At 56.6% G+C, this 44977-nt stretch carries 41 protein-coding genes (1 of these 41 running past the window's edge); 27 read left to right on the top strand and 14 right to left on the bottom strand.

Translation table 11 applies throughout. The annotated features are described in order from the left end of the window. Positions 1-312: 312 nt before the first annotated feature. From INF68_RS04635 to INF68_RS04600, 8 genes are all read left to right on the top strand, one after another. Positions 313-2025, top strand: coding sequence for an ABC-F family ATP-binding cassette domain-containing protein (locus INF68_RS04635; RefSeq protein ID WP_126786914.1), 1713 nt, complete (start codon positions 313-315; stop codon positions 2023-2025). A 196-nt stretch (positions 2026-2221) separates the two neighbouring features. Beyond that, the gene (adhP, locus tag INF68_RS04630) at positions 2222-3232 is read left to right on the top strand and encodes an alcohol dehydrogenase AdhP (RefSeq protein WP_023311899.1); all 1011 of its coding nucleotides are present in this window, start codon (positions 2222-2224) and stop codon (positions 3230-3232) included. A 149-nt stretch (positions 3233-3381) separates the two neighbouring features. Further along, on the top strand, positions 3382-5001 hold the full coding sequence (locus tag INF68_RS04625) for a TIGR04028 family ABC transporter substrate-binding protein (protein ID WP_126786915.1): 1620 nt from the start codon (positions 3382-3384) through the stop codon (positions 4999-5001). A 10-nt stretch (positions 5002-5011) separates the two neighbouring features. Beyond that, on the top strand, positions 5012-5956 hold the full coding sequence (locus INF68_RS04620) for an ABC transporter permease (RefSeq protein WP_126786916.1): 945 nt from the start codon (positions 5012-5014) through the stop codon (positions 5954-5956). Continuing rightward, a complete protein-coding gene (locus tag INF68_RS04615; RefSeq protein WP_047060936.1) occupies positions 5953-6801 on the top strand; it encodes an ABC transporter permease in 849 nt (282 codons plus the stop codon). The genes INF68_RS04620 and INF68_RS04615 overlap by 4 nt, the downstream gene beginning before the upstream one ends. Then, positions 6801-8408, top strand: coding sequence for an ABC transporter ATP-binding protein (locus INF68_RS04610; protein ID WP_126786917.1), 1608 nt, complete (start codon positions 6801-6803; stop codon positions 8406-8408). The genes INF68_RS04615 and INF68_RS04610 overlap by 1 nt, the downstream gene beginning before the upstream one ends. Then, positions 8405-9394 (top strand): putative FMN-dependent luciferase-like monooxygenase, encoded by a 990-nt coding sequence (locus tag INF68_RS04605; protein ID WP_126786918.1) that lies wholly within the window; start codon positions 8405-8407, stop codon positions 9392-9394. Before INF68_RS04610 ends, INF68_RS04605 begins: the two co-directional genes overlap by 4 nt. 10 nt (positions 9395-9404) lie before the next feature. Then, positions 9405-10496, top strand: a complete 1092-nt coding sequence (locus tag INF68_RS04600) for an alkylhydroperoxidase domain protein (RefSeq protein ID WP_126786919.1) — start codon at positions 9405-9407, stop codon at positions 10494-10496. 6 nt (positions 10497-10502) lie between these two features. On the opposite strand, the gene araJ is transcribed toward INF68_RS04600, so the two are convergent. From araJ to INF68_RS04585, 3 genes are all read right to left on the bottom strand, one after another. Further along, complete coding sequence (gene araJ, locus INF68_RS04595; RefSeq protein ID WP_126786920.1) at positions 10503-11678, bottom strand: MFS transporter AraJ; 1176 nt, start codon at positions 11676-11678, stop codon at positions 10503-10505. A 189-nt stretch (positions 11679-11867) separates the two neighbouring features. Then, entirely contained in the window at positions 11868-12374 is a 507-nt protein-coding gene (locus INF68_RS04590; RefSeq protein ID WP_126786921.1) for a YbjP/YqhG family protein, read from the bottom strand. Then, a complete protein-coding gene (locus INF68_RS04585; RefSeq protein WP_126786922.1) occupies positions 12374-12742 on the bottom strand; it encodes a hypothetical protein in 369 nt (122 codons plus the stop codon). The genes INF68_RS04590 and INF68_RS04585 overlap by 1 nt, the downstream gene beginning before the upstream one ends. A 254-nt stretch (positions 12743-12996) precedes the next feature. On the opposite strand from INF68_RS04585, the gene ppk2 reads away from it, so the two are divergent. From ppk2 to INF68_RS04570, 3 genes are all read left to right on the top strand, one after another. Further along, positions 12997-13821, top strand: coding sequence for a polyphosphate kinase 2 (gene ppk2 / locus INF68_RS04580; protein WP_126786923.1), 825 nt, complete (start codon positions 12997-12999; stop codon positions 13819-13821). 102 nt (positions 13822-13923) lie between these two features. Continuing rightward, the gene (locus tag INF68_RS04575; RefSeq protein ID WP_126786924.1) at positions 13924-14112 is read left to right on the top strand and encodes a type II toxin-antitoxin system CcdA family antitoxin; all 189 of its coding nucleotides are present in this window, start codon (positions 13924-13926) and stop codon (positions 14110-14112) included. After that, the gene (locus INF68_RS04570; protein WP_045619889.1) at positions 14112-14435 is read left to right on the top strand and encodes a CcdB family protein; all 324 of its coding nucleotides are present in this window, start codon (positions 14112-14114) and stop codon (positions 14433-14435) included. Before INF68_RS04575 ends, INF68_RS04570 begins: the two co-directional genes overlap by 1 nt. A gap of 51 nt (positions 14436-14486) precedes the next feature. Here the strand turns inward: INF68_RS04570 and fdnI are convergent, their stop codons facing one another. From fdnI to fdnG, 3 genes are read right to left on the bottom strand one after another with little or no spacing between them, the layout of a single operon-like run. After that, on the bottom strand, positions 14487-15143 hold the full coding sequence (gene fdnI, locus INF68_RS04565) for a formate dehydrogenase-N subunit gamma (RefSeq protein ID WP_126786925.1): 657 nt from the start codon (positions 15141-15143) through the stop codon (positions 14487-14489). Then, entirely contained in the window at positions 15136-16020 is an 885-nt protein-coding gene (gene fdxH / locus INF68_RS04560; RefSeq protein WP_126786926.1) for a formate dehydrogenase subunit beta, read from the bottom strand. Before fdxH ends, fdnI begins: the two co-directional genes overlap by 8 nt. Before the next feature lie 11 nt (positions 16021-16031). After that, the gene (fdnG, locus tag INF68_RS04555; RefSeq protein WP_126786927.1) at positions 16032-19079 is read right to left on the bottom strand and encodes a formate dehydrogenase-N subunit alpha; all 3048 of its coding nucleotides are present in this window, start codon (positions 19077-19079) and stop codon (positions 16032-16034) included. A 221-nt stretch (positions 19080-19300) separates the two neighbouring features. On the opposite strand from fdnG, the gene yddG reads away from it, so the two are divergent. From yddG to INF68_RS04540, 3 genes are all read left to right on the top strand, one after another. Further along, positions 19301-20179, top strand: coding sequence for an aromatic amino acid DMT transporter YddG (gene yddG / locus INF68_RS04550; protein WP_126786928.1), 879 nt, complete (start codon positions 19301-19303; stop codon positions 20177-20179). 620 nt (positions 20180-20799) lie between these two features. Next, entirely contained in the window at positions 20800-21882 is a 1083-nt protein-coding gene (ompC, locus tag INF68_RS04545; protein WP_126786929.1) for a porin OmpC, read from the top strand. 77 nt (positions 21883-21959) lie between these two features. Continuing rightward, positions 21960-22400: a GFA family protein gene (locus INF68_RS04540; protein ID WP_023311941.1), complete on the top strand. Its 441-nt coding sequence runs from the start codon at positions 21960-21962 to the stop codon at positions 22398-22400. Here the strand turns inward: INF68_RS04540 and INF68_RS04535 are convergent. After that, positions 22390-23334: a LysR substrate-binding domain-containing protein gene (locus INF68_RS04535; protein WP_045399962.1), complete on the bottom strand. Its 945-nt coding sequence runs from the start codon at positions 23332-23334 to the stop codon at positions 22390-22392. The two genes, INF68_RS04540 and INF68_RS04535, sit on opposite strands and share 11 nt — an antisense overlap. A gap of 170 nt (positions 23335-23504) precedes the next feature. Between INF68_RS04535 and INF68_RS04530 the strand changes: the two genes are divergently transcribed. Genes INF68_RS04530 through INF68_RS04500 form a run of 7 tightly spaced genes read left to right on the top strand, consistent with a single transcriptional unit; the run spans position 23505 to position 29956 of the window. Beyond that, positions 23505-24455 carry a branched-chain amino acid ABC transporter permease gene (locus INF68_RS04530; RefSeq protein WP_126786930.1) on the top strand — a complete coding sequence of 317 codons (951 nt, stop codon included), beginning with the start codon at positions 23505-23507 and terminating at the stop codon, positions 24453-24455. 8 nt (positions 24456-24463) lie between these two features. Then, the gene (locus INF68_RS04525) at positions 24464-25570 is read left to right on the top strand and encodes a branched-chain amino acid ABC transporter permease (protein ID WP_126786931.1); all 1107 of its coding nucleotides are present in this window, start codon (positions 24464-24466) and stop codon (positions 25568-25570) included. Further along, positions 25567-26334 (top strand): ABC transporter ATP-binding protein, encoded by a 768-nt coding sequence (locus INF68_RS04520; protein WP_039262838.1) that lies wholly within the window; start codon positions 25567-25569, stop codon positions 26332-26334. Before INF68_RS04525 ends, INF68_RS04520 begins: the two co-directional genes overlap by 4 nt. After that, the gene (locus INF68_RS04515; protein WP_126786932.1) at positions 26327-27046 is read left to right on the top strand and encodes an ABC transporter ATP-binding protein; all 720 of its coding nucleotides are present in this window, start codon (positions 26327-26329) and stop codon (positions 27044-27046) included. The genes INF68_RS04520 and INF68_RS04515 overlap by 8 nt, the downstream gene beginning before the upstream one ends. A 28-nt stretch (positions 27047-27074) precedes the next feature. Further along, positions 27075-28232, top strand: a complete 1158-nt coding sequence (locus INF68_RS04510; protein WP_126786933.1) for a branched-chain amino acid ABC transporter substrate-binding protein — start codon at positions 27075-27077, stop codon at positions 28230-28232. An 18-nt stretch (positions 28233-28250) separates the two neighbouring features. Continuing rightward, positions 28251-28733 carry an L-2-amino-thiazoline-4-carboxylic acid hydrolase gene (locus tag INF68_RS04505; RefSeq protein WP_047060950.1) on the top strand — a complete coding sequence of 161 codons (483 nt, stop codon included), beginning with the start codon at positions 28251-28253 and terminating at the stop codon, positions 28731-28733. After that, positions 28730-29956 carry a Zn-dependent hydrolase gene (locus INF68_RS04500; RefSeq protein WP_126786934.1) on the top strand — a complete coding sequence of 409 codons (1227 nt, stop codon included), beginning with the start codon at positions 28730-28732 and terminating at the stop codon, positions 29954-29956. Before INF68_RS04505 ends, INF68_RS04500 begins: the two co-directional genes overlap by 4 nt. A 39-nt stretch (positions 29957-29995) precedes the next feature. Here the strand turns inward: INF68_RS04500 and INF68_RS04495 are convergent, their stop codons facing one another. Both INF68_RS04495 and INF68_RS04490 read right to left on the bottom strand, forming a co-directional pair. Beyond that, on the bottom strand, positions 29996-31879 hold the full coding sequence (locus INF68_RS04495; RefSeq protein WP_126786935.1) for a potassium transporter Kup: 1884 nt from the start codon (positions 31877-31879) through the stop codon (positions 29996-29998). Between the two features lie 77 nt (positions 31880-31956). Then, positions 31957-33444 (bottom strand): MFS transporter, encoded by a 1488-nt coding sequence (locus INF68_RS04490; protein ID WP_126786936.1) that lies wholly within the window; start codon positions 33442-33444, stop codon positions 31957-31959. A gap of 116 nt (positions 33445-33560) precedes the next feature. Here INF68_RS04490 and INF68_RS04485 point away from each other — a divergent pair, with 116 nt between their 5' ends. Then, positions 33561-34154 (top strand): TetR family transcriptional regulator, encoded by a 594-nt coding sequence (locus INF68_RS04485; RefSeq protein WP_126786937.1) that lies wholly within the window; start codon positions 33561-33563, stop codon positions 34152-34154. A 39-nt stretch (positions 34155-34193) separates the two neighbouring features. Here the strand turns inward: INF68_RS04485 and nhoA are convergent, their stop codons facing one another. Then, a complete protein-coding gene (nhoA, locus tag INF68_RS04480) occupies positions 34194-35039 on the bottom strand; it encodes an N-hydroxyarylamine O-acetyltransferase (RefSeq protein WP_039262845.1) in 846 nt (281 codons plus the stop codon). 108 nt (positions 35040-35147) lie between these two features. Here nhoA and INF68_RS04475 point away from each other — a divergent pair, with 108 nt between their 5' ends. After that, the gene (locus INF68_RS04475; protein ID WP_126786938.1) at positions 35148-35720 is read left to right on the top strand and encodes a flavin reductase family protein; all 573 of its coding nucleotides are present in this window, start codon (positions 35148-35150) and stop codon (positions 35718-35720) included. Positions 35721-35755: 35 nt separating this feature from the next. On the opposite strand, the gene fusA is transcribed toward INF68_RS04475, so the two are convergent. Continuing rightward, positions 35756-37855, bottom strand: a complete 2100-nt coding sequence (fusA, locus tag INF68_RS04470) for an elongation factor G (protein ID WP_126786939.1) — start codon at positions 37853-37855, stop codon at positions 35756-35758. A gap of 160 nt (positions 37856-38015) precedes the next feature. On the opposite strand from fusA, the gene INF68_RS04465 reads away from it, so the two are divergent. Further along, complete coding sequence (locus tag INF68_RS04465) at positions 38016-38318, top strand: helix-turn-helix transcriptional regulator (RefSeq protein ID WP_047174471.1); 303 nt, start codon at positions 38016-38018, stop codon at positions 38316-38318. A gap of 69 nt (positions 38319-38387) precedes the next feature. On the opposite strand, the gene INF68_RS04460 is transcribed toward INF68_RS04465, so the two are convergent. Then, the gene (locus INF68_RS04460; protein WP_126786940.1) at positions 38388-38843 is read right to left on the bottom strand and encodes a GNAT family N-acetyltransferase; all 456 of its coding nucleotides are present in this window, start codon (positions 38841-38843) and stop codon (positions 38388-38390) included. 164 nt (positions 38844-39007) lie between these two features. Between INF68_RS04460 and INF68_RS04455 the strand changes: the two genes are divergently transcribed. Next, a complete protein-coding gene (locus INF68_RS04455) occupies positions 39008-40486 on the top strand; it encodes a PLP-dependent aminotransferase family protein (RefSeq protein WP_126786941.1) in 1479 nt (492 codons plus the stop codon). Between the two features lie 27 nt (positions 40487-40513). On the opposite strand, the gene INF68_RS04450 is transcribed toward INF68_RS04455, so the two are convergent. Both INF68_RS04450 and INF68_RS04445 read right to left on the bottom strand, forming a co-directional pair. Next, a complete protein-coding gene (locus INF68_RS04450; RefSeq protein ID WP_126786942.1) occupies positions 40514-41149 on the bottom strand; it encodes a helix-turn-helix domain-containing protein in 636 nt (211 codons plus the stop codon). A 121-nt stretch (positions 41150-41270) separates the two neighbouring features. After that, complete coding sequence (locus INF68_RS04445; RefSeq protein ID WP_126786943.1) at positions 41271-42602, bottom strand: 2-hydroxycarboxylate transporter family protein; 1332 nt, start codon at positions 42600-42602, stop codon at positions 41271-41273. Between the two features lie 404 nt (positions 42603-43006). Between INF68_RS04445 and INF68_RS04440 the strand changes: the two genes are divergently transcribed. After that, on the top strand, positions 43007-43954 hold the full coding sequence (locus tag INF68_RS04440; RefSeq protein ID WP_193525269.1) for an AEC family transporter: 948 nt from the start codon (positions 43007-43009) through the stop codon (positions 43952-43954). Positions 43955-43985: 31 nt separating this feature from the next. After that, positions 43986-44977 carry the 5' portion of an NAD-dependent malic enzyme gene (locus tag INF68_RS04435; RefSeq protein WP_126786944.1) on the top strand. Its footprint extends 694 nt past the window's final position, so the window shows 992 of its 1686 coding nt (coding positions 1-992); the start codon lies at positions 43986-43988; its stop codon lies beyond the right edge, outside the window.

Genomic DNA, 44977 nt, shown 5'->3' with positions numbered 1-44977 from the left:
AACCCTCTCCCAAAGGGAGAGAGAATTAGATTCGCCCCCCACTAGCCAAACCCCTTTTCCCCCGCTACACTCCCTTCATCCATTAACCTACTGAATATATAAGGAGGCCAATTATGCTGTACTGTGAAATTTTCAATGTTTCACATACATTTGGTGATCGCACCAGCTCAAGCGTTATCGGTATCGTGCTGCGATAACTTCTGCTTGAGCGAAGACACCAACCCCTGAAATCCCTTCTCTCGGGCTTACTGAGTTATCGTCAGCGATGTTTGACGAGGCATAAACATGCCTGTAACTCTTGGGTAAGCAACAATGAGCACTTTACTCACTGCACAATCTTTACGCGTTGATACGGCGTTTGGCACGCTCTTCGACTCACTCTCCTTTACGTTGAAAAAAGGCGACCGCATTGGCCTGCTGGGCGACAACGGCTGCGGCAAAAGCACGCTGCTGAAGGTGCTGGACGGCACTGACTCCCCCGCCGCCGGAACGGTCTCGCTGGCCGGGCACTGCCTGATGGCGCGCGTGGAGCAACATCTCCCGGACGCCATTTTCCCGCTGACCATGCTGGATGCAGTACTCGCACAGCTGCCTTTAGCCGAGCGCGATAGCCTGCGCTGGAAAGCCGAAACGCTGCTGGCAGGCATGGGCTTCACGCCTCAGGATATGGCGCTGCAATCCGCCACGCTGAGCGGCGGGCAGCACACCCGCCTGCTGCTGGCGCGGGCGCTGATTCACGACCCGGATCTGCTCCTGCTCGATGAACCCAGCAACCACCTTGATTTGCCGACCATGCTCTGGCTGGAACATTTTCTACAGAACTGGTCAGGCAGCTTCGTGCTGGTCTCGCACGACCGACAGCTGCTGGATGCCGTCACCAACGGCAGCTGGATCCTGCGCGATAAAACGCTGCACTACTTCGCCCTTCCCTGCACGGCCGCCCGCAAGGCGCTTGAAGCAAAGGATGAAAGCGACGCGCAGCGCCACAAGGCGGAGCAAAAGGAGATCGACCGCGTGACCGCCAGCGCGAAGCGGCTGGCGACCTGGGGCAAGGTTTACGACAACGAAGACCTGGCCCGCAAAGCCAAACAGATGGAAAAACAGGTCGAACGGCTGAAGGAGAGCCAGACGGCGCTCACGGCAGGCAGCCCGTGGACGTTAACCCTGCGCGGCGACGCGCTGCGGGCCGACCGTTTGCTGGAAATGGAAAACCTCGACGTGCCTCCTGCACCTGGCCTGCCGGCGTTGTTCAGCATCGAAATGGCGCGGCTAAAAAGCGGCGATCGCGTGGCGATTGTCGGTCGTAACGGCTGCGGCAAATCGTCGCTGATGAGGCTCATCTGGCAACAGTTTGCCGATGAGTCCGCAGACAGCGGGTTGAAAATCCATCCGCGCGTGTCGCCAGGCTATTACGACCAGACGCTTCATCAGCTGCCGGATGACGCCACGCTGCTCGACGCGCTGGAGCCTTTCGCACCGGATCCGCAGAACCGCAAAATGGCACTGATAAGCGCAGGTTTCCCGTGGGCGCGTCACGGGCAAACGGTCAGCACGCTCAGCGGCGGCGAGCGCTCGCGCCTGCTGTTCGTTGGCCTGACGCTTGCCCGCTACAGCCTGCTGATGCTGGATGAGCCGACCAACCACCTCGACATGGAAGGCAAAGAGGCGCTGGCGCAAACCCTTCAGCAGTTTGAAGGCGGCGTCCTGCTGGTCAGCCATGACCGTCAGCTAATTTGCCAAAGCTGCAACCGTTTCTGGCTGATTGAAGAGGGAAAGCTGAGCGAGTGGCACGATGCAGAAGCGGTGTTTGAGCGCCTGCGTGAAAGCGCGGGGCTGGCGACATCCACCGCGCCCGCCATCGACGCGGCGACGGTTCAATCCTCGCCGTATGACGATCTGCTCGAACGCCTGGTCGCGCTGGAAACGCTGCTGGAAGACGATCTGGCGCGTAAGCCGAAGCATCAAAAGCCGCATCTGCAGGCGCAATGGCGTAAAGAGATAGAGGAGATAGAGGCACAGCTGTAAGTCTGCGCCCGGCGAGTCTCTCGTCGGGCCAGTATTTTCCCCCTAAATTATTAGAGGAACGCCGTATTCTTATTCTGAAAATGGATTAAATAATGACATTATGTTGCCGTTGCCTTGCATTACAGCGCCAAACCACTAATCCTTGAGGGGTATTACACCTGCTATGCAGATACTCATCATGAACAAGGAGATACACATGAAGGCTGCTGTTGTCACTCAGGATCATCAGGTTAATGTCACTGAAAAAACCTTACGCCCGCTAAAGCACGGGGAAGCCCTGCTGAAGATGGAATGCTGTGGCGTATGCCATACCGACCTCCACGTGAAGAACGGTGATTTTGGCGATAAAACCGGGGTTATCCTGGGCCACGAAGGGATTGGTATCGTAAAAGAAGTCGGCCCTGGCGTGAAGTCGCTGAAAGTCGGCGATCGCGCAAGCGTGGCCTGGTTTTTCGAAGGCTGCGGCCACTGCGAATACTGTAATACCGGCAACGAAACCCTGTGCCGCGACGTGAAAAACGCCGGTTACTCCGTTGACGGCGGCATGGCGGAAGAGTGCATCGTCACCGCAGACTACGCCGTAAAAGTGCCAGACGGTCTGGAATCCGCTGCGGCCAGCAGCATCACCTGCGCAGGCGTCACCACCTATAAAGCGGTGAAGGTATCGGGTATTAAACCGGGCCAGTGGATCGCAATCTATGGTCTGGGCGGTCTGGGCAACCTTGCGCTGCAGTACGCCAAAAACGTCTTTAACGCCAAAGTCATCGCTCTCGACGTTAACGACGAACAGCTGAAGCTGGCGGCCAGCATGGGTGCGGATTTAACCATCAACTCCCGCAGCGAAGACGCCGCGAAAATTGTGCAGGAGAAAACCGGCGGCGCGCATGCAGCAGTCGTTACTGCCGTCGCAAAAGCGGCCTTTAACTCAGCCGTTGATGCCGTGCGTGCCGGTGGCCGCGTGGTCGCGGTTGGCCTGCCGCCTGAAGCGATGAGCCTCGACATTCCGCGTCTGGTGCTGGACGGCATCCAGGTGGTAGGTTCCCTGGTCGGCACCCGTCAGGATCTGCAGGAAGCCTTCCAGTTCGCCGCAGAAGGTAAGGTGGTGCCGAAAGTCACGATGCGTCCAATCGAGGACATCAACGCCATCTTTAAAGAGATGGAACAGGGCCAGATCCGCGGCCGTATGGTGATCGACCTACGTTCATAATCGTTCATCTTTCATTACCGCTCCTCGCTGGAGCGGTTTTTTTATAGCCATTTTCCGGCAATCCTTATCTTAATTCCTTTGTTCCCTTGTTTTCCCCTGCGCCCGATGATGAATCCGACGCTAACAAGAAGATAACAAAGGAATTCACCATGCAAACCCCATTTCGTCTGCCGCTGCTGACGGCGCTGATTCTGACGACCACCGCCGCCTGGTCCGCGGATGCGCCTGTTAAAGGCGGCACGCTGATTTATCTGGAGCAACAGGCGCACACCAACCTCTATCCGCCTGCCGGCGGCTTCTACCCGAACGGCGGCATTCTGAATCAAATCACCGACAAGCTGGCGTGGCAGAACCCAAAGACGCTGCAGGTGGAACCCTGGGTGGCAGAAAGCTGGACCACCAACGCCGATAAAACCGAATACACCTTTAAGCTTCGTCCCGGCATCACCTTCTCCGACGGCACGCCGCTGGACGCGAACGCCGTGGCGAAAAACTTTGATACCTACGGTTCAGGCAATAAGGCACAGCGCCTGCCGGTGTCAGAAGTGATCAATAACTACGATCGCAGCGAAGTCATCGACCCGCTGACCGTGAAGTTCTACTTCAAAAAACCGTCGCCGGGGTTCCTTCAGGGCACCGCCACCATTGGCTCGGGTCTGGTCTCGCTCAGCACGCTGAAGCGCAACTTCGAAGAGCTGGGAGATGCACGCCACATCATCGGTTCCGGCCCCTTTGTGGTGAAGGACGAGAAGCTGGGTCGCGAAGTGACGCTGGAAGCACGTAAGGACTACCAGTGGGGGCCGAAAAACCTGGCGCAACAGGGGCCAGCCAATCTTGATGGCATCAAGTTTATCGTTACTCAGGAAGACAGCGTGCGCGTCGGCGCCCTGCTGGCGGGTCAGGCCGACTTTATTCGCCAGGTGCAGGCGTATGACGAAAAGCAGGCGACCGATCAGGGCTATAAAATCTACGCCGCCCCGACCCGCGGGGTGAACGACAGCATTAGCTTCCGTCCGGATAACCCGCTGGTCTCCGATATTCGCGTGCGCCAGGCGCTGCTGCATGCCACCAATGCAAAACAGGTGGTCGAGACCCTCTTCTCGGCCAACTATCCGCAGGCGAAGTCCGTGATTGCCGGTTCCGCCGCAGGCTTTGTCGATCTCAGCGACAAATTGACCTTTGACCCGGCAAAAGCCAACCAGCTGCTGGACGAGGCGGGCTGGAAAGCGGGCAGCGACGGGATCCGCGCCAAAGACGGCCAACGTCTGGCGCTGACGGTGTATGAATCCCTGCCGCAGCCGCAAAACAAAGAGGTTCTGCAGCTGGTTGCTCAGCAGTGGCGACAGGTGGGCGTAGCGCTGAGCGTCAAAGCCGGAGACGCAGGCAGCCGCACGCTGGATAACCTTGATCCGCTGAAAACCCCGTTAACCGTCTCCGAAGTGGGCCGCGCCGATCCGGACGTGGTGAAGAGCATGTTCTACCCCGCTAACCGCGACGCCCTGCTGCAAAAAGGCGGCTCCAGCGACAAGGTCAAAAGCTTCCGTGACGACAGGCTGAATGAACTGCTGGTGAACATCTCCGCTGAGGTCGATCCGCAAAAACGCCTGCAGCTGACCGGCGATGCCCAGCGTTACCTGCTGGATAACGCCTACGTCATTCCGATTTTCGAAGAGCCGCAGGTCTTTGCCGGTGCGCCGTGGCTGAAAGGCGTCAGTTTTGAAGCGGTCGGCCGCCCGTCGTTCTACGGCGCGTGGATAGAGAAACACTGAGGAGCTGACGATGCGCCACGCACTTCTTCAACGCTTTGGGCACGGGCTGCTGGTACTTTGGGCCGCCTTTACCCTCTCGTTCGTGTTGCTCCAGGTGCTGCCGGGCGACGCGGTGCTGATTAAATTTCAGAACCCGGACCTGGGCTTAAGCCCGGCGCAAATCGAGGAGATGCGCGTGGCCTACGGCGCGGACAGCCCGCTGTGGCAGCAATACGGCCACACGCTGCTGGCGATGCTGCGCGGAGATTTCGGCTATTCGCTACAGGCCGGCGTGCCGGTCAGCGAGCTGATTGCCAGCAATCTGCCGGATACCCTGAGCCTCGCCCTGCCCGCGTTTGTGCTCGCGGTCCTGCTGGCCTTTGCGCTGGCCTTTGCATCACGTCTGCCGGGTCTGCGCTGGCTGAGCAATACCCTTCAGTCTCTGCCGGTCCTGTTTATCTCCTTACCCACGTTCTGGCTGGGGATAGCCCTCATCCAGCTTTTTTCTTTTCAGCTGCGGCTGATCCCGGTGATTAACCCGACGCCGCTGCAGGGGCTGATCCTGCCGATCGTGACCGTCGCGATCCCGATTTCCGCCCCGCTGGCGCAAATTCTGATGCGCAGCCTGGACCAGGTGGCGACGCAGCCGTTTGTCGCCGTCGCCCGGGCCAAAGGGCTGAGTGAAACCGCCGTCCTGTGGCGCCACGTTACCGGCAACGCCCTGCTGCCGGTCCTGAACATTGCCGGGCTGCTGCTGGGCGAGCTGATTGCCGGGGCGCTGATCACCGAAACCATTTTTGGCCGCAGCGGGCTCGGGCAGCTGACCCAGCAGGCGGTGAATAATCAGGATATCGCCGTACTTCAGGCGGTTGTGATGATTTCCGCCCTCGGTTTTGTCCTGATCAATCTGCTGGTGGATCTGCTGATGCCGCTGCTGGATCCCCGTCTGCAAACCGTTACCGGAGGTGCATCATGAGTCTGGTCGATTACGCGGCCGCAGCGCGAAAACGCGTTCCAGCGTGGCAGGGAGTGGAATGGCAGCCGGGACTGTGGCTGGCATGGGGGGTGATTATTCTCGCCGCTTTTGCCGCCGTAGCGCCCGGCCTGTTAACCCACTACAGCCCGATTGAGGGCATCGCCGGGGCGCAGCGCCTGGCGCCGCAGGCCGGTCACTGGCTCGGGACCGATCAGCTTGGCCGCGATGTTTACACGCGTATCGTTTATGGCGCCTCCCATTCCCTGAGCGCGGCGCTGGCCGCCGTCACGATGGGGCTGGTGGTCGGTACCGGTTTAGGGGTGATCGCCGGGGCGTTCGCTGGACGCGTCGAGTCTCTGCTGATGCGCTTCGTCGACGTACTGCTGTCCATCCCGTCTCTGCTGCTTTCGCTGACGGTGATTATTCTGCTTGGGTTTGGCACCGTTAACGCCGCGATTGCCGTCGGCGTTGCCTCCATTGCCAGCTTCGCCCGCCTCGCGCGCGGTGAAGTGGTGCGCATCCGCCACACGGATTACGTCGAGGCGGCGTTCGGCAGCGGCGGGACGTTTTTCGCCGTGCTGTGGCGACACATCCTGCCCAACGCGTTAACCGCCGTCCTCGCCTTTGCCACGCTGCAGTTTGGTCAGGCCATCCTGGCGCTCTCCACGCTGAGCTTTCTCGGCTACGGCACCCCGCCGCCGGTGCCGGAATGGGGCTTACTGATTGCCGAAGGCCGTAACTATCTCTCTACAGCCTGGTGGCTCACCACCTTCCCCGGCGTGGTCGTCATCGCCGTAGTGCTGGCCACCAACCGTATCAGCCAACAGTTCAGCGGAGGTCGCTAATGACCGTGCTCTCAGTGGAAAATTTGACGATTAGCTACCGTACCGCGCGCCAGTGGCGAGAGGTGGTGCATAACGTCAGCTTCACGCTCGGACGAGGGGAAATGCTGGCGTTTGTCGGCGAATCCGGGTCCGGCAAAACGACCGCGGCGCAGGCGATCATTGGTCTGCTGGCTGACAACGCCCGGCGCGATGCGGGAAAAATATCGCTCAACGGTGAGGAGATTAGCCGATGGTCCGCAAAGCGTCTCGATACCCTTCGCGGAGCGAGAATTAGCCTGGTACCGCAGGATCCGGGTAATTCGCTCAACCCGGTGAAAACCATCGGTGCGCAGGTCGGAGAAATCATTCAGCTCCACCAGAAGGTGACCCGCGCCGAGCGCGACGAGCAGGTGCTCGCCCTGCTGACAAAGGTCGGCCTGAGCCATCCCGAACAGCGCATGACGCAGTATCCCCATCAGCTCTCCGGCGGGATGAAACAGCGCGTGCTGATTGCCATCGCCATTGCCCTGCGTCCGGACGTGATCGTTGCCGATGAGCCCACCAGCGCCCTGGATGTGACGGTGCAAAAACGCATTCTCGATCTGCTGGATATCCTGCGCCGGGAATCGGGTACCGCCGTTCTGTTTGTCACCCACGATCTGGCGCTGGCCGCACAGCGCGCGGACAGGCTGCTGGTGTTTCGCAACGGTGAGGTTCAGGAGCACGGCGGCACCGCCGATATCGTCCGCACGCCGCAGCACGCCTACACCCGCCAGCTGTTGAGCGATCTCCAGGGCCAGCGCCTGACCATCGCCCCGGTGGCTGGTCTCCCGCTCGCGTCCCCGGCCATTCGCGCCCGGGCCATCAGCAAGCAATTCTCCCTGGGCAAAGGTCATCAGCTTCAGGCGCTGGATCGGGTAACGTTTGACGTCAGGCGCGGCAGCACGCATGCACTGGTCGGTGAATCCGGCTCCGGGAAAACCACCCTCGCCCGTATTCTGCTGGGTTTTGAACAAGCCGACAGCGGACAGGTCATCATTGATGATATTGATGCCACCGCGCTCAGCCGCGAGGCCCGCCGTCAGCTGCGCCAGAAGATCCAGTTTGTCTACCAGAACCCGTTTGCCTCTCTCGATCCGCGTCAGACGCTGTTTGACATCATCGAAGAGCCCCTGAAGAACTTTTCTCGCCTCAGTAAGGCGCAGCGAAAGGTCCGGGTGGAGACCGTGGCGCAGCGGGTTGCCCTGCCCGTCGAACTCCTGAGCCGCACCGCCCGGGAGCTTTCAGGCGGACAGCGGCAGCGCGTTGCCATCGCCCGGGCGCTGATCCTGGAACCGACCATTCTGGTGCTGGACGAAGCCACCTCCGCGCTGGACGTCACCGTGCAGGCGCAGATCCTGGCTCTGCTTCAGCAGCTGCAGCAGCAGCTGGGATTGACCTACCTCTTTATCACGCACGATCTGTCTACCGTCCGCCGGCTCGCCCACAGCGTCACGGTGCTGCGCGGCGGTCAGGTGGTCGAACAGGGCGATGTCGGAACCTTATTCGCCTCGCCGCAGAACGACTATACCCGCGAGCTGATTGACGCCATTCCCCATTTTTCACCCGCTACGGAGGAGTTCGCATGACGCGAAAACGCCTGGGATTTTTCACCCGCCTGCTTGACGACGCTGCGCCGAAGGAGCGCTATCGTCTGGCAACTGAACAGATCCGCCACGCCGAACGCCACGGTTTTGACAGCGCCTGGATTGCCCAGCACCACTTCCACGAAAGTGAAGGCGGCCTGCCGTCACCGCTGCTGTTTCTGGCGCACGTAGCCGCGCATACCGAAACCATCCGCCTGGGCACGGCCATCATTACCCTACCGATGGAAAACCCGCTGCGCGTCGCGGAAGATGCCGCCGTGCTCGATTTACTCGCCAATGGCCGTCTTGAGGTCGGTTTTGGTTCGGGCGGCACACCGACCTCATTTCTGCCGTTCGGCCTGACGTTTGAGGAGCGCGGCGCGGCGTTTGCTGACCATTTGCATGTGATCCAAAGCGCCTGGCGCGGGGATTCGCTGACCCATCCGGATAACCACCTTTACCCGCCTGCGCCACAGCTTGCCGACCGTATCTGGATTGCCACCTTCTCTGTTGACGGTGCCGTTCGCGCCGCCCGGGCCGGACACGGTTTAATGCTCTCCCGCACGCAGCCGCGCCCGGCAGATCGGCTGGATTTAACGCTCGACGAGATCCAGAACCCGATTGTGGATGCCTACCTCGATGCGCTGCCTGAGGGCATCGCACCGCGCATTCTGGCCTCCCGTACGGCGTTCGTCGCCGACAGCGACGACTATGCGCTCAGGGTCGCGACGCCGGGCCTCACGAAACAGGCCCATCAGCATCGCGCTGCCGGGCACGCGGTTAAAGGTGACAACGTCACCGATTATCGCCGTCAGTTTGACGCGCATATTGGTTCGCCCGATACGGTGCTGCATTCCCTGAATGCTGACTCTATTCTCAGGCGCGCCACGGATATCTCATTCCAGGTCCATTCGGTCGAACCCACGCATCGCGACACGCTGCGGTCCATCGAACTGATCGCCGAACGTATTGCCCCCCACATCCATTGAGGAGATACCTATGTCATTAAGTCACGACATTCTCGCCGAGCTGGCGGAAATTAAACCCGGTTCCCCTCTGGCAGAGGCGCGCGCCACGCGTGATGCCGCCACGCGCCACGCGCAGGGCAGCTACGAAAACTTATTCACTCAGCAGGATAGCGATTTTGCGCTGGACGAGCGCTTCGCCGTCGCGGCAAAAGTTGCGAGGTGGCACAGCGCGGAGGCGCTGGCCGCGCACTATGCGGGGTTTGGCCTGGCCGATCCCACCTCAGAACGCCTGACCCCGGCGCTGAACTTCGCGCGCCTGCTGACGTTCTCCCCCGTCGAAGCGACGCCCGCAGCGTTAAAAGCGCTGACCCAGGCAGGATGGAGCAAGGAAGGCATTGTTACCCTGGCGCAGCTTATTGCGTTTGTGAGCTTCCAGAGCCGACTCATCACCGGGCTGCGGCTGCTGAATGACAGGCCCGTCGCCAAAAGCGATGCGCCGGTGGCGGCAGGCATCTGGCACACGACCGCAACAACGGTCACCGGGAAGGCGGCCCCCGTCGCGTTTACCCAACAGGAGCTGGGATGGGAACCGTGGATAGCGGCCAAACCGCTGGCGGACTTCGGTGACGATGAGGTTGCCATTCTGGCGAAATTTGGCCATACCGATTCCGACTACTTCCGCCTGCTGGGGCGCAACCTGCCGGTGCTTGAACAGCGCACGTTAACGGATAAAGGGATTTTTTATACACCGGGAGGATTACCGCGCGCCGAGCGCGAGCTGGCCGCAACGGTCGCCAGTAAAATTAACGGCTGCATCTACTGCGCATCTGTCCATGCGCGTAAAGCCAGCCAGCTGTCAAAGGATGACGCGGCGGTAGAAGCCCTGCTGGCCGTGAGGCCGGGGCGGTCCCTGAGCGAGGGGCAATCCGCACGCTGGCAGGCGGAAATCGATTTTGCGGCGGCGCTGTCGGTCACGCCGCCTGCCGCCACGCCGCTGCACCTTGCCGCGCTGGAAAAAGAGGGGCTGGATACCTTAGCGCAGCTTGATCTGGTGCAGTCCGCCGCGTTCTTCGCCTGGGCCAACCGCCTGATGCTGACCCTGGGTGAGCCCTGGTTTGCCTGAAATCTGTCAGGCTAGCGCGCGAGCGTTAGCCTGAGCCCGCCTCGCCCGCAGGTGACCGTAGATCAGCAGTGCGCTCATGGCCGAGAAAGAGAGTATTGCCGCCGGCAGCGTGACGTAACGCCAGCTAAAGCCGAGGACAATCATCATCCCGCCAAAGTACGCGCCAATCGCACTGCCGAGATTAAACGCCATCTGTCCCCCTGCCGCCCCCAGCATCTCACCGCCCTTCGCATTTTGCAGAAGCAGAATTTGTAGCGGCGCAGAGAGCGCGAACAGCCCGGCACAGCAGATAAAGCCCATGACCAGCGAGGCCGTTTTCAGTTCACCAAAGGTGAAAAGCAGCAGCAGCGAGGCGACAATCACCATGTCGGTGGTGGCCGCAATGCGCAGCGGGCTAAAGCGTCCCGAGAGTTTGCCGCTCAACAGATTGCCCAACACCATGCCAAGGCCCATCAGCATCATGATGGCCGTCATCATCCCTTCTGAATAACCGGAGACGTTAACCATAAACGGCTTAACGAAGCTGAACCATGCGAACACCCCGGCGTTGCCAAACATGGTGGCGGCAAAGATCAGCCAGGGTTCGGTTTTTTTCAGAAAGTGGAACTGCTCGGTCAATTTGATTTCTGAAGTGTCGCGGATGTCCGGCACCCAGAGCAGAACCGAGAGGATCACCAGCGCATCGAACACGGCAATCAGAAAAAAGGTATAACGCCAGCTGAACTGATGCCCGAGCCAGGTCCCCAGCGGAACGCCCATCAGGTTCGCCACGGTCATACCGGCGATCATCCCTGCCACCGCGACCGTCACCCTGCCCGGTGGCGCAATTTTAGACAGGATAATCGCCCCGACGCCAAAAATAGCCCCGTGCGGAAAGCCGGAAATCAGCCGCCCCACCGCCAGCCAGAAATAGGACGTGGAAAACGTGAACAGGGCATTGCCGACAGCGGACATCGCCACCAGAAACAGCAGCGTGGTCTTTAACGAAAACTTGCCTGAGAACAGCGCCACAATCGGGGCGCCAATTACCACGCCGAACGCATAAAACGAGATCATATTCCCGGCGGAGGGAATCGAAATACCGGTGTCATGTGCCAGCTCGGTTAACACGCCCATAATGCCAAATTCGGCCATTCCGAGGCCAAATGTGCCAAGCGCCAACGAAAAAATTGTCTTTTTCATACTTCAACCACGGGTTAATCACACGCGACGGACATTATTGAATAATCTTGTATGGTGAGCCAGTTCAAATCCATTGGCTGGCAGGTTAATCCATTAATTCAGGAGTTTTCTCCCATTGCTACGCGGCGGGAATGGTAAACAAAAAGCCCCGACTGGTGTCAGGGCTTCAAAGGGTTTAAGGTTTAGCTTTTACAGTTCGCTTTCTGCCGCTGATTTAGCGCGTGTAATAGCGCCAGCATTGAAAATTGGGTGCTCGTGATTGTTCGTTATGTCACGAACGCGATAAATTTTCCATGCATCACCTTCACGACGAAGAAATACTTCAAGATGTATACTTCTCCCGTCACCCGACCCCTCAATGACCTGGACTACTTCACCGTTTAAAAATGGTCTTGCGTTCCCCACCCGCAACGCAGGTATCCATTCGCGAGAGTAATCCTGGGTATACGTAAAATAATCAGATTCGATTAACTCTTGTTCAGAGATTTCCTGAATGGTGCTAATGCGAGCAATAGTATCAGCAGAAACATATTTACGCAGTGCGTCGGCAGGATAAGGCCTGGCTTCATCGCTGCCGAATGCGGAAAGATAGGATTTATAAAATGATTCGGTAGCATCTTGCGCACTCTGATCTTGACGGGCAGCCGAACTACATCCCACCAGTAGCATAACGAATGATAAAAATATCCTTTTCATCAGTGCATCCTGTAAATTTTAAAGGATGGTTGCATTTTGCGGTACCCAGGCCCCGGATACATGCTTTTTTGAACATAGTCAGAAATCCACTGCGTACCGTCATACATAGTCATGTGACCTATGCCATTTCCGCCAGGATACGGCTGTATCACAGCCACATCGCCAGAAATTAAAGTAGAACCGGGCGGCAGCTCACTGAACCCAGCACGTAATAACTCCGCCCCATAATCTTTTGCATAATCTGTGTTCGGTACCTTAACGCCTCCAGCCAGAATGGCCAGGCGGGTAAACTTAGCACATTCACTATGAGAGTGCCCCAGAGCGTGTGAACGGAGATACGAAACCGCAGCTTCTTTATTCCAACTCATTCTTAGTTCCTTTAAGTAAATAAGAATGAAATTATTACTCTAACCACATATAGCGTGTGGGTTTAAAAGTGCTGATTTTATTGCATCTACATAGGGGAATGGGTGCTAAACACCTTCGCGAATACCTCAGTATCTGCTTAAAAAAAGTGTTGTGAAATTAATTACCTAAAAAAATTACGCATAATATCAGGTGGATTACACTTCATAGTGCGGCCTCGCTTTTTTCCGCGCCGGACAACCTGAGGATGACCATCATGGGAAACAAAAAGAAAACCAGTGTCGCTGTCGCTGTTGATGTCGTAAAGAATGCACCGTTAAAGACCAAAGAGTATGAAAAAGAGCTACGTCGCCTCCACGTTGAACTGGTTAAGCTCCAGCAGTGGGTCGTCGCAAAAGGGCTAAAAGTGTGTATTGTTTTTGAAGGACGCGACGGTGCCGGTAAAGGCGGCACCATTAAAGCGATAACCGAGCGCGTCAGCCCTCGCGTGTTTCGCGTTGTTGCCCTCCCTGCCCCCACCGAGAAAGAGAAAACCCAGCTCTATTTTCAACGTTATGTTCCCCATCTGCCTGCCGCCGGTGAGATCGTCATATTCGACCGCAGCTGGTACAACCGCGCGGGCGTCGAGCGGGTAATGGGATTCTGCACCCCCGAGCAGGTTGAGAAGTTTCTTGATGGTGCGCCGGTGATGGAAAAAGCGATGGTGGATGCCGGGATTATCCTGCTGAAGTACTGGCTGGAGGTCACGCCTAAAGAGCAGGAGCGCCGCCTGCGCGACCGTATTAACGATGGTCGTAAAATCTGGAAGCTATCGCCGATGGATATTAAGTCCTTTAACCTGTGGGACGAGTATACCCTCGCGCGCGACGCCATGTTTGAAGCGACAGATACCGCCTGGGCGCCGTGGTTTGTGGCACGTTCAGAAGATAAAAAACGCGTGCGCCTGAATATTATTTCGCACCTGCTTTCACAGATCCCCTATAAAGAAATACACGTCGAAAAAGTGGATTTACCGAAACGTAAAATTGGTAAAGTCAAACCGACAAAATATCCGTTCCGGTATGTGGAAGAGCGGTTCTGAAATTACTGGAATACGCCTCGCAGAATGTAGATTACCAGGGGATACGGTATTGTTTTTTGTTGGCTGCGGTTGATAATGACCGCACCAACAGAGGAGCTGAAAATGAAGCCAAACCGTAACAAAGACTATGGCAAAAGGGAGAGCATTGCGAGTGGAGTCTCCCGCGAGGCCCGTACACCAGAGGCGCGAAGACGAGAGCATCAGCAAGATAAAGAATTCATAAAAGCCATGAATGAATTTACGGCTAAAGCGGGATTATTATCAGACGATCCTTTCTTTGGAGGGATTTAATGTGCTTTCAGTTTGACGTTTACCGTAACCCTTCAGAAAGAACACGGGACTACCAGCCTTATTTTATGATAATTCAACATGACTATTATGATGATTTATCAACAAGACTGATTATTCCATTAAGCTACCATAGCTATCTACGTGGACATATCAATGCCGCGATGCCTTTAGTGAATATTGATTTCGAGCGATATTTCCTTAACACCGCTGGCATAACACACGTGGAGAAACAGAAACTAAATAATAAAGATTATGTATGTAATCTTCGCAGCGCGAGAAGTACTGTTATCGCGGCGATAGATGCGTTAGTGACCAATACATAACGTAGGCCCGCGCAAGCGCAGCGCCGCCGGGCAAAGCCGACGGCGCAGGTCTTACTTCATTCCTTCTGTACTTTCCTGTTTCGCTTCCAGTCGCTCCACATCACGATACCAGCGCGGATGGTGTTTCTGCGCCCAGCGGCGGCTCACCTTCCCTTCAATCATCCCTTTAATCGATCCTTTTACCCAGAACGCCATATACATATGGATCAGGATGGCGTGGATAAGAATGATGGCCGACGTGGCGTGGATCAGCAGCGCGTAGCGAATCACCTGAATCGGGAAATAGTGCGCAAAATACGGACGCCAGATAATCACGCCGGTCACCAGCAGCACAAAAATCATGCTCATGATGGTCCAGAACATCATCTTCTGTCCGGCGTTGTATTTCCCCACCTTCGCGACCTTATGTTCGTTGCCCTTCAGGACTTCGACGATCCCTTTCACCCACGGGATATCCTGCTTGTCCGGGATGTTATGGTGGACAAAGCGCACGAACATAAACATCAGCACCACGAAAATCAGCACGCCGAAGAACGGATGCAGAATGCGGCCCATCTGCGGCGTGCCGAAGGTTTCGGTCAGCCACTGCAGCGTCGGGAAGAAGAACGATATCCCCGACACCGCCACCAGGAAGAAGCAGATCACAACCGTCCAGTGACAGGCGCGGTCAACAAACTTCGTGCGCACGATCGTTTTCGACTTACTCATGATGCTCCTCCTCGTCCTCATCCACCTCTTTGTTCGGCCCGATACCGATGTAGTGATAAATCAGCCCCGCAAAGGTGGCGATAAAGCCCGCCGCCGAGAGCGGCTTAAGCGCCCCTTTCCACAGGTTGATGGAGGTATCGATCGCCGGATCCTTCGGCAGGTTGTGGTACAGCTCAGGCTGGTCGTTATGGTGCAGCACATACATCACGTGCGTACCGCCCACGCCCTGCGGGTTATAAATGCCCGCATTCTCGTAGCCGCGCGCTTTCAGCTTGTCCACGCGCGCCTGCGCCACGTCAAGCATCTCTTTTTTGGTGCCGAAGTGGATAGCCCCGGTCGGACAGGTTTTCACACAGGCAGGCTCCTGCCCGACGCTGACGCGGTCCACGCACAGGGTGCATTTATATACCCGATTATCCTCTTTATTGAGGCGCGGGATATTAAACGGACAGCCCGCGATGCAGTACCCGCAGCCGATGCAGTTGTCCTGCTGGAAGTCAACGATCCCGTTGGCGTACTGAATAATCGCGCCGGCAGACGGGCACGCCTTCAGGCAGCCCGGATCTTCACAGTGCATGCAGCCATCTTTGCGAATCAGCCACTCCAGCCTGCCGTTCTGCTCGGTTTCGCTAAAGCGCATTACCGTCCAGGATTTGGCGCTCAGATCCGCCGGATTGTCGTAGACCCCCACGCAGTGCCCCACCTCGTCGCGGATATCGTTCCACTCCGAGCAGGCCACCTGGCAGGCCTTGCAGCCCACGCAGGAGGAGACGTCGATAAGCTTAGCGACCTCTGCCTTGTAGTCCCGCGCGCGGGGCGCGGGGGTAATCGGGTTGGTCGCGGAGCGTTTGATAACGTCTTGTGTTTCCATCGCCATTTAATCGCTCCTTACGCTTTCTCGATGTTGACCAGAAACGCCTTGTACTCCGGCGTTTGCGAGTTGGAATCGCCGACGTTTGGCGTCAGGGTGTTGGCGATGTAGCCTTTCTGCGCCACGCCCTCAAAGCCCCAGTGCAGCGGGATCCCGACGGTTTCCACCTGCTGTCCGTGCACGTTCAGGCTTTGGAGACGACGCGTCACCACCGCCACCGCGCGAATAAAGCCGCGCTTGCTGCTCACCTCCACGCGGTCGCCGTTGGCAATGCCTTTCGCCTTCGCTAGCGTCTCGCTGATCTCCACAAACTGTTCCGGCTGCGCGATGGCGTTCAGCCGCGCGTGCTTGGTCCAGGTGTGGAAATGCTCGGTCAGGCGATAGGTCGTCCCCACGTACGGGAACTTGTCCTTTTTGCCCAGCCGCAGCACGTCCTCTTCGTAGATGCGCACCACCGGGCTTGAGATGACGTTTGGATGCAGCGGGTTGGTGCCCAGCGGCGTTTCCATCGGCTCGTAGTGTTCCGGGAACGGCCCTTCCGCCAGCTTGTTGAGGGCAAACAGGCGTCCCAGCCCTTCCGGCTGCATGATGAACGGCCCGGTGTTGCTGCCCGGCTGGGCGGTGTTGTAGTCCGGGATATCGTTCCCCGTCCACTTCGCCCCGTTCCACTGGATCAGCATGCGTTTCGGATCCCACGGCTTGCCGTTTACGTCTGCAGACGCGCGGTTGTACAGCACGCGACGGTTCAGCGGCCACGCCCATGCCCAGCCCAGCGTATTGCCCAGCCCGGACGGATCGGCGTTGTCGCGGTTGGCCATCTGGTTGCCCTGCTCCGTCCAGCTGCCGGTGTAGATCCAGCAGGACGACGCCGTCGTGCCGTCGTCGCGCAGCAGCGCGAAGCTGTTCAGCAGCTGGCCTTTCTTCGCCACCAGGTTGCCCCTGGCGTCATAGAGATCCGCCAGCGCCACGCCGTTGTTCTCTTTTGCGACCTCTTCAGACTCAGGATGGTCCGGCTGCTTGTAGCCCCAGCCCATTTTCAGCAGCGGCTCAGCGCCTTTGCCGCCTTCGGTGCGGTACATCTCGCGCAGTCGGTGGTAAATCCCGGCGAGGATCTCACCGTCATTACGCGCTTCGCCCGGCGCATCCTGACCTTTCCAGTGCCACTGCAGCCAGCGGCCGGAGTTTGCGATGGAACCGTCCTCTTCCGCAAAGCAGGTGGACGGCAGGCGGAACACTTCGGTCTGAATCGACGCCGGGTCGACATCGTTCGATTCCCCGTGGTTTTGCCAGAAGGTGGAGGTCTCGGTCACCAGCGGGTCGATAACGACCATGTACTTCAGCTTGCTCAGGCTGCGAACGACTTTGTTCTTGTCCGGGAAGGAGGCCACCGGGTTAAAGCCCTGGCAGATATACCCCGTGACGCTGCCCTTATCCATCATGTTGAAGTACTTGATGACGTCGTACGCCTGGTCCCACTTCGGCAGCCACTCAAAGCCCCAGTCGTTCTCCTTCTGCGCCGCGTCGCCGTAGAAGGATTTCATCAGGCTGACGTAGAACTTCGGATAGTTGCTCCAGTAGTTCACCTGGTCCGGCAGCGTCGCTTTTGGCGTATTCGCCGCCAGATAACTTTGCAGATCCGTCTGCTTTTCAGACGGCAGCGTCAGGTAGCCCGGCAGGCTGGTCGAGAGCAGGCCAAGGTCGGTGAGCCCCTGAATATTTGAGTGACCGCGCAGCGCGTTCACGCCGCCTCCCGCCATCCCCATGTTGCCGAGCAGCAGCTGGATCATCGCCATGGTGCGGATGTTCTGCGCACCCACGGTGTGCTGCGTCCAGCCCAGCGCGTAGAGGAATGTTGTGGTTCTGTCGGCGGCGCTGGTGGAGGCCAGCACTTCACACACCTTCAGGAAGTCCGCTTTCGGCGTGCCGCAGATGTTTTCCACCATGTCCGGCGTATAGCGGGAAACGTGCTGCTTCAGCAGGTTCCATACGCAGCGCGGGTGCGTCAGGGTTTCATCACGCAGCGCGTAGCCGTTTTCATCGAACTGATAGTTCCAGGACGTTTTATCGTACTGGCGTTTTTCGGCGTCATAGCCGCTAAACAGCCCGTCATCAAAGGCAAAATCATCCCGCACCAGCAGGTTCGCGTTGGTGTAGTGCTTAACGTATTCCGCGTTGATTTTGTTGTTTTCGATCAGGTACAGCAGCACGCCGGACAGGAACGTAATGTCCGTACCGGAACGGATTGGCGCATAGATATCGGCCACCGATGCCGTGCGCGTAAAGCGCGGATCGACGACGATAAGCGTCGCATCGTTGTTGTTTTTCGCCTCCATCGCCCAGCGGAACCCCACCGGATGGGCTTCCGCGGCGTTTCCGCCCATCACCACCACGACGTTAGCGTTTTTGATATCAACCCAGTGGTTGGTCATCGCACCGCGACCAAATGTTGGAGCAAGACTTGCTACCGTTGGTCCGTGTCAGACGCGCGCCTGGTTATCTACCGCCAGCATGCCGAGAGAGCGCACAAATTTTTGCGTCAGCATGCCGGTTTCATTACTCGCCGCCGAGGCGCACAGCATGCCGGTGGATAACCAGCGGTTAACCGTTACGCCCTGGGCGTTCTTTTCAATAAAGTTAGCGTCGCGGTCGGCTTTCATTAATTTGGCAATACGGGAGAAGGCCTCATCCCAGGAGATACGCTGCCATTTATCAGAACCCGGCGCGCGGTATTCCGGGTAGCGCAGGCGGTTTTCGCTGTGAACGTAGTCCAGCAGCCCCGCCCCTTTCGGGCAAAGTGCGCCGCGGCTCACCGGATGATCCGGATCCCCTTCAATATGGTAAATCGCTTCTCTGGCGTTCTTCGCGCCATCGCCCAGGCTATACATTAAAAGCCCACAACCTACGGAGCAGTATGTGCAGGTGTTACGGATCTCTTTTGCGCGGAGCAGCTTATAGTTGCGTGCCTGCGCCAGCGCCATTTTGGGAGCAAATCCCAGCATGGCTGCCGTTGTTCCGGCCATACCGCCCGCGCAGATTTTAAAAAATTGTCTGCGGCTGACGTCCATTGTTGTCCTCGTTATCTGAAAAGACTTCGCGCCGCAAACTAACAGCAAAGCCCCTGTTTTTTTTGCGTCAAATCAAGGTCATCTGCCTTCCCCCCCTTAATAGTCACCCCCGGTAAATCTAAATACCCCTTTTTGATTAACGGTTTAAGAGAATAATTGGCGACAGCGTCAGGTTGAATGCGATACATTTTTCCTTTGATTGTTATTGCAATGGCGAAGTAATGGACAGAAAAAGAGCAACGCTTATTGGGCTCGCGGCAATACTGTTATGGAGTACCATGGTCGGCCTTATTCGCAGCGTGAGTGAGGGACTGGGCCCGGTAGGCGGTGCGGCGATGATTTACACCCTCAGCGGATTACTGTGTCTGGTGACGGTAGGATTTCCTGATATCAGGCGGTTTTCACCCCGCTATCTTATTGCCGGCAGCGTTTTATTTGTCAGCTACGAAATATGCCTGGCGCTGTCGCTGGGCTATGCCGCAACGCGATCGCAGGCGATTGAAGTGGGCATGGTCAATTACCTTTGGCCAAGCCTGACCATTGTGTTTGCCATCTTGTTCAACGGACAAAAATCAACCCTGTGGGTGATCCCCGGCTTATCCGTCTCATTGCTGGGCGTTTGCTGGGTATTGGGCGGTGAACAAGGTTTACATCTTGATGAAATAACCCGCAATATTGTTTCCAGCCCGCTGAGCTACGCGCTGGCGTTTGCCGGGGCATTTATCTGGGCCGCCTACTGCACGGTCACCAGCAAATTTGCGAAAGGACAAAACGGCATCACGCTGTTTGTTTTGCTGACCGCGCTGAGCCTGTGGGTGAAATATTTCCTGAGCGATCAGCCCGAGATGGTGTTTACGCTTCCGGTGATAGTGAAACTCGTCATGTGCGGTATTGCGCTTGGGTTTGGTTACGCCGCATGGAATATTGGCATCCTTCACGGTAACGTCACGGTACTCGCTGCCGTATCCTATTTTACCCCTGTCTTCTCCGCCGCGCTTGCCGCCGCAGTGCTGAGTTCGCCCCTCTCATTCTCGTTCTGGCAAGGCGCGCTGATGGTCTGCGCCGGGTCGTTGCTCTGCTGGTACGCAACAAGACAATAATGTCGGTTTTGCTGTCGAGAAATATTTATCCCGACAGCAAATAATTAACATAAATTTAATATGTGAGCGCACGCCAAAATATTCTTATGAACAGTAGAGCACGTGTTTAGATTCTGTTTATATTCCACCCCCTTTCGTAAATTCCGGCCCTCCCGCATTGACATAAATTGACACCGGTGGGTGATTAATACTGTCCAAATACTCACAGGATTAATAGCACAAAGTGCAATAGTATGCTTCTGTTTATTTCAGCCTTCAGAACGGAAATTCCGTGCATTAAAGCTATAAAACAAGGTATTACGGCTATAAAGACCATTCACCCCTCAAAAATGAACGGAAATACCGATAATTACCACTTTTTATAAAACCATAAAGAAACTATATCCACAGCAATCAACCCGGCAATTAATTGATTAAATGCTAATCATTTGACGCTATTTCATCGTCATTTACCCGATCTCGATCACACTAAATGAAATTATTGCTAATAATTTGAAACTTATTATTGAAATAGGACTACAAGATTTTTAAAAATAGCATGCCATTGACGATCAGCCTCGTTTAGAAATCGTTCAAAGTGGCTCAGGAAATACCAAAGAAAATTATAAGGAACATTTAAGATGAAACTTAAATTAGTTGCAGTGGCAGTGACTTCCATGTTGGCAGCAGGCGTTGTAAACGCGGCTGAAATTTATAACAAAGACGGTAACAAGCTGGATCTGTACGGTAAAGTAACAGGTCTGCACTATTTCTCTGATGATACTGATAACGACGGCGACAAAACTTACGTTCGTCTGGGCTTCAAAGGCGAAACTCAGATCAACGATCAGCTTTCCGGTTACGGCCAGTGGGAATATGAGTTCAAAGGCAACCGTTCTGAATCACAGGGCTCTGACGGCAACAAAACCCGTCTGGCCTTCGCGGGTCTGAAATTCAACGAATTCGGTTCATTCGACTACGGTCGTAACTACGGTGTTGCTTACGACATCGGCGCGTGGACTGACGTTCTGCCAGAGTTCGGTGGCGATACCTGGACTCAGACCGATGGCTTTATGACTGGCCGTACGACTGGCGTTGCAACCTACCGTAACACCGACTTCTTCGGTCTGGTTGACGGTCTGAACGTTGCCGCTCAGTACCAGGGTAAAAACGACCGTAACGACATCACCGAAGCGAACGGTGACGGCTGGGGTCTGTCTTCTACCTATGAAATGGACGGTTTCGGTGTCGGTGCAACCTACGCGAAATCTGACCGTACTGACCGTCAGGTTGCTGCAGGTCGCGTCGCTAACACCGTTAACGCTGGCGGTGAGAACGCAGAAGTATGGGCTGCTGGCCTGAAATACGATGCGAACAACATCTATCTGGCAACCACCTACTCTGAAACCCGCAACATGACCAACTTCGGTGACGGTTATATCGCGAACAAAGCTCAGAACTTCGAAGTTGTTGCTCAGTACCAGTTCGACTTTGGCCTGCGTCCATCCATCGCTTACCTGAAATCCAAAGGTAAAGACCTGGGTTCATACGGCGACCATGATCTGGTTGAATACGTTGACGTTGGCGCGAGCTACTACTTCAACAAAAACATGTCTACCTATGTTGATTACAAAATCAACCTGGTTGACGACAACAGCTTCACCAAAGCAACTGGCGTTGCTACCGACAACATCGTAGCTGTAGGCCTGACCTACCAGTTCTAAGATTTGTCACGATAAAAGGCCAGCCCATGCGGCTGGCTTTTTTTATACGGATTTCTGGCGTCAACAAGGAGTACGCCATGCACATATTCAAAGGACGCTGCTTGTGCGGAATGAGTCAGTTCAGCGTGAGCCTCAATAATTTTGACGTATACGCATGTCACTGCACCCAATGCCAGAAGTGGTCGGGCGGCATTGCCATGTATCTTGAGCCGCAGGGCGAACCGCTTCTTGAGCAAGACTCTATCGCCCCTTCTCATTTCGCGTCATCGGCGCGCGGTGAACGCTGGTTCTGTCCCGGCTGCGGCTGCCCGCTGTGGTTCAAACTGACCTCCACGTCGCGCTATTTCATTCCCTGGACGCTGCTTGAGATGGGCGAAGATGAGCGACGCCGGCTGGTGCTCGCCGCGGAAATCTACACCGAAACCCAGCCCGCTTTTTTTGGCCTGACCGGGCAATACGCACGCTACAGCGGTTCGGAAATTGAAGCGCTTGATAAGCAGTGCCTGCTTACGCCGTAAGCGGTTCAACGCCTGCAGCCCGACGAAGCCAGTTTTGCAGCAGCTTACCGTCCTCGGTCATCTCTGAATCGGCACGCGTGCAAAGATAATAGTCGCGCCCGTCATCAATGGGTAAGTCAAATATCTTAACCAGCTCGCCGCTCTCAAGATAAGGCGCGATCAGCGGCTCGCGCATCAGCGCGCAGCCCAGCCCGGCCTGTACGCCCGCCAGCGTCAACAGTCCGTCTTCAAACAAAGGGCCGCTGCGCCGCAGAGACCGTTTTACCCCCTGCAACTGAAACCACTGCGGCCAGCTGGTGCGCTCCTCATCATGCAGCAGCGGCATTTGCAGCAGTTGCTCAGGCGTATCGATATGGCCATGAATGCGCAAAAACGCGCGGCTGCACACCGGCACCATCTGTCCGGAAATCAGCTTTTCGCTCTGATAGCCCGCCCACTGGCCGTTACCAAAACGAATCGACATATCCGACGCATCGCTCAGATAGTTACGATGGTTGGCATACACAACGTTAATCTCGGTCTGCGGGTTGGCGCGCATAAAATCAGGCAGACGCGGGATAAACCACCCCATGCCAAAAAGCGGGATCAGGCTGATGGTGACCTGACGCGTTTGCGCCTGCTCTGCCAGATGCTCCGTTGCCTGGCGCAGCACGTTAAACGCCGCACGGATCGAGCGGTAATATTCACGTCCGTGCTGGCTCAGCACCAGCCTGCGCCCCTGACGTTCCGTCAGCGGCATTTGCAGATATCCTTCGAGCACCTTGAGCTGATGACTGACCGCCGACGGTGAGATATCCAACTCCTGCGCGGCCAGCGTGACGCTGCCCAGCCGGGCGATGGCCTCAAAGGCCCGGACGGCGCGAAGCGGCGGGTCGTTTGCCAGACGGCTGTCTGCATACGCAGACAAAGCTGACGATTGTTCTGTTTTATTCATATGTTGATTTCTTTAGGCTTTTCACCTGCAAATACGATTGAATTATATTTATATAAATCATAAAGATAATGCAATGCCGGTTTATCATAAGAAATAATATATGTGTATTTTACAATTTAATTCATTTATCGGATGGTAGCCGCAGAAAAAAGACTTTGCGGGAACAGACGTTGGATACACTCATACAACAACTGATCAACGGTGTGATGCTGGGCAGCATTTATGCGCTGATCGCGCTGGGCTATACCATGGTGTATGGCATCTTGCGCATTATTAACTTTGCTCACGGCGATATTCTGATGGTCGGTGCGCTCACCACCCTTTCCGCCATTAACGCCCTGAACGCCGCCTTCCCTCACATGCCGCTGCTGTTACAGCTTGGCGTTGCCCTGGTGATTGCCATGGCCGTTTGCGCCCTGCTGGCAATGGCCGTGGAGCGCTTTGCCTATCGTCGACTGCGCAACGCCCCGCGCCTGGCACCGCTTATCTCGGGTATCGGCGTCTCGGTCCTGCTGCAAACCGTGGCGATGATTATCTGGACGCGCAACCCGCTGATGTTCCCGCAGATCCTGCCCATGGAACCGATCGCCGTGACGTCAGGAAGCGAACTGCATCCCCCCGCCATTGTGACCGTCACCGGCATTGTTACCGTGGCGCTGGCGCTTGCGGTGATGACCGGGCTATGGCTGCTGGTGGAATACACCCGCCTGGGCCGCGGCATGCGCGCCGTGGCGGAAAACCCTCGCGTTGCCACGCTGATGGGGGTTAACCCCAATGCCATTATTACCCTGACGTTCGCCATTGGCGGCGTGTTCGCCGCGCTGGCAGGCGTCATGATGGCCAGCAACTACGGCAACGCCAGCTTCTCGATGGGCTTTTTGCCCGGGATCAAAGCCTTTACCGCCGCCGTGCTGGGAGGCATTGGTAACATTCGTGGCGCCATGATTGGCGGGATCCTGCTCGGCATTATCGAAGCGCTGGGCGCAGGTTACCTGGGTGAACTGACCCACGGCGTCTTCGGCAGCAACTATCAGGACGTCTTTGCCTTCATGGTTCTGATTCTGGTGCTGGTCTTCCGTCCGGCAGGCCTCCTGGGCGAGCGCGTGGCGCAAAGGGCGTAAGGAATACCATGACAACACTTCAACTCCAGACTCCGGCGACGACGCGCAAATTCTGGTCAGGCATGAGCCTGTTCTGCCTCGCGCTGCTGGTGGCGCCCGTGGTGGCCACGCAGCTTGGCGGCAACTACTGGGTACGCGTTATCGACTTCGCCCTGCTCTACATCATGCTGGCTCTGGGGCTCAATATTGTGGTGGGCTATACCGGCCTGCTGGACATGGGCTTTATCGCCTTTTACGCGGTTGGCGCTTATCTCGCTGCGCTGATGGCCTCCCCACACCTGCTGGAGGTGTTTCCTGTTCTCGGCGTCTGGTTCCCGGACGGGCTGCACACGTCATATCTGCTGATTATTCCGATGGCGGCGCTCGTCGCTGCGGTCTGCGGCATTTTACTGGGTGCTCCCACGCTGAAGCTGCGCGGGGACTACCTGGCGATAGTGACCCTCGGCTTTGGCGAAATCATCCGCATCCTGATGCGCAACCTCGACCGTCCGGTGAACATCACCAACGGTGCGAAGGGCATTACCGGGGTGGATACGCTGAATCTGTTCGGCCTGAAGTTTAGCGGCGTATACCACTGGTTAGGTTTCAAAGTGCCCGCGCTGTGGCTGTGGTACTACCTGCTGATGCTGGTGATTGTGGCGATTATTTTTGTCTGCCTGCGCCTGCAGCATTCCCGTATTGGTCGCGCCTGGCACGCCATCCGTGAAGATGAGGATGTGGCCCGCGCGATGGGCATCAACGTGCGTAACTATAAGCTGCTGGCCTTTGCGATGGGAGCCTCTTTTGGCGGCGTGGCGGGTGCCCTGTTCGGCGCGTTTCAGGGCTTTGTCTCCCCGGAATCCTTCACGTTACAGGAATCCATTGCCGTGCTGGCTATGGTGGTGCTGGGCGGGATGGGACACATTCCGGGCGTGATCCTCGGCGCGGTACTGCTTACCGCCCTGCCGGAACTGCTGCGCAGTCAGGCAGCTCCGGTTCAGCAGGCGCTGTTCGGTACGGTACTGATTGACCCGGAAGTGCTGCGTCAGCTGTTCTATGGCCTGGCGCTGGTGCTGGTCATGCTGGTGCGTCCTGCCGGGATCTGGCCGGTACGCCACAAGGAGGTGAATACATGAGTCTGTTAACCGTACGCAACATGTCCAAACGCTTCGGAGGGCTTACCGCCGTGGATGACGTTTCGATCGCCGTGAACAAAGGCGAGATCTACGGCCTGATTGGTCCTAACGGGGCGGGAAAAACCACCTGTTTTAACCTGATCACCGGGCTTTATCCGGCGGACAGCGGTGAATTTTCAATTGCCGACAAGCCCTATTTCCCAAAGCACATTGAGAAAGTCACCGCCGCCGGGATCGCACGCACCTTCCAGAACGTGCGCCTCTTTAACGACATGTCGGTGCTGGAAAACGTGATGGTGGGCCGCCACGTGCGCACCCGTAACGGCCTGTGGGCCGCGCTGAGCCGTCACAAACGCGCTCGCGAAGAAGAGAAACAGACTCGAGAACTGGCCTGGCACTGGCTGGAGTACACCGGCATTGCGAAGTTCGCCCACTACCGCGCCTGCGATCTGGCCTATGGTCATCAGCGCCGTCTGGAGATTGCCCGCGCGCTGGCAACAGATCCGCTGCTGCTGGCGCTGGATGAGCCCGCCGCCGGGATGAACGCGGCGGAAAAAGTGGCGCTCGGCGAGCTGCTTATCCGACTGCGCGATGACGGCAAAACTCTGCTGATGATTGAACATGACGTCAAGCTGGTGATGGGCATCTGCGATCGCCTGACGGTGCTTGATTACGGCAAAACGCTCGCCAGCGGCACGCCGGAGAGCGTGCGTCGAGACCCGGCAGTGATCGCCGCCTGGCTTGGAGGCAACGCCCATGTCTGAATTACTGAAGGTGGAACGTGTGGACGTGCATTACGGCGGCATTCAGGCCGTACGCGATGCCTCCTTTACCCTGCGCGAGGGCGAACAGGCTACGCTGATCGGCGCTAACGGCGCGGGGAAAAGCTCCACCGTGCGCGCCATTACCGGTCTGGAAAGCTTTAGCGGCCGTATTGAATTCAACGGTAAAGCGGTGCGTAAGCACAGGCCCGAATCGCTGCTCCGCGACGGACTGGTGATGGTCCCGGAAGGCCGGGGGATCTTCTCCCGAATGACGGTGCTGGAAAACCTGCAGATGGGTGCCTGGCTCAGGCGTGACACTGTCACCGTCAGGCGCGAGATGAACGAGATCTTCGAGCGCTTCCCGCGCCTGGGAGAACGCCAGCATCAGCTCGCTGGCCTGCTTTCCGGCGGAGAACAACAGCTGCTGGCCCTTAACCGCGCCCTGCTCAGCCGCCCGCGGCTGCTGATCCTCGACGAGCCGTCGATGGGCCTTGCCCCGAAGATGGTCGAGAACATTTTTGCCGTTATCGCCGGGCTGCGCGAACGCGGCGTTGCCCTGCTGCTTATCGAACAAAACGCCCGTCTCGCGCTGGAAGTCACCGACAGCGCGTGGGTGATGGACAGCGGCAGCATCGTCCATCACGGCGAATCGAAAGCGCTGCTCAATGATGACCAGATTGCACAGATTTATTTGGGCGAAATGCCTGTTTAACAACACCAGCCAACATCAGGGAAAAACAATGAAAACAGTAAAAATCAGTGCGCTCAGCGCCGCTATCCTCCTCGGCAGTTTTGCCTCGACGTTCGCGTGGGCAGTCGACGGTGAAACCGTGGTTATCGGTCTGGCAGGCCCGCTCACCGGCCCGTCTGCCCGTATCGGTAAGGATCTGGAGAACGGCGCGCAGTTGGCCATCGACGACATTAACAAGCAGCACCCGACCATCGGCGGCAAAGCGGTGACCTTCAAACTGCAGTCCGAAGACGATCAGTCCGACCCGCGCACCGCCGTGGCCGTGGCGCAGCGTCTGGTGGATAGCGGCGTGGCGGGCGTTGTAGGTCACTGGAACACCGGTACCAGCATTCCTGCCGCACGCGTCTATCACGATGCGGGCATCGCACAGGTGGCACCGGTCGCGACCGGTCACGCCTATACCAAACAGGGTTTTGACACCAGCTTCCGCGTGATGGGCCACGACGACGACGGCGGTCAGCTAGCCGGCCAGTACGCGGTTAATACGCTGAAAGCCAAACGTATTGCGGTGATCGACGACCGCACCGCATTTGGTCAGGGTCTGGCGGACCAGTTTATTAAATCGCTTGAAGCGCAGGGCGTGAAGGTTGTCGATCGTCAGTACGTTGATGACAAAACGGTGGATTTCAGCGCCGTGCTGACCGCCATCCGCAGTAAAAACGCCGATCTGATCTTCTTCGGCGGCGTCGACAGCCAGGCCGCACCGCTGGCGCGTCGTATCAAACAGCTGGGCATGAACGCCACCCTGATGGGCGCAGGCGGATTTGTCAGCCAGACGTTCCTGCAGCTGGCGCAGAAAGAAGGCGAAGGCGTGGTCGCGCTGGAGCCGGGCCTGCCCGTTGACGAGATGCCGGGTGGAAAGGCTTTCGAACAGGCTTATCAGTCGCGCTACCACACCCATATCGAACTGCACGCCCCGTTCGCCTATGACGCCACCCGCGTGCTGGTTGCGGCGATGGAAAAAGCAAACTCCGTTGAGCCGTCCTACTATCTGCCCGCCCTGCGCGCCATCAGCTACTCCGGCGTCACCGGACAGATCGCGTTTGATAAAGAAGGTAACCTGAAATCGCCGTCCTTCACCGTTTACAAAGTTGTCGACGGCAAATGGCAGCCGCAAACCGTGCTGGGTGGCGCAAAAGCGAAGTAACGCAGCGAGGGCAATGTGATGAGTGATAATAACGAGCTGGGCATTCTCGCCCGCCGCAAAATTGAAGCAGAAATTATAAAGCCAATTTATGAAATCCTGGTGCGCGAGATAGGGAAAACCCGCGCCCAGGCGGTCATTGGCGAGGCCATTGAGCAGGCCGCGATTGACGCTGGCAAAGCGTTTGCCAGCAAAGAACCCAACGGCGCGGACGTCAAGAGCTTCATCGCCCTGCAGTATCTGTGGGAAAAAGATAACGCCCTGGACGTGAAGGTGATCGACGCCGACGATCAGCAGTACAACTACAACGTGACCCGCTGCCGCTACGCGGAGATGTATCACGAGATGGGGCTGGGCGAGATTGGTCATCTGCTCTCCTGCGCGCGCGATGAAAAATTCATCGTTGGCTATGCGCCGGACGTGAAGCTGACCCGCACGACCACCATCATGCAGGGCGGTTCGTGCTGTGATTTCCGCTACCGCAGCAGTAAGGACAAGCCATGATCCGCGTCAACGCCGAACGGCTGTGGTCAACGCTTGAGATGATGGCACAGATCGGCGGCACGCCCGCCGGCGGCGTGACCCGTCTGGCGCTGAGCGAGGAAGATCGTATTGCGCGTAACCTGCTGCGCGACTGGGCGCTGGACGCGGGTTTCACCTGCGACGTCGACAGCATGGGCAATATGTTTATCCGTCGCGCGGGGAAAAACCCGCAGCTTGCCCCGGTCATGACGGGTTCACATGTGGATACCCAGCCGCTGGGCGGTAACTACGACGGGGTTTACGGCGTGCTGGCCGGGCTGGAGCTGCTGCGAACCCTTAACGACCATAACGTTGAGACTGAACGTGACGTTGTGCTGGTGAACTGGACCAACGAAGAAGGCGCGCGCTTTGCGCCGGCCATGCTCTCTTCAGGGGTCTGGACGGGACAGTTTAGCGAAGCGTACGCGCATGCCCGCGCGGATAACGAAGGCACTACCGTGAGCGAAGCGCTGGAGAGCATTGGCTACCGGGGTGAAACCCCTGCCCGTGCGTTTCCCGTTCACGCCTGCTACGAACTGCACATCGAACAGGGTCCGATCCTGGAAGATGAGGCCATTGATATCGGGTTAGTCTGCGCGGCAATGGGCCAGCGCTGGTTTACCCTGACGCTGGACGGATTCGCCGCCCACGCGGGCACGACGCCGATGCACAGCCGCCGCGACGCGCTGACCGCCTTCGCGGAGCTGGCGCTGAAGGTGGAAGATATTGGCTATCGGCATGCGCCGGACGGACGCGCGACGATCGGCATGGCGAAGGTTACGCCAAACTCGCGCAACGTTGTGCCGTCTCGCGTGGTATGCAGCGTTGAGTTTCGCCATCCGGCGCAGGCGGCACTGGAAGCCATGGAGGCGGCGCTGCATAAGGTGGCTGAAAGCCTGAGCCTGCGCGGCGTGTCGGCACTCGTTGAGCGCATTTTTGACTACGCGCCCATCGCGTTTGACGCCGAATGCCTGGCGCGTTCGGAGAAGGCCGTGGCGGAACTGGGCTATTCGTCGAAACCGATGGTCTCCGGTGCGGGACACGACGCCTGCTATGTCAGCAAAATGGCACCGGCCAGCATGATCTTTATCCCCTGCGTGAAAGGCATCAGCCATAACCAAGCGGAAAGGATCCTGCCAGAGTGGGCGGAGAAAGGGGCGAACGTGTTATTGCATAGCGTTCTATCCGCGGCCCTTGAGAGATAGAACGGTGCGAAAGCAGAAGAGCTCTGCTTTCGCCAGAGTCTACACGGCAACGCGCCGGCTGATTTCGACAACCCGATCGCTGGGAAGGTGATAGTGGTTGATGACGTGCGTGCAGTTGCGCTTCATGAACGCAAAGATGTGCCGTTGCCAGGCCGCCATTCCTGCCTCACCCTCGCCTGCCACAATGGTTTCATGCCCGACATACCAGGTGGCGTCATCCGTGGCAAAAAGCGCGTTAATCTCGCTGACACCCTGCAACAAACGCGGGATGTCCGGGTGTTCCATAAAGCCATACTGCGCCACGCCGTGCCAGTAGCCCGGCGCGCGCTGCTCTACCCTGATGCGTTGTTCTTCCCCCACGTAGGGCACATTCAGAATATCAATGGTAAGCGACAACACGTCCTGCTGTAGCGCCCGGTTTCGCGCGACGTGCCAGCGCATGACCGGCGGGATATTGTTCTGTGTCCGGGTCAAAAAGACGGCGGAGCCCGCCACTCTGGGCACCGTTTTTTGCTGAAGCTGGGCAAAGAACGCATCCACGCTGACGCCCTTCTCGCCCACCGATGCGGATACCGCCTTGACGCCGCGGTGCCAGATCAGCATCACCGTACAAATCGCTGCGGCCATCAGCAGCGGAATATAGCCGCCTTCAAGGACCTTAATCAGATTGGCAAACAGGAAGGTGGCATCAATCACCAGGAAGCAGAGGGCAATCACCGCGCTGCTGGCCAGGCTCCAGCGCCACACTTCGCGCATTGCCACAAACAGCAGCCCCGTGGTCATCAGCATGGTTAACGACACGGCAATGCCGTACGCGGCGGCGAGCTTATCGGAGGATTTAAAGAACACCACCAGCCCGATGGTCACCCCCATCAGCAGCCAGTTGATTATCCCGATATAAATCTGGCCGTAGCTTTCCGCCGCCGTCTGCTTGATGCGTAATCGGGGTAACCAGCCAAGCTGTATGGCCTGGCGCGTCATGGAAAAAGCGCCGGTGATAATCGCCTGACAGGCAATGATCGTCGCCAGCGCGGCAAGAACGATGAGCGGAACCTGGAGCACAGGCGGACAGAGCGTGTAGAAAAGGTTTTGCTTGCTGTCGGCACCGGCCAGAATCAGCGCTGACTGGCCGGCATAGTTGAGCAGCAGCGAAGGAAAGACGATGCCGTACCAGGCAAGCCAGATGGGCTTTTTGCCAAAATGCCCCATGTCTGCATACAGGGCCTCGGCACCCGTCACGCAGAGAAAAACGCCGCCCAGGACCAGGAAACTGGTGTACCCGTTAGAAAACAAAAACGCGATGCCGTACGCAGGGTTGAGGGCCAGCAATACCGACGGGTGTTGAACGATCCCCCGCACGCCCAGGGCAGCAATCGCCAAAAACCAAACCGCCATAACCGGGCCAAATATTTTCCCTATGCGAGCAGTACCAAAAGGCTGAAGAAGAAACAGCGCCAGCAGGACCGCCACCGTCAGGGGCAATATGTACGGCTGAGATTCAGGAATGACCATCTCCAGCCCTTCAAGGGCAGAAAGCACGGAGATAGCCGGGGTTATCGCGCCGTCACCGTAAATTAAAGCGGCACCGATAAGGGCGGAAAAAATAACCCAGCGTCCGCCTTTGCCTTTCTCCACCAGAAGCGACATCAGGGCCATGATGCCCCCCTCGCCATGATTATCAATTCGCATGGCAAAGGCGGCATATTTTATGGACGTTACCAGGATGAGTGTCCAGGTAATCAGGGAGAGCAGGCCCAGTATGACGCCGGGCGTCGGGTCATGCTCAGAGAGCGACAGCACAGTGCGGAAGGTATAGAGCGGGCTGGTGCCGATATCACCAAAAACGACGCCCAGAGCGCCCCCTGCAAGCAGGGTTAACCGGGAGAGCGGTTGGGACGGTTCACTGCTGTGGCGAGGGCTCATATTTTCCAGCAAGAGTCAGATAATCCTTTAAAAAACATAGCCCATCCGCCCCACCCGCGCCAACCGCGCGCCCTGTATTACTGCGGCTTGGCCTTCGCCAGGCTAAACCAGATCCCCACTGCCAACAGCAGCAGCATTCCGCCCGCGCTGCCCAGCGCCACGCTGTGCGAGGTGATAAACGCGCTTTTCGCCGCCTCAATCACCGACTCCGCCAGCGTCGGGGTCAGATCCTGCGCCACCTTCATCGCCTCACCAATGGATGACGAGGCTTTATCGACGAGCGAGGCGTTCAGCCCCTGCGGCAGGTCAATCGACGCCGAGAAGCTGCGGGTCAACAGCAGACCAAAGATGGCGATCCCCAGCCCGGCGCCCAGTTCATAGGACATGGTTTCAATCGCCCCTGCGGCGGCGGCCTTCTCTTTCGGCGCAGCGGCCATAATCGCCGAGGTCGAGGCCAGCAGCGCGCTGGCGGCGCTGAAGCCGAGCAGAACCATCAGGGCAGAAGCCAGCAGCTGCTGCGTGCTGAAGTCGAGCATCGACAGGCCGATAAAGCTGACGGCGCTGAGCCCCATTCCGCCAGCCGCCACAATGCGCAGACCGAGACGTCCCACCAGCACACCCGCGATCGGTCCGCTAAACCCGCTCGCCACCATCAGCGGCAGCATGAACATTCCCGCTTCAAACGGCGTAAAGCCATGAACAAACTGCAGCTCCTGGGCCATCAGCAGCTCAAACCCGACCAGGGCAATCATGGCGGTCATCGCCATCACCACGCCGCTCAAAATGATGCGATGGCAGAACAGACGCATGTCGATCATCGGCACGCGGGCGCGGAGCTGAATACGCACGAAGATAAACAGCAGCACCGAGCCGGTCACCAGCGCGGACGCGACCACCCACGGTGACAGAACGCCTTTTAGCGCGGTTTTCGCACTGTAGACCAGCAGCAAAATCGCCACAATCAGCATAATGGCATGGCTGATATTCAGCGGCTGCTCCGGGCGAGCCTGCTGAGGAGGCACCAAACGCGCGGCCAGCGAAACCACCACCAGCACGATCGGCACGTTGATTAAAAACACCGAGCCCCAGTAAAAATGCTCGAGCAGCATACCGCCAATCAGCGGGCCAAACGCCGCGCCACCGGACCCCACCGCGGCCCAGACGCCGAGCGCAATATTACGATCCCGCGCGTCGATAAACAGCGTGCGGATCCCAGCCAGCGTGGCCGGAATAATCATCGCCGCGCCGATTGCCAGCGAGGCGCGCGCCGCAATCAGCCACCCTGCTGACGGGGCAAATGCTGCCGCCAGCGACGACAGGCCAAACAGCGTGCTGCCAATCATGAGAAGTCGTTTAAAACCAATGCGGTCACCCAGGGCGCCCATCGGCAGCACCATTCCCGCCATCACCAGCGAGTAAATATCGATGATCCACAGCAACTCATTGCCGCTGGCGCCCAGCGTCATGCTCAATGTCGGCGCCGCCACGTGCAGCACCGTCGCGTCGATCGCCACCGGGATATACACCAGCACGATAATCACTAACGCTAACCACTGACGAAACATAAATTTCCTTTTCTTTTAAAACATGGACACATGTCCAGGATGCGATCCTACGTAAAGTTGAACGCATGTCCAGCTTTTTGTTACACTCGTTTCATTCCCATTGAGAGTGAGTAAACATGCGATATCTGAGCAAGGATGAACGGCGGGAAGCCATCTTACAGGCCGCCATGCGCGTGGCGCTGGCTGAAGGACTGGCTGCAATGACGGTACGCCGTATTGCCGCCGAGGCCGGAGTCGCCACCGGCCAGGTACATCATCATTTTACATCCGGCGGCGAACTAAAATCGCTGGCCTTCGTACGGCTAATTCGCGAGCTGCTGGATGCGGATGTCGCGGGTAAACAGGCCGGCTGGCGGGAACAGCTTCATGCCATGCTCGGCAGCGATGACGGGAGGTTTGAGCCCTATATTCGCCTGTGGCGTGAGGCGCAGATCCTGGCCAGCCGCGATACCGATATCAAAGGCGCCTATGTGATGACCATGGAGATGTGGCACCAGGAAACGGTGGCGCTTATCAAAGCGGGAACGGAGGCCGGGGCATTAAATCCGGGCGATCGGGCGGAAAATATTGCCTGGCGCTTGATTGGTCTGGTGTGCGGTCTTGACGGAATGTATATCTTAAACATGCCCGAAATGGACGAAGCCGCCTTTAACAACCATCTTGATAAATTAATCACGCTCGAGTTGTTTAATACGCCGTCTAAGCAGTGATGTTGCCGGGTAGCGGCGACGCCTTACCCGGCCTGCGTATTATTTCCCGGCCTGAGGATGTGTATCAAACCCTGCCATCACCGCCGTCAATTCTGACAGTGTAAAGCCGTGCTTCGGATCGTCAACCCCAAGACCAAAGCGCTCCTGCATCAGCTGGTATAGCGCCTCAGCATCCGGCAGATGGATCTGCTCTTCTACGTGACCGTTCTGCCAGTGGGTAAAGTTGAAGTTGGTTAGCGTCAGCTTGCCGCCGTCCGGCAGATGGCGACACATTAACAGATGATGGCGGAAATGCGACTGCGGCCAGTGCGCCGACCAGAAATTCCCCATCACGTAATCGCTGAAATACTGCGTCGTCAGGTCAAACTGGTACATCGACTGCCAGTGCTCGTGGTGCCGGAACTGCAGCACCCAGTCGTTCCCCTCGCTCAGCAGACGATACAGCCCGTGCGGCGTCTCCTGTTCTTCATTAGCGAGCAAGCGAATCGGCGCCGTCAGCGTCTGGCCTCCAAAGCCGACGTCGGCAATCCAGCGCTCACCGTTAAGCTCAACCAGCAGCAGGCGGTGCGTGCGCGGCGGCATTTGCGGCGGATTCGCTAATACCACGCGCCCCAGCACGCTACGCACCGTAAACCCGACTTCACGCAGGACGCGCTCGAACAGGCCGTTTTGCTCAAAGCAGTACCCTCCGCGACGTGCGGTGACCAGCTTGTCGACCAGGCACCGATCGTCAAGCTGGATTTCGCGAGGCAGAACAACATCAATATTCTCAAAAGGGATCGCACAGTTGTGATGTAAATGCAGCGCGCGCAGGGTATCGATATCCACCCGCGTCGGTTGCGCCCAGCCGATGCGGGCAAAATAGGCGGTCAGAAATGGGGACATACATCAGTTTCCTTTGATTGAGATGTTCTGTTTATAAACTAATTTTACGCATCCACTTTGATTTACGTGCTTTTTCGTCATACTCATCGGTGTAGATGAGGAGATCCTATGAGCCACTTTCGCACTGTTGAATTACGTCATGCCAGCCGTCTGCTGAACCACGGCCCGACTGTGCTTATCACCAGTCGGGATGAAAGCCTCGACAGACGCAACGTGATGGCCGCCGCATGGTCAATGCCCGTTGAGTTTGAACCGCCGCGCATCGCAATAGTCGTGGATAAAAGCACCTGGTCGCGCGAGCTGATTGAGCGCAGCGGGAAGTTTGGCATCGTCATCCCCGGCGTGGCGGCGGCCAACTGGACATACGCGGTCGGTAGCGTCAGCGGGCGCGATGAGGACAAATTCAACTGCTACGGGATCCCGGTCGTGAACGGTCCTGAACTTGGCCTGCCGGTGATAGAAGAAAAATGTCTGGCGTGGATGGAGTGTCGGTTATTACCCGTCACCTCAGCGGCAGAAAAATACGATACGCTGTTTGGTGAAGTAGTTTCAGCGGCAGCCGATGAACGCGCGTTTGTCGCCGGACGCTGGCAGTTTGACGGGGATAAGCTGAATACCCTGCATCATCTTGGGGCCGGAACGTTTGTCGCGAGCGGGAAGATGGTGAAGGCGCCGGATTGAGAAAACCCTCCCCCTACAGGGAGAGGGTAATCGTATTACTTCGCACGCCGCGCAATAATCTCATCCGCAACATTCCGCGGGGCTTCCGCAAAATGATGGAACTCCATCGTATACGTCGCGCGTCCCTGGGACATCGAGCGCAATGTCGTGGCATAACCAAACATCTCTGCCAGCGGCACGTCAGCGCGAATAATCTGGCTTCCGTACTGCTCCGCCATCCCCTGCACCATTCCGCGGCGGGAAGAGAGATCGCCCATGATGTTACCGGCGTACTCTTCTGGCGTTTCCACCTCCACGTGCATGATCGGCTCAAGGATCACCGGGTCCGCCCTGCGGGCGCCCTCTTTAAAGCCGAGGATCGCCGCCATGCGGAACGCCATCTCCGAGGAGTCGACGTCGTGATACGAGCCAAACGTCAGCGTCGCTTTGACATCAACGACCGGATAGCCCGCCAGCACGCCGCTGTTCATCGCTTCCCGCAGCCCTTTCTCAACGGACGGGATGTACTCGCGCGGCACCACGCCGCCCTTGGTGGCATCTTCAAATTTAAAGCCACTTCCGGGCTCCAGCGGCTCCAGGCTCAGCACCACATGGCCGTACTGCCCTTTACCGCCGGACTGACGGACAAATTTGCCTTCGATATCCTTCACCGTTTTACGCAGGGTTTCACGGTAAGTTACCTGTGGGCGGCCAATATTGGCCTCGACGCCAAACTCACGCTTCATGCGGTCGACGATGATCTCAAGGTGTAGCTCACCCATCCCGGAGATAATGGTCTGGCCGGACTCTTCGTCAGTATGCAGGCGAAACGATGGATCTTCCGCCGCCAGACGCTGCAGCGCGATCCCCATTTTCTCCTGATCGGCCTTAGTTTTCGGCTCGATCGCCAGCGAGATAACCGGGTCCGGGAACTCCATGCGTTCAAGCGTGATCACTGCATTAGGATCGGTGAGCGTGTCGCCGGTAGTCACATCCTTCAGCCCAACGCAGGCCGCGATGTCTCCGGCGCGCAGTTCGTCCACCTCGTGACGATCGTTGGCATGCATCAGCACGATACGCCCGATGCGCTCTTTCTTCCCTTTCACCGGGTTATACACCGCGTCACCTTTGCGCAGCACGCCAGAGTACACGCGGATAAAGGTCAGTTGCCCGACGTACGGGTCGCTCATCAGCTTGAACGCCAGGGCCGAGAACGGCTCATCATCGCTCGGGTGACGCTCCGCGTGCTGCCCTTTTTCATCCACGCCATCAATGGCCGGCACGTCCAGCGGCGACGGCATGAGCTCAATGACCGCATCGAGCATGCGCTGCACGCCTTTATTTTTGAACGCGCTGCCGCACAGCATCGGCTGAATTTCACCCGAGATGGTGCGAATACGCAGCCCTTTAATAATTTCCGCTTCCGTCAGGTCGCCCGTTTCCAGGTACTTATCCATCAGTTCATCGCTGGCTTCCGCCGCCGCAGAGACCATTTTTTCCTGCCATTCCTGGGCGGTAGTGACTAAATCATCCGGCACGGGGGCATAGGTAAACACCATACCCTGCGTCGCATCGTCCCACAGAATAGTGCGCATTTTGATCAGATCCACCACGCCGGTGAAATGATCTTCAGCCCCCACAGGGATGACAATCGGCACCGGATTGGCCTTCAGGCGTTCCTGCATCATCCGCACGACGCGGAAGAAATCGGCACCCGGACGGTCCATTTTGTTGACGAAGGCCAGACGCGGTACGTGATATTTATTGGCCTGACGCCAGACGGTTTCCGACTGCGGCTGCACGCCGCCCACGGAGTCATACACCATCACGGCGCCGTCGAGTACGCGCATGGAACGTTCCACCTCAATGGTGAAATCCACATGCCCCGGGGTGTCGATGATGTTAATCCGGTGCGGCTCATAGCCTCTGTCCATACCCGGCCAGAAGCAGCTGACGGCCGCGGAGGTGATCGTGATCCCGCGCTCTTGCTCCTGCGCCATCCAGTCAGTGGTTGCCGCGCCATCGTGTACTTCACCCAGCTTGTGGCTCATCCCGGTATAAAACAGGATGCGCTCAGTGGTGGTGGTTTTACCGGCATCGATATGCGCGGAGATACCGATGTTGCGATAACGTTCGAGAGGGATGGGTCGGGGCATGATATTTCCTTAAGTCTTATGACTTGTCTGTGACGACCAGGATGGTCGTGCATTCGTTCGTTTGCTATAATAGTCCTATTGTACGAGTATTATCGAACTATTTTTTAACGGTTGACCTATTGTTGATATAGCTCAATCTGACGCCAAACGCAGGAAAACGATGATCCCAAACCACCCTGAAACTGAACAAATACTGCTGGAAAATGTGCTGTTTGCCCTCGGCAATCCGCTCCGGCTGTCGATCATTCGCCGGCTGGCCGATGGCAGCGAACTCAGCTGTAACGCGCTGCGCCCGGAGGATGTAGTTAAGTCGACAATGACGCACCACTGGCGCGTACTGCGCGACAGCGGCGTGATCTGGCAGCGCCCGCAGGGGCGGGAGAACATGATTTCGTTACGCCGAGACGATCTGGATGCCCGTTTTCCAGGGCTGATGGAGATACTTTTACAGGCCAAATCATAAGGACATGCCTGTTTTTTCCTGAAAAATGCCCCGTACATAGTTGAGGGGGCATTACGTCAGCGAAGGGATTTATCTAACCTGCATACGATATTCAATCATTCCACTTTTCTTCGCAATCCAGTCGTACAATCGTTGCCCACGATAGTTGGCTTCATGCGTATGCCAGTAAAGGTGGCTGGCGTGATGTTTTCTCGCTTCTCTCTGAACATATTCTATTAGCTGTTTACCGATGTGTTTGCCCCTTACGGCTTCGCAGACGTATAAATCTTCGAGGTAGCAGTAATCGCTCTCAGCCCAGGTCGAGCGGTGAAAAAGATAATGCGCAAAACCCACTACGTCTCCATTACATCGTGCAACCACGCAGAATAGCGGCTCAACGGGGCTGAAAAATCGTTGCCAGGTTCGTTGAGTGACGGCCCCAGAGAGGTCGACATTATAAAATTCCTGGTATTTACTCCACAGTGGCATCCAGCTTTCAAAATCACGTTCTTTAACTGCCTCAATTATTACGCTCGTATTATTCATATTGCCTCTTTGGTCACCCGTTTATTCGTTTCAGGAAGAGTGTATTCGCTGAATGGCACGTTTTGTCCCGCCAATTCTCGCCATCAAGGCAGACCAATTTTTTATCCTTCTGCATGCAATATTGCTTTAGAATCAAAAGACACACAGGAAAAGTGGACAACGTAATGTTTAAGCACGCACAGCTTGAAACGGTTAAGGCATGGATTATCGACCCCGCTAACGGATCGCTACCGCTTCATGAAAGGATCCAGAGAGCAATACGGACGCTGATACTGGAAGGGGTATTATCTCACGGTAAGGCCCTTCCTGCCTCACGCGCTCTGGCAGCTTCTCTCAGCGTTTCCCGGGATACCATAGAAGCGGCCTACTCCAGCCTGCATGCCGAAGGTTTTATTGAGAGACAAACAGGCAGAGGGAGCTTCGTCTCTTCCAGCGCGCGTTTTTTAAAACCCCGTCCTCGACAGCATCAGCCAACCGCTGAGATACGAAAAGCAAAACTCAGCGTCCGGGGAAAGATCGTTTATGAAAGCGGCGGGATCCGAGAATTTTCCTCCCCTCGCCCCCTTGCGCCCGGCATTCCTGAAACCCGCATGTTTCCCATTCCGATCTGGGAGCGTCTTCAGCGACAGGTCCTGAAGGAGTTTCAGCACCAGGCATTAGAGCAAAGTCCCCCACAGGGTATAGAGCGCCTGCGACGGGCAATTGCGGAATACGTCAATCTTGAGCGCGGTACGCGTGCGAGGGCAGAACAGGTCATCGTTCTGACAAGTTCTCAACAGGCGCTTGCGCTCTGTTCCCACGTGCTGATGGACGCCGGGGATGGCATTGTCATTGAGGATCCCTCCTATCAAGGGGCACACAAAGCGTTCAACGCTGCAGGGCTTCGCTGTATTCCGGTTCCTCTTGATGAAAAAGGCATCTCGGTTGACGATCTTAATTCTCTGACCGAGCCTGCCAGGGCGATCTACCTTACGCCTTCTCATCAGTACCCTACCGGGGTGACGCTCTCTCTTGACCGACGACTGGCAGTTGTTAAATGGGCAAACCGTTACGGAGCCTGGATTATTGAGGATGACTATGACAGCGAGTTTCACTACGAAGGCAAGCCTATGGCCAGTCTTCAGGGGCTTGATACTTCCAACCGGACAATTTATATCGGCACGTTCACCAAGTCTCTGTTCCCTGGGCTACGTATTGCCTACACCATCGTTCCCTCAGAACTGATAGAGCCCTTTACCATGGCGAGGACATTAATGGATGGTCACACCGCCTCAATAACCCAGCTGACGCTGGCTAAATTTCTGGAGGGAGGCCATTTTGGGGCCTATGTTCGTAAGATGCGGAGTATTTATGTTGCTCGTCGCGACACGCTGGCAAGCATGATGGACGAATATCTCTCCGAATATGTTACCTGTGAAACGCCAGCGGGGGGAATGCAAATGCCTTGTCACCTGAAGCACGGCATATCCGAGAAAGAAATAGCCACCGCCGCCCGCCGCGCGGGTATTGATATACTTGGTCTTACCAGTTTATATGCAGGTCCTCCCGCGTCCACCGGTTTTTTGATGGGATTTGCTGCTTACACGGAAAGGGAGATAGAAGACGCTGTAAAAAAACTGGCCGCAATTTTCCGTCATGTTTGATGCCGTCGACCGGTCAGTGGCGAATACTCATTCCGGGCGAGCAAGGCTATAAACAGGGATCCGCCGGGTAGTTTTGGTGAGCGTATCAAACACCTCGGCGTCGGACGTCACGATCCTCATCCCCGTTTTGCGTAATCTCTGCACATCGGCAGCGATGCGCTGAATGCCAAACCAGAAAAGCCCGTCGAGTGCCGTTATCGCTAACCCACTTTCCAGCGCCAGCTTAAGTCGTTCGCGGGGGGCTTTAACCTGCTGGGCAATTTGCCGGTAAGGCGCTTCATTGCATCCTGTCGCGTCACTGCGCTGGATACGCGTTTTCAGCTGATAGGTAAATTCGTCAGGTATTCCGTCGAGATCCCTTTTCAGGCTATAGACGCAGCCAAAACGCTTGCCGTTAAACAGAACATTTTTCTGACTGAGCTGAAGCTCTTTTCTGACAATGTCTATCAGCTGGGGCGCACGGGTAAGGAGCAGCCTGAAGGGCAGCTCGAAGCTGGTGACGTAATCCACATTAAGCAGCGCGAGGCGCAGCCGCTCCTCAGCACCGGACTTTTGCTCACGACACTCCTCCATCACCTCAGCCCACTGGCGCGTCAGGCGCTCCGGCTCGGCGGCTTCGGTAAGGAGGTATTTTTCAATCTGATAATCAACTCTTCCGGTCATCGTGTGGTATCCCGTCGCTGTGGATGCGGTAATTCTATACAGCACGGTGAGTTTTATAAAGGACTGAACCGCAGCGGCATCCTGAAAATGTCGTTGCGATTCAGCATCCTGACGAATCGGATCAGTGCGCCATAATCCAGCCCATCAGCAGCGTGGCGAAAATCACCGTCGACGCGCCGCCGATGCGGGTGGCAATCTGCGCGAACGGCATGAGCGACATCCGGTTAGACGCGGACAAAATGGCCACGTCCCCCGTTCCGCCCAGCCCGCTGTGGCAGCAGGTCACAATGGCCGCTTCCACAGGATACATATTCAGTCGCGACGCGATAAAGTAGCCGCTCAGCGCCATCGCAATCACGACCGAACCGCATACCACCACGTATCCCACCGAGAAGACCGACACCACGCTCTCAAGCGGCACGTATAACATCCCGAGGCCGATCATCAGCGGCCAGACCAGCGCAGCTGAGACGAATTTATAGCAGCTGTGCGCGCCCTGCTCCATTGAGGCCGGGATCACCCTGAAGTATTTACACAGGACGGCAATCAGGATCATCAGCACCGGGCCGGGAATGTGGACCAGTTTTTCAAACAATCCGCCGACGATGAAAAACGCGCACACCATCAGCAATCCGCCCCCCATCAGATGAAAATCCGTCTGCTGCGTGCTTTGCGCCCCGGCAAACAGGCTGGCGTCGTCTTTACTCCGCGTAAGCATGCCATTTCCCGAAAGCGCAGGACGTTTCGCGCCGAGACGCGCCAGCGATCCCGCACAAATAATGGCGAAGATATTCCCGACGACCGCAGCGGGTGCCAGCTGCGCAACGTAGACGTCCGGCGTCTGCCCCAGTATTGCCGAATAGGCCAGGGACAGCGGCAAAATCCCCTCGCCGATCCCGCCGCCGATAATAGGCACAATGATGAAGAAGAAGGTGTGGTAAGGCGTATAACCAAACAGTGAACCCACAATGAGGCCGCTCAGCGCGGCCATGCATGTTCCGGCCACCAGCGGAACAAACATGCGCATCATCCCCTGGATCAGCAGCACCCGGTTCATCCCCAGAATGCTGCCGACCACCAGGCAGGCGATGACGAAATAGAGCAGATTCGCCTCTTTCATCAGCAGATGCACGGTATCAAGGGTATGTTTCTCGAATACGCCAAAATAGACCAGCACGGAGGGGACCATCAGGCACAGGATCGCCGGGCCGCCGATATCTTTCAGCACCGGGATTTGACGCCCGACTTTGGCAAAGGCGAAACCGAGGGTCATGATGACCGCGAGTCCACCTATCATATTTTTCGGCAGCAGCCCTGCCCAGGCGGACGTCGCCACAATCGCGGCAATCCCGACGAACAGCATCAACGGGACCGTGCCCACCTCGGTATTGTTGAGCCCAAAGGCAAAACGCGGGGTCGACAGTTCAGAAGTCGGTACAGGATTATCTTTCATATAATCACCTGAATTTGTGTTCGGATAAACAGAGAAAGGAATAACTGAAACTATTCCTGATACGAATAAATGTTCTTAAATATAAATAAAGACTTAGATGGCCTTTTCTAAAAACAGGCTCACGATGAAATTATCACGGGCCTGCGGGGAGAAATGTGAACAATCTGGCCCTTTGCTTTTAAATAACTTAATTCAGCATTAAGTAACTAAAGTTATTTATAACGGCTAATGTTGCTTTCTTGCGTCTTATCAATATTTGACGAAAGTATTAGTTATCCAACTAATGCAATCTTTTTGAAATTAATAAAACCAGAGAGAGTGTGACCCTTGTCACTCCTGCCCTGCTTTCTAAGCGCTAGATTAGCGCTGCAATAAAACACATAAAATACCCTACAGGAAATACTATGCCTTCATTACTATTACAGTCACTGTTTCCGCTCGTCTTTATAATGTTACTTGGATGGCTAAGTGGAAAGCTGGGATATTCCCGGCGTGAAGATGCAAACGTCATGGCAACCGTGGTGATTCGTTTCGCCCTTCCTTTCCATCTTTTTATCGGTGCATTGCATACCGATCCCAATAAAATTAAGAACCTGACCTTTATGGCCGTTTTAGTTGTCTGTTTAATGGGGTCGTATTTACTGACGCTATTTATTTCGCGCTACGTTTTTCGCCACGATATCAAAACCAGCGCCATTCAGTCACTGGTTTGCGCCTTTCCCGATATGGCCTACTTTGGCGCACCGGTCCTGGCGGTCTTGATTGGGCCGGAAGGGTTTATCGGCGTGCTGATTGGCAATATTATTACCAGCGTTATCATGATCCCTCTGACTATCGTCCTGATTCGTATGGGGGATAAAAATGGTCATGATGGCCTGGAGGCGCTGCACCCGGGCGCGATGATCGTGCAAAACCTCATCAAAGCGGCACGCAACCCTATCGTCTGGATCCCGGTCTCCGGTGTCTTGCTCAGTCTCGCCGGTGTGCAAATCCCTTCCATTCTCAGCATGCCTATTGAGATGGTTGGCAAGGTTTCAGGCGGACTGTCCCTGTTTGCCCTCGGCCTGCTGTTTTACGGTGAACGTCCAAAACTGAACGTGCAGACGTTTACCAATATCAGTATTAAAAACCTTATTCAGCCGGCAATGATGGCCGCCGCGGGGATCGCCTTTGGCCTGAGCCATACCTTACTGCAGCAGGTCGTGATTATTGGCGCAACGCCTTCCGCTATTGCCGCGGGGATGTTTGCCTTACGCAGCGATACCTATATTGATACCGCATCCTCTTCCATATTAATTGGCACTGCCGTCGGGGTCGTGACCGAAGGCATTATGATCTATTTTATTTCTTAATCTGCTTTATATAAAAATTCAGGAGTTAACCATGTCCCGGAAAGAAGTTCTGTATACCCCCTATAACGGGGCCGTATTGCTGGAAAATCCGCTGCTAAATAAAGGGCTCGCATTTATTAAAGAAGAGCGTGACAATTTTAATCTTCATGGGTTATTGCCGCACAACGTTGAAACGATTGAGGAACAAACCGAGCGCGCCTGGGTGCAGTTCTGTCATTTTAAAAGCGATATCTCGCGTCATGTTTACCTGCGAAATATTCAGGACACCAATGAAACTCTCTTTTACAACCTCTTGCGTTCGCATTTGAAAGAGACGTTACCGATTATCTATACCCCTACGGTCGGTGAAGCCTGCGAGCATTTCTCCACGATATATCGACGCGCGCGCGGCCTGTTTATTTCATGGCCGAATCGCCATCGTATTGATGAGATGCTGCAAAGCTTTTCGCGCAACGACGTTCGCGTGATTGTGGTGACGGACGGGGAGCGTATTTTAGGGCTTGGCGATCAGGGTATCGGCGGAATGGGTATCCCAATTGGCAAGCTGTCGCTGTATACCGCTTGTGGAGGGATCCATCCGGCCTCTACCCTGCCGATTATGCTGGATGTCGGCACCAATAATCAGCAACACCTCGACGACCCGATGTACATGGGCTGGCGCCACCCGCGCATCAGCGACGACCAGTACGCTGAGTTTATGGATATGTTTGTCAGCACCGTTAAAGCGCGCTGGCCCAATGTGCTCCTGCAATTTGAAGACTTTGCGCAGAAAAACGCCACAAGGCTGCTCCAGCGCTACCGCGACCAGCTGTGCTGCTTCAATGATGATATCCAGGGCACGGCCGCCGTGACCGCCGGTACGCTGATGGCGGCGGCGCATGCGGCGGGCACGCGCATTCGCGACCAGCGCGTGGTCTTCCTGGGCAGCGGTTCTGCCGGATGCGGGATAGCTGAAAAAATTGTGGCGCTGATGGTGGATGACGGCCTGACCGAGCCGGAAGCGCGCAGCCGGATCTTTATGGT

It is taken from the genome of Enterobacter cloacae complex sp. P16RS2 (genome assembly GCF_014982155.1).
GTDB lineage: Bacteria > Pseudomonadota > Gammaproteobacteria > Enterobacterales > Enterobacteriaceae > Enterobacter > Enterobacter cloacae_M.
Note: the sequence above shows the minus strand (reverse complement) of the source record. Positions and strands in the feature narration are given on the sequence as shown.

What these genes read in the sequence shown, in the direction of transcription:
- INF68_RS04635 (WP_126786914.1), top strand. Translation starts at nt 313, where the DNA reads ATGAGCACTTTACTCACTGCACAATCTTTACGCGTTGATACGGCGTTT.
- adhP (WP_023311899.1), top strand. Translation starts at nt 2,222, where the DNA reads ATGAAGGCTGCTGTTGTCACTCAGGATCATCAGGTTAATGTCACTGAA.
- INF68_RS04625 (WP_126786915.1), top strand. Translation starts at nt 3,382, where the DNA reads ATGCAAACCCCATTTCGTCTGCCGCTGCTGACGGCGCTGATTCTGACG.
- INF68_RS04620 (WP_126786916.1), top strand. Translation starts at nt 5,012, where the DNA reads ATGCGCCACGCACTTCTTCAACGCTTTGGGCACGGGCTGCTGGTACTT.
- INF68_RS04615 (WP_047060936.1), top strand. Translation starts at nt 5,953, where the DNA reads ATGAGTCTGGTCGATTACGCGGCCGCAGCGCGAAAACGCGTTCCAGCG.
- INF68_RS04610 (WP_126786917.1), top strand. Translation starts at nt 6,801, where the DNA reads ATGACCGTGCTCTCAGTGGAAAATTTGACGATTAGCTACCGTACCGCG.
- INF68_RS04605 (WP_126786918.1), top strand. Translation starts at nt 8,405, where the DNA reads ATGACGCGAAAACGCCTGGGATTTTTCACCCGCCTGCTTGACGACGCT.
- INF68_RS04600 (WP_126786919.1), top strand. Translation starts at nt 9,405, where the DNA reads ATGTCATTAAGTCACGACATTCTCGCCGAGCTGGCGGAAATTAAACCC.
- araJ (WP_126786920.1), bottom strand. Translation starts at nt 11,678, where the DNA reads ATGAAAAAGACAATTTTTTCGTTGGCGCTTGGCACATTTGGCCTCGGA.
- INF68_RS04590 (WP_126786921.1), bottom strand. Translation starts at nt 12,374, where the DNA reads ATGAAAAGGATATTTTTATCATTCGTTATGCTACTGGTGGGATGTAGT.
- INF68_RS04585 (WP_126786922.1), bottom strand. Translation starts at nt 12,742, where the DNA reads ATGAGTTGGAATAAAGAAGCTGCGGTTTCGTATCTCCGTTCACACGCT.
- ppk2 (WP_126786923.1), top strand. Translation starts at nt 12,997, where the DNA reads ATGGGAAACAAAAAGAAAACCAGTGTCGCTGTCGCTGTTGATGTCGTA.
- INF68_RS04575 (WP_126786924.1), top strand. Translation starts at nt 13,924, where the DNA reads ATGAAGCCAAACCGTAACAAAGACTATGGCAAAAGGGAGAGCATTGCG.
- INF68_RS04570 (WP_045619889.1), top strand. Translation starts at nt 14,112, where the DNA reads ATGTGCTTTCAGTTTGACGTTTACCGTAACCCTTCAGAAAGAACACGG.
- fdnI (WP_126786925.1), bottom strand. Translation starts at nt 15,143, where the DNA reads ATGAGTAAGTCGAAAACGATCGTGCGCACGAAGTTTGTTGACCGCGCC.
- fdxH (WP_126786926.1), bottom strand. Translation starts at nt 16,020, where the DNA reads ATGGCGATGGAAACACAAGACGTTATCAAACGCTCCGCGACCAACCCG.
- yddG (WP_126786928.1), top strand. Translation starts at nt 19,301, where the DNA reads ATGGACAGAAAAAGAGCAACGCTTATTGGGCTCGCGGCAATACTGTTA.
- ompC (WP_126786929.1), top strand. Translation starts at nt 20,800, where the DNA reads ATGAAACTTAAATTAGTTGCAGTGGCAGTGACTTCCATGTTGGCAGCA.
- INF68_RS04540 (WP_023311941.1), top strand. Translation starts at nt 21,960, where the DNA reads ATGCACATATTCAAAGGACGCTGCTTGTGCGGAATGAGTCAGTTCAGC.
- INF68_RS04535 (WP_045399962.1), bottom strand. Translation starts at nt 23,334, where the DNA reads ATGAATAAAACAGAACAATCGTCAGCTTTGTCTGCGTATGCAGACAGC.
- INF68_RS04525 (WP_126786931.1), top strand. Translation starts at nt 24,464, where the DNA reads ATGACAACACTTCAACTCCAGACTCCGGCGACGACGCGCAAATTCTGG.
- INF68_RS04520 (WP_039262838.1), top strand. Translation starts at nt 25,567, where the DNA reads ATGAGTCTGTTAACCGTACGCAACATGTCCAAACGCTTCGGAGGGCTT.
- INF68_RS04515 (WP_126786932.1), top strand. Translation starts at nt 26,327, where the DNA reads ATGTCTGAATTACTGAAGGTGGAACGTGTGGACGTGCATTACGGCGGC.
- INF68_RS04510 (WP_126786933.1), top strand. Translation starts at nt 27,075, where the DNA reads ATGAAAACAGTAAAAATCAGTGCGCTCAGCGCCGCTATCCTCCTCGGC.
- INF68_RS04505 (WP_047060950.1), top strand. Translation starts at nt 28,251, where the DNA reads ATGAGTGATAATAACGAGCTGGGCATTCTCGCCCGCCGCAAAATTGAA.
- INF68_RS04500 (WP_126786934.1), top strand. Translation starts at nt 28,730, where the DNA reads ATGATCCGCGTCAACGCCGAACGGCTGTGGTCAACGCTTGAGATGATG.
- INF68_RS04495 (WP_126786935.1), bottom strand. Translation starts at nt 31,879, where the DNA reads ATGAGCCCTCGCCACAGCAGTGAACCGTCCCAACCGCTCTCCCGGTTA.
- INF68_RS04490 (WP_126786936.1), bottom strand. Translation starts at nt 33,444, where the DNA reads ATGTTTCGTCAGTGGTTAGCGTTAGTGATTATCGTGCTGGTGTATATC.
- INF68_RS04485 (WP_126786937.1), top strand. Translation starts at nt 33,561, where the DNA reads ATGCGATATCTGAGCAAGGATGAACGGCGGGAAGCCATCTTACAGGCC.
- nhoA (WP_039262845.1), bottom strand. Translation starts at nt 35,039, where the DNA reads ATGTCCCCATTTCTGACCGCCTATTTTGCCCGCATCGGCTGGGCGCAA.
- INF68_RS04475 (WP_126786938.1), top strand. Translation starts at nt 35,148, where the DNA reads ATGAGCCACTTTCGCACTGTTGAATTACGTCATGCCAGCCGTCTGCTG.
- fusA (WP_126786939.1), bottom strand. Translation starts at nt 37,855, where the DNA reads ATGCCCCGACCCATCCCTCTCGAACGTTATCGCAACATCGGTATCTCC.
- INF68_RS04465 (WP_047174471.1), top strand. Translation starts at nt 38,016, where the DNA reads ATGATCCCAAACCACCCTGAAACTGAACAAATACTGCTGGAAAATGTG.
- INF68_RS04460 (WP_126786940.1), bottom strand. Translation starts at nt 38,843, where the DNA reads ATGAATAATACGAGCGTAATAATTGAGGCAGTTAAAGAACGTGATTTT.
- INF68_RS04455 (WP_126786941.1), top strand. Translation starts at nt 39,008, where the DNA reads ATGTTTAAGCACGCACAGCTTGAAACGGTTAAGGCATGGATTATCGAC.
- INF68_RS04450 (WP_126786942.1), bottom strand. Translation starts at nt 41,149, where the DNA reads ATGACCGGAAGAGTTGATTATCAGATTGAAAAATACCTCCTTACCGAA.
- INF68_RS04445 (WP_126786943.1), bottom strand. Translation starts at nt 42,602, where the DNA reads ATGAAAGATAATCCTGTACCGACTTCTGAACTGTCGACCCCGCGTTTT.
- INF68_RS04440 (WP_193525269.1), top strand. Translation starts at nt 43,007, where the DNA reads ATGCCTTCATTACTATTACAGTCACTGTTTCCGCTCGTCTTTATAATG.